The organism is Shewanella sp. Isolate13, assembly GCF_022398325.1.
In the GTDB taxonomy this organism is placed as follows: domain Bacteria; phylum Pseudomonadota; class Gammaproteobacteria; order Enterobacterales; family Shewanellaceae; genus Shewanella.
On sequence record NZ_JAKEVD010000030.1, the window covers coordinates 1 to 57,214 of the forward strand.

The following is a 57,214-nucleotide window of genomic DNA, read 5'->3' on the forward strand; positions in this document are numbered from 1 at the left end:
GATGTAAGCTTGCGATTATCACTCGTAGACCGTTAGCTGTTTATTTTTAATACGAAATAGAGTGTTTTCGATTTAAGTTGAAATTTAGTTGGCAGTGTATGTTGTTGGTTTTGCTTGGTTTGGTGTTATTCGCTGAGAAAGTTTAAAAATAAATTAAAGTTTTCTAAAATATTGTCGCTTTATAGGTGGTTTATTTTTTATTCGCGAAAGCTTTTATTTTTGACATGATTTTTCCTTTCGTTTGAATAATGTTTTTTGTTATTTGTGTTACACGGCTTATTTATTTAGTCATTATTTTGTCGCCTGTCATTTAAATAGCTTTTTTAAATTTAACGTCGATTATTTGACGAACTTTTATTGTGAGATTTAGGATGAAAACAACTGCTAAAGCCAATCTAATTAAATCTAGCCAAGGGATAGAAGTTCGACCTGTTGTCTTGATAAAAGAGAAGTTGGCTCGAAGCCGGTTATTGATGCAATTAGAGTCATGTCAGCGACCGATGATAGATGCTGTTAATGAGTTACTGACGCCAATTACTCGGCAAGGACACTTTGCGCTGTCAAAAGTATCGTTGGCGGCGAAGACTCAGCCTGTCACCCCTCAACTACATCATGCCTGGTTTTTACTGAGTTATAACCGTGTCGAGTTAGGCTGGTGGCGAATCGATAAGTGTACATTAGATCAACTTGCCAGTGGTTATTACGGGAGTTGCTCCAGCGCGTTGCAATCTCCCTTAAGAGCACCGAGCCAGTCAGAGTTTCGTTTGGTTAAGCGTTTGATGATGGCCGTGATTAAAACATTCCCGATCACCTATATCGATGAAGACAAATTGGAGTTGGAGCTGGTGATGAACAGCGCACCTATCAAGGCTCCTGTCTGTTGTGAGTTGAGCTTTCCTGCGGCTCACTGTGGTCCTGCTCTTTGCTTCTATATGGCGGAACATCTATTAGAACTGATGGCTGAGCAGCCTAGCCAGTATCAAGCCGATCCAGCCTTAGCCGAGAAGTTAGCGGGCCGACTGAAACAGATCCCACTTAGAACATTATTGGAACTTGGGCATCAGAGTATGCCTGTTACCTCGCTTCAGAGCTTGGTCGTCGGTGATATTTTGCCGATGAATCTACACTCTCGCTGTCCCGTTACCGTCGGAAAACGTCCACTTTTTTACGCCACAGTTCATACCCACGAGGGGCAGATGGTGGCCAAATTGACTCAAGAAGCCTTTCAAATGGAGGAAAAATCCAATGGCTGAACATAATATTTTACAAGATGAAGATTTTTTATTAGATGACGAATTCTTTGCTGAAGAGCCTGTCAGTGTGCCTAAGGTTCAGTCGAAGCCTGTAAAGGATATATCGTTTTTCCATCAGCTTCCGGTACATGTGACTCTTGAGCTCGCCAGCGTTGAGATGTCGCTGGGTGAGTTGGCGCAGATGGGAGAGGGCGATGTGGTCGCACTGGACCGTATGGTTGGTGAGCCACTTGATATTCGTGTGAATGGTGCACTGCTTGGCCGCGGAGAAGTGGTTGAGGTCAATGGGCGTTATGGTGTGCGTTTACTCGAAGTGGAAGCTACCAGCTTAACCGGAGCCGTTGACTAACTATGTGGCGAGTGTTGCTGGTGCTATTGCTGAGCGTTTCATCGACGGCTTATGCGAGTGATGGCTTAACGCTGTTTTCTCTGGCTGACGGTGATAAGACTCAGGCGGTGAACGTTAAACTGGAAATCTTAGCCTTGATGACGGTGCTAAGCTTTCTGCCTGCCTTACTAATGATGTTAACCAGCTTCACTCGGGTGATCGTGGTCTTGGCTATTTTGCGTCAAGCCTTAGGTTTGCAGCAAAGTCCACCCAATAAAGTATTGATAGGCATCGCCTTGGTGATGACCATTTTTATTATGCGCCCTGTCGGGCAAGCTATCTATGACGATGCCTTTCTCCCCTACGACATGGGGCAGATAGAGTTAACGGAAGCCGTTGCTCGAGGTGAGGTGCCGTTACGCAAATTTATGTTGGCGCAGACTCGAGAGACGGATCTGGAGCAGATGCTCAAGATTGCCGATGAGCCGGTCACCTTAACTGCCGATGAGATCCCTTTCTTTGTGCTAATGCCCGCCTTCGTATTGAGTGAGTTAAAGACCGCGTTTCAGATAGGTTTCTTACTTTTCCTGCCTTTTTTGGTGATCGATCTCGTGGTCGCGAGCGTATTAATGTCCATGGGTATGATGATGCTGTCGCCACTGATTATCTCTTTGCCATTTAAACTGATGGTGTTTGTATTGGTCGATGGTTGGTCGATGACCGTGAGTACCTTGGTGGCCAGTTATGGTTAGTCGAACTAAAGATCAACCGTTTGTTGGGCAGGAGAGAGCCTTGATGGTGACAAACCAAAGCGATGAGTTATCCGTTTGGGATCTAATTTACCTTTTTCTTGGCCTGTTGATGACGGCGTTAGTGATCCTCAATGACTGGCCTGCTGTTATCTCGTTACTTACGGGGACAAGGGCGTAGTCTATGGACGTCAATGAACTTACCTCTATGTTTTCCGAGGCTATTTTCCTCGTGGTCGCCATGGTTGGGGTCTTGGTGGTTCCCGGCCTCTTGGTCGGTCTGTTGATCGCGGTATTTCAGGCGGCCACTCAGGTGAACGAACAGACCTTGAGTTTTTTACCGCGACTCATTTTGACACTCTTGATGGTGGTTTTTGCTGGTGAATGGTTGCTGCAGCAGATCGGCGACTTCTTTAATCGTTTGTTTATGAATATCCCCCATATTATTGGTTGAGGGTCAGTAGCTTGTTATCGCTTACCTCAGTCCAAATCAGCACCTTTATCGGCACTTTCTGGTGGCCATTTTGCCGCATCATGGGGGCATTTATGGTGATGCCTTTTCTGGGGAATAACTATATCCCTGCCACCGTACGTATCCTGTTGGCCATCAGTATATCGGCTCTGATTGCGCCGATATTGCCTCCATTTCCCGAAGTCGATGCTATCTCATTTCATGCGCTGATCTTGGCCGTAGAGCAGCTATTGATCGGTTTTATGTTGGCACTCTTCCTGTCGATAATGATCCATGTGATGACCATGTTAGGTGCCATGATGTCGATGCAGATGGGCTTGTCGATGGCTGTGATGAATGACCCCTCTAGTGGTGGGGCTAACCCGCTGTTAGGTTTATGGTTTATGCTCTACGGAACCCTGCTGTTTCTGGCGTTAGACGGTCACTTGGTCGCGATTGGGATCTTAGTGGACAGTTTTAGGTTATGGCCCATAGGAATGGGAATATTTGATCTGCCCTTGATGGGACTTATCGGCCGACTCTCTTGGATTTTTGCGGCCTCCTTTATGCTGGCTCTGCCTGCAATTCTCGCCATGCTCGTGGTTAACATCACCTTCGGTGTATTGAGTCGCTCGGCACCATCGTTAAATGTGTTCGCCTTGGGCTTTCCTATGTCGATGCTGATGGGGCTGCTGTGTGTGTTCTTCTCTTTTAGCGGTCTGCCGACTCGTTATAGCGACCTCTGTTTAGATGCTCTAAACGCTATGTATCAGTTTATCGGTGGTACAACGTGAGTAATAAGGATTCGGGGCAGAGTAAAACTGAAAAAGCGACCCCGCAAAAATTAAAGAAGGCCAGAGAGCAGGGGCAGGTACCACGCTCGAAAGACTTAGCCGCCTCGGCGCTCATTATCGGCTGCTCGCTGTTACTGACGACTATGGCTGATTGGATCTCAGCTAAAGTGGCAGCGCTGACACGAACCAATATGTTATTCACCAAGGCACAGCTAGATGAGCAGGGGATGATGACTCGCCATCTGGCCCAGTCTCTACTGGAAGTACTGAATATTCTAGGGCCTCTGATTATAACGGTCGCGTTGATAGCCATCATTGCCGGTGCCATGCCTGGCGGTCCGGTGTTTAACTTTAAAAACGCAGGTTTTAAATACAGCCGTATCGACCCTATTGCGGGGCTCGGCAGAATGGTGTCCGTGAAGTCGCTAGTCGAGCTGGTTAAATCGATTCTCAAGATCGTGCTGCTAGTAGGCATCATGCTGGTTTTTCTACAGAAAAACTTTCAAGCATTGATGGCGGTTAGTCAGCTGCCAATCGATGAGGCGGTTATTCGTGGCATCGATATGCTGAGTTTGGCGATGCTCTATCTGGGTCTTGGCTTGCTGCTGATCACCTTTATCGATGTGCCTTACCAGTATTGGCATCACCATAAAGAGTTGAGAATGTCGCTGCAAGAGGTGAAAGACGAACATAAGCAGCAGGATGGTAAGCCTGAAGTGAAGGCGAAAATCCGCCAGATGCAACAACGCATTAGTCGATCTAGGGCCGATGTCTCCGTGCCTAAGGCCGACGTGCTTCTGGTGAACCCAAGTCACTATGCGGTGGCACTTAAATATGACATGAACAAGGCCGATGCCCCCTACGTGATAGCGAAGGGCACCGATGAGCTGGCGCTCTATATGCGTGACATCGCTAAACGAAATGATGTGGAGGTGCTAGAGCTGCCGCCACTGACGCGTGCTATTTACTATTCGACACAGGTGGAGCAGCAGATCCCCTCGGGTCTGTTTGTCGCCATCGCACATGTGCTCACCTATGTGATGCAGCTTAGAGCGGCGCGTCAGGGTCAGCAGGCGAAGCCTGATCCTTTGCCCCATTTCTATATTCCTAAAAATTTACAACATGATTAAAGGTTATTTGCATTAATGAACTGGTTTAAGCGTACTTTTGCTGGTAGCCCAGGCTATATCGGCATTCCAATCATGCTACTCGCCGTGTTGGCTATGGTTATCTTGCCATTGCCGCCATGGCTATTAGATATCTTGTTCACTTTTAACATAGTGCTCGCCGTGATGGTGCTATTGGTCGGGGTATCGATCCGTAGACCGCTGGAGTTTTCGGTATTCCCAACCGTATTACTACTCGCAACCTTGCTACGCTTAACCTTGAACGTGGCCTCGACCCGTGTGGTACTTATCGAGGGCCATGAAGGGGGGGATGCCGCTGGTAAGGTGATTCAAGCCTTTGGTGAGGTGGTGATCGGCGGTAATTATGTTGTCGGTGCGGTGATCTTCCTTATCTTGATGATCATTAACTTTGTGGTGATCACTAAAGGTGGCGAGCGAATTTCTGAGGTATCGGCACGTTTCACCCTTGATGCGCTGCCCGGTAAGCAGATGGCAATCGATGCCGACTTAAATGCCGGAGTGTTGACCCAAGAGCAGGCAAGAGAGAGGCGCCAAGAGGTTGCGCGCGAAGCTGACTTCTATGGTTCGATGGATGGTGCCTCCAAGTTTGTCCGTGGTGACGCGATTGCCAGTATCCTGATTCTAGCCATCAACATGTTGGGTGGTTTGGCGATCGGTATCTTCATGCATGACTTGAGTGCCGGTGACGCGTTTAAGACTTATGCCTTGCTGACCATTGGTGATGGTCTAGTGGCCCAGATCCCATCGCTATTACTTGCGACAGCGGCGGCGATTATCGTCACGCGGGTTTCCGACGCTGAAGAGATGCCTGAGCAGTTGCGTCAGCAGCTACTCGCCAACCCAAAAACTTTGATCACCTCGGCATTGGTGATGCTGATCTTGGGCATAGTGCCGGGGATGCCGACATTTGTATTCTTGTCATTTGCGGCGCTATTGGCATTTGTTGCGTGGAAGCAGAGTCAGGTTCAGCCTAAGGTGACCGAGTCTAAGGTCGAGGAGCTAAGGGAGAGCAGCTTTAGTGAGCCTTCGGCGCCGAGTTGGGATGCCTTGCCCTATACCGATCTTATCGAGGTGCGCTTAGGTTATCGTTTGGTGCATCTGGTTGAGCGCAGCAAAGGGGCGGAGCTGCAGAAGCGATTAACGGGTATTCGTCGAACCCTATCTGAACAGGCGGGTTTCTTGCTGTCTGAGGTGAGGGTGCGCGATAACCTGTCGCTGGCTCCGAATGCCTATCAGATTAACTTGATGGGTAACCCTGTGGTGACCGCAGAGTTAGAGCCTGATCGTCTGATGGCGATTAAGAGTGGCCCAGTGTTTGGTGATATCGATGGGGTGATCACTAAAGAGCCTGCCTACCAGATGGATGCTATCTGGATTGAGCAAGATCATAAGGCCAAGGCGCTGAATCTGGGGTATTCGGTGGTGGATAACGCCACGGTTATCGCCACCCATGTGAGTAAACTCATTCGTGAATCGCTACCAGATATGCTGCAGCATGATGATGTATTGGCGCTTAGCGATCGTCTCGCTAAACAGAGTCCTAAGTTGGCCGAGTCACTCAATAGTGCATTAACCCCTATCTTGCAGCTTAAGGTGTATCGATTACTGCTTAAGGAGCAGGTATCGCTTAAGGATATTCGCACCATTGCCACCACTTTGCTCGATTGCAGTGAAAACAGTAAAGATCCTGTACTGCTGGCCGCCGATGTACGCTGTGCCCTGCGTCACTCCATCTTGCACTCTATCGTGGGCGCCGATCCTAAGCTTAATGTGATGACCTTGGCTCCAGAACTTGAGCAAACCTTGATGTCGGCCTTAAATCAGTCTCAGCAGCAGGGCAAGGGCTCGCTCGATAGCTTCCCCGTGGATCCGCAGCTATTGGCTCAACTGCAGCAACGTATGCCACAGCTGTTAGCGCAGGCGAAGGAGCATGGCCATAGCCCACTGTTGTTGGTCTCACCGCAGCTGCGGCCGATACTGGCACGCTATGCCTTAGCATTTGCCCGCGGTCTGCATGTGTTGTCTTACAATGAGATCCCCGAAACGCGGGAGCTGATGGTGGCAGGGCAGTTAGGCTAGTTGAAAACAAGTCGTTGAATACAAAAAGGGATAGCTAGCTATCCCTTTTTGTTGCTCGCAAGCCGATTAGTTTGCTTTTAAGAAGTCGCATAATGCGTTGAGGGCCAGATTGCGCGGCTTATCGCGCTCCATGAAGATCTCATGACGGGCGTAAGGGATTTTTATCAGCTTACATAGACCGTTTACGGCGCGATTTTGTGCTGCATTATCTACAATTGTGTCCTCTTCGGCTTGCAGGATAAGCAGTGGGATAACGCTATTTCGAGCGGCACTTACCGCTTGCTCGGCACCATCGATAGACTCGATTAACCAATGGTTGGTGGGTGAGCCTAGCTGTAGCTCTGGATGCTGGCGGTAGAGTTCGCGATAATCCTCATAGCGCAGCTTGCTGTGGGTCAGGTCATTCTTATCGAACGGATCCGCATGATAGCCTTTACCGCCCAATATATAGTTGGGCTGCTTAGCATTATCGAGCAAAGCGGCTAGGCCGCGGATAAAGACTTTCGGAAGCGGCAGCTTGATGCCATACATGGGTGCCGAAAACGCCGCAGCCTTAAAGGTTGCTGGGTACTGGCTGAGATACAGGGTCCCGATAGCTCCCCCCATCGAGTGCCCCACTAAGTAGTAATTTTCTTGGGCCTGCGGCTTGACGACTTTAGTGACAAATTCGGCGAAGTCATCGACATATCGCTGGAACTTATCGATATGCCCCTGATGCGGGTTCGCCGTTGTACGCGCCGATAAACCTTGGCCACGATGATCGATTGCAAACAGGCTGTAGCCTTGCTGATAGAGATCGAACATCAGCTCCTTATATTTCAGATAGGACTCAACCCGGCCACTGCTAATAACGATAGTACCGATACTCTCTGGGTGAGTGATGCGGGCGTAGGCTAAGGTGATGTCGTCACGAGTCTTAAAGCTCGATTGCGTTACTTGCTGCCAGAAGACTTTTTGCTCAGGACTATTAAGGTGATGTTCTGATGAAAAGCTGACAGCGGCATTGGTGTTCATATAGGGCTCAGTAGCAATCGACATGGAGTGGTTCTATTTAGTGATCTTGGATGCAGTGTAGCAAACTTGTTCAGCCAGACTCTAGCGAAACATAGGTCTATTAAAAAGGCCGCTAATGCGGCCTTAATGTGTACTCGATTACAGTATTATTGATTAGATAGCGGCTTTCTGAGAGGTAATGAAATCGTTTATCTGCTGTTCCAGCACCGACATAGGCACGGAGCCGTTGGCTAAGATGGCGTCATGGAAGGCGCGAATATCGAAGTGTTCACCAAGTTCGGTTTCGGCTTGAGCGCGTAGACGCTTAATCGTCAGCTCTCCAATCTTGTATGACAAAGCTTGTCCTGGCCAGTTAATGTAACGATCAATCTCAGTGGTGACGTTATGCATAGACAACGCAGTATTGCTCGCCATAAAGTCGATTGCCTGCTGGCGTGACCAACCTTTAGCGTGCATACCTGTATCGACCACTAGACGCGCTGCACGCCACATCTCATAGGTTAAGCGACCAAAGTTACTATAGGGATCTTGGTAGAAACCAGCTTCTAGGCCGAGATATTCAGAGTAGAGGCCCCAACCTTCGCCAAACGCCGAGATATAGCTGTAGCGGCGGAAGTTCGGCAGATCCGTTAATTCTTGGTTTAGAGAGATCTGCAGGTGATGACCGGGTACCGCTTCGTGTAGGGTCAGGGCTTCCATCTCGTACAGTGGGCGTTTATCCAGTGCATAGGTGTTAACCCAGTAATAGCCTGCTTCATCATCGCGACTCGAGCCTGAGTAACGACCCGTGGTGTATTTGGGGGCAATTTCGGCAGGAACGGGTTCAATACCATAGGGCTGACGCGGTAGCTTACCGAAATACTTAGGTAGCATGGCATCGGCCTTCTTGGCGATATAGGCCGCTTCCTTAAGTAGCTCCTCTGCGGTCTTTGGGTAGAACTGCGGATCGGTTCTTAAAAAATGTAGAAACTCGGCGAAGCTACCTTCGAACCCTACCTCTTCGATGATCTGCTGCATCTCACCACGAATACGCTTAACTTCTTGTAAGCCTAACTGATGCACTTCATCCGAGGTCATCTCTAAGGTGGTGTAGTAACGCACACGGTTTTCATAGAAGGCTTCACCATCGGGAAGATCGTAGGTGGCGATGCTTACTCGGGTGTTGGGAATATACTCGCTGGTGATGAAATCGTAGAAGGCCTGGTATTGGGGAAGCACGGTATCTTGCACTAAGGCGTGGCCTTGCTTGGTAAGCTGCGCTTTCTCTGCATCACTGAAATGGGCTGGATACTGGGTAAATGGCTGGAAATAACCACTCTCTTCTATAGGTACGATAAAGGCGGTGATGCTGGTCTCAAACCCTTTGAGCGTAGCCTTAGCGGGGGTGATCCCGGCGGCTAACCCTTGCTTTAGCCAGTAGGTTTGCTGATTGAAGTACGTCGGCAGCGCTTGCAACTGCTTGATGTAGTTTTGGTAGTCTTCGACGCTGGCAAAACGCCCTTTGGCAATCGAGGCTATGTAGGCGTGAAAGCCACCTTCGGCCGAGATCGGCATGTAGTGATCTTTGTAGTGGTACTGATCGACATCATTTTGCAGCTGGTCGCGCAAGATCTGAGCGTTAATCGCATCCTCTTTATTTAAGCGGCTGACATCGATTTGCTGTAATTGTTCGAGTAGCTGTAGTTTGCGTTGATTTAGCGCTGCGAGTGTCGTTGGCGACAGGTCTTGCAGCTTGCCTGCGGCCGTCTTATCACCGAGAGAATAGGCGAAGCCTGGGCTGGCATCGAGGGATACCTGCCAAGCGGCATCGATAAGTGATTGCAGTTGAGTATTGGTTGCGACTTGCTCGGTGGTAACACCTAGATGCGGCGCTGTTGATGTTGTTGTTTGGCAGGCGCTGAGCCCCAAGATTAGCACTGAGGGAAGTAGGTACTTATGCATGAATTGTCCATTATTGTTTTAATTTTCAGCTTGAATATACCGTTATGCTTACTAAAGGTCACGGATGAAAATTAAACGAAATGTGACAAAAGGAGATCCATCTGAGATGGAGATTGTTGCTGGAAAGGGGAGTTGGCTGGTAGAGCGGTAACGGATAGGCATAAAAAAACCGGCTTTAGCCGGTTTTTAGGAGGAGCTAATTGCGCTGTTTAAGCCAATTAGATAACACGAGAGAACTGTTGCTGTCTTGCTTTCTCACGGTAGTAAACATCGAAGCAGATACAGATGTTACGGATCAACAGACGGCCTGTAGGGCTGATAGTGATCTTACGGTCTGTGATGTCGACTAGCTTATCATCGATGAAGGTCTGCAGTAGTTTTAAGTCTTCTGCGAAGTACTCTTCGAAGTTGATGTTTAGCTTCTCTTCGATCTTAGCCATATCTAGGTCGAAATGACAGATAAGCTGCTTGATCACTACGCGGCGAATCTCGTCGTCACGGTTTAAGCTACAACCTTTCCAAAGCGCGTGGCCATTGGCATCGATTGCTTCGTAGTATGGACGAATATCTTTCTGGTTCTGTGCGTAGCAATCGCCAATCTGACTGATTGAAGACACACCTAGACCCAGTAGATCACACTCTTCTTGAGTGGTGTAACCTTGGAAGTTACGATGCAGACGGCCTTCGTTCTGTAGGATAGAAAGTTCATCGTCTGGCTTAGCAAAGTGGTCCATACCAATATACTGGTATCCCGCACCCGTTAGGGTCTCGATAGTTTGGTGTAACATATCGAGCTTTTGCTGTGGTGATGCTAGATCTTCGTCTTTAATCTTACGCTGGGCTGCAAAACGCGATGGCAGGTGAGCGTAGTTAAATACCGATAGACGATCTGGGTTTAGATCCAGAACGCGCTGCATAGTTTCTGCAAAAGTCTCAGGTGTCTGGTGTGGCAAGCCGTAGATAAGGTCGATGTTAGTCGAAACAAAACCTAGCTCTTTAGCGCGAGCCATTAGATCGAAGATAAACTGCTCGTCTTGCTCGCGGTTGACTGCAACTTGAACCTTCTTGTTGAAGTCTTGCACACCGATAGAGATACGGTTGAAGCCCGCTTCTTTTAGGGTGTCTAGCATCGAAAGCTCGATTTCACGAGGATCGACTTCGATTGAGTATTCACCTACTTCAGCCACGTTAAAGTTTGCTTTAACCAGTGCTGATAGAGTCAGGATTTGCTCAGGCGTTAGGAATGTCGGCGTACCGCCACCCCAGTGAATTTGGGTAACTAGATAATCTTTAAACAGAGGTGCACGCTTAACGATTTCTGCTGCTAAGTACTCGATGTACTGATCGGCTTTATGGTGGTGACGAGTGATAACTTTATTGCAGCCACAGTAGTAACAAAGCTTGGCGCAGAAAGGAATATGGATATAAAGAGAAAGTTTGTCACTCTTGCTGTTCTTGATAGAGGTCAGCAATTTTTCCTCGGTAAACGAGTCATCGAACTCCAAGGCCGTCGGATAAGAAGTATAACGTGGACCGCTATAATTGTACTTTTCGATCATTGACTGATCCCAACTAATTGGGGTGGGCTGCTTCAAGGCGTGTCCTCCGGCGTATAGTTTAGCAACATGTGAAGTATGCATGGTTATTTGTTGAATAACCTTGATCCATGTTGTAAAAATTTAATGTGGGTAGCAAAGTGTGACTGAATATCGCTGAAAATGAGGTGTATGTCTGTGGTCTTGGGAAAATTTTGTGCACAGACTCACCCTATATGAGCAAAATATGTCATATCTGCGATTGTTATAACGTTCTATTTAAAGTCAATTATTTAGCTCGCATCAGTTTATTAGTGTAGAGAGCCCTGCTTTAGTTCACTCAGTCGCTTAGCTTCTTCCAATATTTTGACCTCTAACTCACTTTCCGAGCGCATACGAGCGTAGTCGAGCTTCATACGGGCTTGTTTCTCAAGTGATTTACGATCGTCCTTAATCGGGTGATCTTTAATGACTTCAAAATGCTGAAAAGTTGCTGGGTAGTGATTAGCGACTAGTTCAGAGATCCCCACTAGCTGCGACAGCTTCACGATGCGCATCACGCCTTCTGATAGCTCACAGCGCTCCTCTACCATTGCATTGGCGATATAGCGAATATTGTCCAGCAGTTCATTGGCCTTCGCCTTGGCTGCATCGGCTTGTTCTTGTTTAAGCTTGGCTTTGAGTTGTTCTTGTTTACGCACCTGAATAAGCAGATAGCCTGCATAGGCTGCAAGTGCAACGACGATAATGATGGCGAGGACAATAAAGGCTGTAGTCATGCATAACCTTAGTAGTAAGTGGGAGACAGGGCAATTATGGATAAAAATATGGCATCAATAAAGATGCCATAGGGTTTTACACATAAGAGTTAATCTTTATGTTGATAGTCTTTAAGCAGATCCGCGCCAGACTCAAACCTATCAAATAGGTCGTCATCGCTAATGGCTTTTTTGCTCTGTGGTTCATCGTCTTCTTCGTCGCTGATGCCGAGTCTTTCCATTAGTGCTTCAATCTGGTTGAGTTGCTTGTCTAACCACTTCTGATCTTCGTGGTTGAGGTTTTTACCTTCTTCAAGCATATCCAGCAAGTTGTTGAGTCTTGGGTCTTCCTCAAGCTTCAGCAGTTTCTGCTCATCGGTCAGTTTCGGCCCTTTAGGCTTCTTCTCTACCTTAGCTTCGGTATTAATATGCAGTTGAACTGGCTTCTTGCTGCCGTGACGAGGGTCTGCGCTCTTAGCCTTACCACCGTTGGCCTGACTTTCAATCATCGAAGCGTTATGACGGCTTCCCGCTTTGTTGCCAGCAACTTGTTTCTTGCCTGAAAGAACTCGCTCTTTCTTCTTGGTTCTCGGGGCTAATTTTGGAGCATTTTCGTTGCTCTTACGCGTTTTCTTACTACGGGACATGATCGCTTATCTCGATAACTTAAATGACTCTATTGTTGAAAAGGCACTTAGGCTCCTGCAACAACTGAAGTTTGGTCGCGTGTTATATCAGATTCTGATGGTTTTTGCACCAGAATGAGATCGTTTGCTGCAAATAATAGCTTAAAACCGACTTTATTTGCTAGATACTCAAAAGTCTGCCGCTGGTAAAAGCTCACATGGGTGAGGTTATTCTTGTGGTGCCATTTATCAAATGCACTGAGCTCGCTAAGCAGCGGGGTACAGATTGCAATCCAGCCACCGGGCTTAATTAATTCGCAGAGTAGTGCCCATTCTCTGTAGGGGAAGCGAAAGTGTTCGAATACCCGATAGCAGCAGATAAAGTCATATTCTTGTTTGAGCTGACGGCTCCAGGGGGCAATGCTTGGATCGTATTGATTGAGTCGGTGACCCTTAGCTGTGATTTTTTGCAGGGTGTGTGTATCTATGGTGCGGCCGAAGCTCAGTCCGAGCAGTGGGGTTTGCCCGTCTTCACACTGTGTGATGAGATCCAACATAAATCGCGCTAAAGGTTTGTGCTTACTCGTGGCTAGGCGGTATTTTTGCTGTTCAGCCGTTGGGGGGAGGTGTGAATTGGCATCGGCAAAAACCAATTGGCATAGCTGGCAGTGATATAAGCAACGTTTTTTATCCGTATAAAATCGAGTTGTTTTATCGCTATGACAAAGAGGGCATCTGCGCATATATTCACTTCAAACCAACAAGTTAACTCATTTGAGTATAAATGAAGATAGCTGGGTGAGAAATAAAAAAAGGCGACAGATTAATCTGTCGCCTCTATAAAGTGTCAATCGACACCAATTCTGATTTCAAGTATCCATACTTGCTATGTGACTATCCCGGTCAATATCCGTCTTATTTTTTTGTCAGCTTTCCATGCATGTCTTTTAGTTTATGGTCTTCCAGACACTTTATTTTTAGACCTGTCGTCTTCCCGACAACAGTTTCCGTAGATGGTCTCTAAAGACACATCACAATTTTTATTCGTCCATCCAATGACGCCTAAGTAACCATCCCTGTCTATTTTTTTTAAGTATCTTCCAGTGATAACAAGCTTCCCGCAAGTGCATCCAAAGCATCAGCTTCCTATGCTGTGTCTGTATCCTACAAACACTTTCCTATTGGTAGATGTTTCTCTGAATGTAAGGGGTAATGCTAAACAGCGTTTTGGCCTTCCTAACCAAATCCTTACTAATATTCTTGCGACCTGGACTTCAAGCTGAAATCTCGACTCTTATTATTTTTAGTGAGTGGTCTCAATATTATTATTATTTTTTTGTTACTTTATTCTTATATCTTAAATGTACAAATACCGAAATCTGAAAGTTATTATTAAATAATTTTTGTACTAACAGTTGGGTTCATCTCGGTACGGGGCTTATTTAAACCTAGAACTGTGATCTCTGTCAAGAGGGTTTTGCTTGAAGTTTACGTAAACGTAAATGGGATGATATGAAAAAGGACGGTGAACCCGTCCTTTTAAGTTATCGCTAATGTTTAGTTAAGGCTTGATATATATTTAGATAATGCCTCGATATCGGCAGCATTCAATTTTTTAGCAACATCTTGCATCATGCCATTTAAGTCGTTGTTACGATTTGTATCGTGGAACTTATTTAGCTGGATCTTAATATAATTTGCATGTTGGCTGTTGATTGCAGGGAAGCCAGCAAGCTCGGTTCCTTTGCCTTCAGGTCCATGGCAAGCGATACATGCTGTGATGCCACGGGCTGAGTCACCAGTTTTATAAAGCTGTGCGCCTAACTCTGGAATATCTTTAACTTCGATATCTTTATTTTCTTGGCTAGCATAAAATGCCGCCAAGTCAGCGATGTCTTGATCGCTTAGGGCTACAGACATACCGCCCATGATTGGGTCCATACGACCTTCTTTTCCGCCAGTCTGTGCTGCACTGCGGAAATCATGTAGCTGTTTTTCAAGGTAGGTACTATGTTGACCTGCAAGTTTAGGATACATGTCTATCATGCTGTTGCCGTCAACACCGTGACATGCAGAACAAACAATGGCTTTAGTTTTTCCGGCTTCGGCATTTCCTTCGGCCATAGCAGGTGAAGAGATTGTGGCTAAAACAGACAGCGCAAGAGCTAACTTTTTCATGGCGTTCCAACTTCTTATTAAAATATTTGTCCTGAGCTTACTAGGAAGACCCGCAAGCGTGATAAAATGTATTTTATGTGATCGGGGTAATATTTTACACGAAATTGTGAAAATGTAAGCAACTCTTCGATATTTATAAAGGTTTGTTAGTAAAGTTTTGGAGTTAATTGTGAGTGAATCTCGTATCGATTTCCGTAAAGCGGAGTTTTTAATTAGTGCACCTGATATTGCACACTTGAATGAATATCTCCCTGGCGACGTTGGGGTTGAGATCGCATTTGCGGGCCGTTCTAATGCGGGTAAGTCGAGTGCTTTGAACTTACTAACGGAGCAGAAGATTGCTCGAACCAGTAAAACGCCTGGGCGTACTCAGTTAATTAACGTTTTCAGGTTGGATAAGCATCGTCGCTTGGTGGATCTACCAGGCTATGGTTTTGCTCAGGTTCCTTTGGCGCTAAAGCTTAAGTGGCAAGAGTCATTGGGTGAATACCTACTGAAACGCGATTGTTTGAGTGGTGTGGTGGTACTGATGGATATCCGTCATCCACTTAAGGATCTCGATATGCAGATGATCGAATGGGCGGTCGAGAGTCATATTCCTGTTTTAGCACTGTTAACCAAAGCCGATAAGCTTGGTCAAAGTGCTAGAATGAAGATGGTGAACGAGGTACGCAAGAAGCTAAGTCATTTTAAAGATGGCGTAAAAGTTGAGCCTTTCTCTTCATTGAAAGGTATTGGTAAAGGCAAAGTGCTGGGTATTTTAGATAGCTGGTGCAAGCCTGAATGGCTAATGCAACAACTCGAAGCAGATGCGACTGCCGCTCAAGCTGAAGCGAGTAAAGAGTAACGCTTTATTGCGCTCGCAGTGGCACACAGATAGATGAATAACGCTCCTTTAATAGGGGCGTTTTTTTTGGCATTTTACTAGGAAAGTGAGCGAGTTGAGGCAAAAAAAAACCGACGGCAATAAACCATCGGTATAAATTAGCTCTTTTGGGGAGAAGCTAAATTCAACAAGACTCAAGTTCAATCAAACTAGGTTGATATCGCTCAATGAACACAGCATAACTCGAATTTTGTTCGATTTAAAGTAATTACTCTAAAATTTATTTCAGACGAAAAAAAGCCCCAGCAAATTAGATTTGCTGGGGCGCCATAATTTGGCCATTCACTATTAAATAGCGAACGTAAAAAAAAGGTCTGAAAGATAGAACATCTTAACCTCTGTACCCTACGCAGAGAATATTACTCCATTAATCGTTATATGAAAAACTGTTTTTGTAAAAAACACACAATAATGTGATGGATATCCCAATGTTTGTGCAATAAAGATACAGTAAATGATCGCTAAATTTCACTTTAATGAATAGTTATCAATTATTTATATTGATTTTGTTGGCAAAGCTAATTTTGTGATTAATTGAACGGCGGTTGCGTGAATGAGAACGATATGGAAGGGATCTTCAGATTTGGAACAAAGTGGCTGACAGAATGTTCCGCCAGCCATGATTTAAGAGGATTTAGTGTGCTTGTTCCCAGTTGTCACCAATGCCGGCTTCAGCCAGTAACTCAACATCAAGCTTAGCCGCTGCGGCCATCAATTCGCATACTTTTGCCTGCAAGCTATCGGCCTTAGCTTCATCAACTTCAAACACCAATTCATCGTGTACTTGCATGATCATGGTAATTTCGCCCTGAGTTTCAGTTGCGATCCACTGAGCAATATCGATCATCGCCTTCTTAATGATATCGGCGGCAGTGCCTTGCATCGGCGCGTTGATCGCTGCGCGCTCGGCAGCTTGTCTACGCATGGCGTTTCTATCTTTAATGGCCGGTAGATAGAGTCGACGACCAAATAGTGTCGATACGTAACCAAGATCGGCTGCGATAGCGCGCGTCTCTTCCATATACTTTAATACGCCAGGGTAGCGTTTAAAGTAAGTATCGATATAGCTTTGTGCTTCGGCTCTTGGAATATCAAGCTGCTTGGCCAAGCCAAAAGCCGACATGCCATAGATCAAGCCGAAGTTAACGGCTTTGGCGCGGCGACGTTGATCTGAGGTGACTTCACTAAAGTCGACATCGAACACTTCTGCGGCTGTCGCCTTATGAATATCTTTGCCTTCGGCAAAGGCTTTCAGCAAGCCTGCATCTTGTGACAAGTGCGCCATGATCCTAAGTTCAATTTGCGAATAGTCGGCTGCGAGGATCTTCTTACCTTCTGGTGCGATAAACGCGTGGCGAATACGACGCCCCTCTTCGGTACGGATCGGGATATTCTGCAAGTTTGGCTCACTCGATGACAAGCGACCCGTTGCTGCATTGGCCTGATGATAACTAGTATGTACACGGCCAGTCTTGGCATCGACCATCAACGGCAGCTTATCTGTGTAGGTACTCTTTAGCTTAGCCAGACTGCGGTGCTCAAGAATTATCTTAGGCAGAGGGTAATCAAGAGCAAGCTCTACTAACACTTCTTCAGCTGTCGAGGGCGCACCTTTAGGTGTCTTCTTGATGACTGGGTAGCCAAGTTTTTCAAAGAATAGTGCTTGTAATTGCTTAGGTGAGCTTAAGTTAAATGGTTCACCTGCAATTTCGTGTGCCTTGAGCTCTAGCTCATCAATCTTGCGAGCGAGTTCTTCGCTCTGCTGTCCTAGCAACATGCTATCGATCAACACACCTTGGCGTTCGATATCAGACAAAATGTTAACTAGCGGTAGTTCGATATCGCTAAACACGCTTGCCAGTTCCGTGTGTTTGTTGAGCCGTGGCCATAGGTGTTGGTGCAGACGTAGCGTAATATCGGCATCTTCCGCAGCATAAGGCGCGGCGGTTTCTAATGGAATTTGATTGAAAGTTAGCTGTTTTACGCCCTTACCTGCAATCTCCTCGAAACTGATGTTCTTATGGCCAAGGTACTTTAATGCCAAGTCGTCCATGTTGTGCTTAGAGGCGACCGAGTTGAATACATAGGACTCAAGCATGGTGTCAAACTGAACACCACGTAGTGCGATGCCTGCGTTAGCAAAGATGCTGATGTCGTACTTTAGGTTTTGGCCAACCTTCTTAAGGTTTTCGTCTTCAAGTAGCGGTTGTAGTTTTTCAAATACAAGATCTCTATCTAACTGCTCTGGAGCATCGACATAGTCATGGCCTAATGGCAGGTAGGCTGCCTTACCCGCTTCTACTGCGAAAGAGATGCCGACTAACTTAGCCTCCATATAATTGAGGCTAGTGGTTTCGGTATCGATGGCGATAAGCTCGGCGGCTTTTAATTTTTCAATCCAGCTGTCGAGCTGCTCTAGCGTCAGGATGGTGTCGTACTCTATTTCGAGATCAAGTTTGGCTGCTGGTGCATCATCTTCTGACTCGGTGGCAGTGGCTTTGTCGCCCTTGTTATCGAGGACTTCGGCAAGCCAACGCTTAAACTCCATCTCGCCATAACACTTAATCAGCTCATCTTTGTCGGCTGGTGAAATCGACAGTTGATGCCAGTCTTGCTCAAGCTCTACATCTAACTTGATTGTTGCCAACTCATAACTGAGCTTAAGCATATCGGCATGCTCAATAATTTTAGCTGGCATGGTTTTAGAGCCACGGAAGCCAAGCTCAGGCATTTTTTCTGGTGCAGCAAGGATCTGCTCGACACCGCCCACGCCAATGAGCATGGCTAGCGCGGTTTTTTCACCTACACCGGGTAAGCCTGGAATGTTATCGGCTTTATCGCCTTGTAAGGCCAGTAGATCGATAATTAGCTCGGGGCCAACACCAAATTTTTCATTTACCTCGGCAGGTCCCATGATGGTGTTGGTCATGGTATTGATTAAGGTAATATTGTCATCCACCAATTGAGCCATATCTTTATCGCCGGTGCTGATCAATACCGCGCGACCCTCTTTACTGGCTTGGGTGGCAATGGTACCGATGACGTCATCGGCCTCGACACCTGGAATGCAGACAAGTGGAAGGCCGAGTGCCTTGATGATTCTGTGCAGAGGCTCAATCTGTGTGCGCAGATCGTCAGGCATAGGTGGTCGCTGTGCCTTATATTCCGAGTACATATCATTACGGAATGTTTTACCTTTTGCGTCAAAAACCACAGCCATCTGTGATGGCTTATATTGGTTTAACAGGCTACGAAGCATGTTGATAACGCCATAAACGGCGCCGGTGGCTTCTCCCTTAGAATTCGTTAGGTGAGGTGGAGCATAGTAGGCGCGGTAAAGGTATGAAGAACCATCCACAAGAATTAAAGGGTTATCGGCAATTTTAGGCATAGTTAAGTATTTATATATCGGAGTTCGATGATGGCGCTAGCATGCCATATTAGGGCAATTTCGGCCACGTAAAAATAAATCACAGCCTGTGGATAACTCTGTGAATGAAACAGGAGAACTCGATCTTGACTAAAAAATGCAATAACGAGGGGTGAGCCTAAGTCGTTGATAATTGGCTAGTTAAATTAAATGTGTGAAGTGGGTTTTATTTCAGCTATTTAAACTAAATATGTGGACTTTTTATTTTTATGCGTATTTTAAGTCCATTTTCTGATTAAATATTGCTCGCCTGCTAAAGTGTTGACCTAACTTAGCACGATAAATAATCTGATCAAGCTGTTTATTGCAATTTTGTTAAAACAATATGATATATAAAGGGGCTTTTTAATGAAAAAAATCGCGGTACTTTTAAGTGGCTGTGGGGTTTACGATGGCACGGAGTTACATGAGTCAGTTTTAGCCCTATTGGAGATCACTAGGGCTGGTGCAAGTTACCAATGTTTTGCTCCGAATATTCCACAGCTCCATGTGATTAACCACTTTACAGGTGAGGTACAGGAGAACGAAACGCGCAATGTCTTGGTTGAGTCTGCAAGAATAGCCCGTGGCGACATTAAGGCGGTAGATGAACTTGATATTGCCGAGTTCGACGCTTTAGTGATCCCCGGCGGTTTCGGTGCGGCGAAGAATCTATGTGACTTTGCCATTGCTGGTGCCGAGCATGTCGTCGAACCGAGTATTAAGCAGTTTATATCGCAGTTTAGTGAGACAGCTAAACCTGTCGGTTTTATCTGTATTTCTCCTGTGATGATCCCTCAGCTTTATCCTTTAGGCGTCAAGGGAACCATAGGCAGTGATGCGGGCACCGCTGCTGCTTTTGAGCAACAGGGTGGCCAACATAAGGCTGCGCTTGTGGATGAGATAGTTGTCGATGAGGAGCATAAGGTGGTTAGTACTCCAGCTTATATGTTGGCTGGGGATATCCTTGAGGCGCATTCAGGGATCAGCAAGCTAGTAGCGAAAGTGCTAGAGATAGCTTAATGCTTCTAGCATTAAACAGCCTATAAGATTTAGCCCGCGATATGCGGGCTAAATATTGTGGATCTAGCAAACCGACGAGTATAGCGGGGGAATAGCGCTATCGATTCAAGAGATTTAAATTTTGCGAGTCTTACTGTCGACGAAACCTTGGATCAGGCCGACCAGCAGGCCACCTAAGTGGGCACCGTTAGCGATAGATAGACCAAACATATCGGTGAAACCAAAGACTAACCATAACAGCATGAAACCGATATAAGCAGGCGGTAGGCCGATTCCTGACTCGGGACGCTTTACCCCCATAACCCATGTATAGCCGACAACGGCATAAACCACGCCAGACAGACCACCAAAGCCTGGGCCTGCCATATAGTACTGCAAGATATTGGGCAGCGTGCCACCCACGATTAATAGAATGAATAATGGAGTGAAACCCAGTTTATTTTCAATCTTGCCGCCCAAATACCACCACCAAAGTAGGTTGAAGATGATATGCATTGCTGAGAAGTGCAGTAGGCTGGGAGTAAAGATCCGCCAGAACTCACTCAGTGTGGCAGATTGAGTCGCACCAAAAAATGACAGTTGCTCAAAGATAGGGTTGGCGAAGCCAAGGTTCATCGCGGCGTAGATGACGACACAAGTAAAAAATACCAGCAAGGTCAATGGGCCTGCACCCGTTATAAATTGGCTGACGAGTTGCAGACTCGGATTTCCGTAATCCAATTTGGTGTGAGTATCACCGTTCTCCCATGACGCAGCGAGATACTTTTCATCGTAGGGGTTGTGAATAAAGGCTTGGAATTCGTGATGGGCGCGGTCGAATTGGCTCTGATCATGGATCATTAGTGCCACCCCTTGCTCGGTGGGCACCAGCTCACAATCGATATTCAGCCCCTTGAGGTAGTCAATGAGAGCCTGTGCTGCTCGGCTATTAGGAAGCCTGCCAATCTCAATCATTCAGTTACCCTCGTACTCGTTTATTGATGCGCTAAATGCCAAGCACTGTAACCGCCATCTAAACTGAAGACTTCATCGAAGCCCTGTTCATTAAGATAGGTCGCCGCACTTTGGCTACTTATCCCATGATAGCAAACTACAACAATCGGCAGATCCATATCGGCATCGGCAATGTAGTGTGCTAGGTTTTCATTGTTGAGGTTAAAGGCACCATCGATATGGCCCGTTTCATAGCTAGCGGCATCTCTAATATCGACAATCTGCAACTCTGGTGATGTTTGCTGCATCTGCATAAGTTGGCTTACGCTTAGGTGTTGAAACGCTGACATAATAATCCTGAGTTCATGGTGTAGTGATAAAAAGGGCTGCAATACGAAAGTGTATTACAGCCACTATTAAAGATTAAGCTTTAGAAAACTAAAGTCTAGTCCCAGTTCAGGATAACTTTACCAGATTGGCCTGAACGCATTGCATCGAAGCCTTGCTGGAACTCATCGATACTGTAGTGATGAGTGATGATTGGAGAGATATCTAGGCCTGATTGGATAAGGCTGGCCATCTTGTACCAAGTTTCGAACATCTCGCGACCGTAGATCCCTTTGATGATCAGTCCTTTGAAGATCACCTTGCTCCAGTCGATGGCCATATCACCACCTGGAATACCTAGCATGGCGATCTTACCACCGTGATTCATGGTCTCAAGCATAGAGTGGAATGCTGAAGGCACGCCTGACATCTCTAGGCCCACATCGAAGCCTTCTGTCATGCCAAGTTCCTGCATTACATCTTCTAATTTCTCTTTGGCAACGTTAACTGCACGGGTCGCGCCCATCTTCTGTGCTAACTCTAGACGGTATTCGTTCACATCGGTGATCACCACGTGGCGTGCGCCAACGTGACGGCAGACGGCTGCGGCCATGATACCGATAGGGCCCGCGCCTGTGATCAATACGTCTTCACCCACTAGATCAAACGACAGAGCGGTATGAACGGCGTTACCGAATGGATCGAAGATAGAGGCCAAATCATCGGAGATATCGTCAGGAATTTTAAAGGCGTTAAATGCAGGAATGACTAAGTATTCGGCAAAAGCGCCTTCACGGTTTACACCTACACCTGAGGTATTACGGCACAGGTGGGTACGTCCGCCACGGCAGTTACGGCAGTGACCGCAAGTGATATGGCCTTCACCCGAAACCCGATCGCCCACAGAGAAACCACGTACTTCTTGGCCCATGCCAACGACTTCACCCACATACTCATGACCGACAACCATAGGCACAGGAATGGTGTTTTGTGACCATTCATCCCAGTTGTAGATATGAACATCGGTGCCACAGATGGCGGTCTTGCGGATTTTGATTAGTAGATCGTTATGGCCCACCTCTGGCTTAGGTGTATCGACCATCCAGATGCCTTCTTCAGGCTTTAATTTGCTGAGTGCTTTCATCTTATAACCTATTACAAGCTTATGTTTGCGCTTGCTGAGTGTCATTCAATAAGGGCTACATATGTAGCCCTTGTTGCTTTAGCTTAGCCGATAATACCCATCTCTTTCGCGATGCGGGTAAAGGCTTCAATCGCTTTGTCGATCTGCTCTTTAGTGTGAGCTGCAGACATTTGCGTACGAATACGTGCTTGGCCTTTTGGTACCACAGGGAAAGAGAAGCCGATGACGTAGATGTTTTCGGCTAATAGGCGGTTAGCAAAATCGCTAGCCAGTTTTGCATCGCCAATCATCACAGGAATGATTGCATGGTCGGCGCCACCAAGGGTGAAGCCTGCTGCAGACATCTTCTCACGGAAGTAGCGGCTGTTCTCCCAAACTGCTTCTCGTAGCGCTTGGCCAGATTTTAGCATCTCAAGAACATGGATTGATGCCGTCACGATTGACGGTGCCAATGAGTTTGAGAATAGGTAAGGGCGAGAACGCTGACGTAACCAGTCGATCACCTCTTTCTTGCCAGAGGTAAAGCCACCCGATGCACCACCAAGCGCCTTGCCTAGGGTACCAGTGATGATGTCTACGCGATCCATCACTTCACAATACTCGTGAGTTCCGCGGCCTTCTTGGCCAACAAAACCCACGGCGTGAGAGTCATCGACCATCACGAGTGCGCCATACTTGTCAGCAAGATCACATACACCCTTTAGGTTAGCGATAACGCCATCCATCGAGAACACGCCATCGGTAGCGATCATGATATTGCGTGCGCCAGCTTCTTTAGCGGCGATAAGCTGGGCTTCAAGATCGGCCATGTCGTTGTTAGCGTAACGGAAGCGTTTTGCCTTACATAGACGCACGCCATCGATAATAGATGCATGGTTTAGTGCGTCAGAGATGATCGCATCTTCGGCGCTTAATAGGGTTTCAAATAGGCCTGCGTTAGCATCGAAGCATGAAGAGTAAAGAATGGTGTCTTCCATGCCTAAGAATTTGCTAAGGCTAGCCTCTAACTGCTTATGGATATCTTGGGTACCACAGATAAAGCGTACCGATGCCATGCCGAAACCGTGTGCATCTAGACCTGCTTGAGCGGCTTTGATCAGTTCAGGATGGTTGGCTAAGCCTAGGTAGTTGTTGGCACAAAAATTAATAACTTGGTCGCCATTAACTTCAATTGCAGTTTGCTGAGGAGAAACAATTACCCGCTCACTTTTATACAGGCCTTCGGCTTTTACGTCGGCAAGCTGTTGATTTATTTGGTCGTAGAATGAGGTCTTTGGCACCTTTATTCTCCTTAATTAGCATTATTTTGAGTATTGGAGTGCTGGCATTTTAACCCTAATTGACGCGGCTCTACAGCCTTTTTTTAGGACTAAAATTGGGATTATTTAGATTAGGGAATAGTTAAAGTTTACATTAGTTAAACTAATGTTTAACTTTCGGGGGATTTGGGTAGTGATTAAAGAATTGCTGTAGCAAGGGGGCTGAAATTAGCGCATGAAAGCGTGTTCATGCGCTTAAATACACCTTTAGAGCATTTGCGAGCGGTAGTGCTCCTCTAGTCGCAAAAAGGTGGCCTGTGAACTCGGTGTCGCGTAGGACTTAAACAGCATGATCACCCGCAATAAGCCTTCGTATAGCGATTCTTTGGTGATTGAACCTATGTTTGACTGAGTTTGAGTGAGCTTATAACTAATCCAAAAGCTGACCAGCATTTTAATGGTATCGGCTAGCGGCTTTAGGTCTTCGGGATTAATGGCTAGGAATCCATCTTGAGTCAGCTTTTCGAGTACGCTACTCGAACGGGCCAATACATCTTGTTGAGCCTTTAGGTAGCGGTTTTTTAGTGTCTCATCGCGGCTGAGAATATCCGCAAGGTTGGCATACATAAAGCGGAACTGCCAAAGGGTATAAAACATCGCATCAAAGTAGCCTATCAATAGATCAACATCGACTTCTTTATCGACATAGGGTTGAAAACCAGACTCGAGGTGTTGCTCATAGAGACCGAAGATTGAGCGGATGATGTCTTCTTTATTACGAAAATGGTAGTAGAGATTACCGGGGCTGATATTGAGGTGGGCGGCGATATGATTGGTTGTGATTGCTCTTTCGCCATGTTCATTAAACAACTCTAAACTGGCTTGTACGATTTTGTCACGGGTCTTCATATTCATCCTAAATGATTAATATCCGGTATAATTAACTCGGCATACAATTGACCGTAAATCGTCTCTTTTATGCCTATCCTGTTTGAATCACACATGTGTAATTACGTTAAGGTTTGACTATCATGTTAGCATTAGCGCAATTGTTCAAGTAAAACGCAAGAAAGTAGCAAATTTCATGAATCGTAGCCTCTATTCAATCGCTTTATATTTAATTAGCCCCCTGTTGCTGATGTACCTTGCGATGCGCGCCTTTAAAAGCAAAGACTACCGTGGTCGTTGGAACGAACGATTCGGCCTTATGCCATTAAAACAAACCGATCTCTTGGTGCATTCGGTATCGATGGGGGAAACCTTAGCGGCGATTCCTCTGATTAAACAGATTCAGCTTCAGCATCCAGAACTAAGCATTACTATCACCACAACCAGCCCGACCGGTTCGGCCGAGGTTGTTCGGGCTTTTGGCTCGAGTGTGCAGCATTGCTACTTACCCTTCGATCTGGCTTGGTGTGCTCAGCGATTCGTTAAGCAAGTCTCACCTAAGTGCTGCATCATCATGGAAACTGAGCTTTGGCCTAATTTCATCCATTACCTTAAACAAGCTAGTACTCAGGTGCTATTGGCAAATGCGCGTTTATCACAAAAGTCGGCCGACTCTTATCGAAAGCATCACAAGCTAACTGTGCCCATGCTTAAGTTGCTCGATGGTATTGCTGCGCAGTCACAACAGGCTGCAGAGCGTTTTGTCGCCTTGGGCGTTGCGCCGGAACGAGTCACGGTTTGTGGTAGCTTAAAGTTCGACATCAATATCGATAAGCAGCGAATCGATATTGCGAAAACCTTAAGGCTCAAGTGGCTGGCAATGGATAAACCTGTTTGGGTAGCAGGTTCGGTGCATCCTGGGGAGTTTGATGCGTTAATTGCGGCTCATAAAAAGCTGCTAGCGAAATATCCTAATGCCTTGATGGTCATGGTGCCGCGACATCCTGAGCAGTTTGATGCGGCAGCACTCGCCATTAAGTCGACAGGGTTAACGCTTGCAAGACGCAGTAAAGATGAGCCTGTGCGGCTTGAAACCCAAGTAGTACTGGGTGACACCATGGGCGAGTTGTTGACTTTTTACGGCGCTGCCGATCAAGCTTTTGTTGGCGGTTCGCTCATTGTACATGGCGGACATAACCCGCTCGAACCTGCTGCTATGGGACTGCCTGTGATGATGGGGCCACATTACCGTGACTTTAATGAGATCACCGAACTGCTTGCATCGGCGGGGGGGCTGAAAGTTGTCGATTCAGGTGAAGCACTAGCCGAAAACTTGATCCAGTTGTTTGATAATAAAGAGGCTTATCGTAAGGCGAGCGTTGCGGCAAAAGGTGTGGTTGAGCAAAACCGCGGTTCGCTCACTAAGCAGTTGGTGGTAGTCGAGTCGTTTATTAACGGCTAGCGCTAATAGAGTAAAAATAGAGCATAAAAAAGGTCTGCAGCGTGTGTAGACCTTTTCGTTTGACTGCACCCCATCACTAGATAGGTTGGTTACTGATTGAGCTTGGCTTGATAGGCCTGATGCAATTGCTGCCAATTAGCTTCGTCAAATGCCAAGCTTGGTAGCTTACCGAGCTCCTTTCTGAAGGAGCGCAGTAGACGGCTCATATTGGCTTGCTGCCACTGTGGGTTGGTTTGTCTTAGCTCGCCACGATCAAAATCAATAAGATAAAACTTGTTTGCGCAGATAAGAATATTCTTTGCATTGAGATCCGCGTGATAAACACCGTGGTTGTGGAACTGGGCGATGGTTTCACCCAGTGTTTGCCATTGCTCATCAGACATGGCTGACTTGCTTAACCTGGCGACTAAGTCTTCGGCACCTTCTACCCGTTCTATGATTAAGTCGGCTCGATAGAATAGACCTGAGCGTTCAACATTGGCGGCAATCGGCTTAGGCACGGCAAACCCTTGATCAAATAAGGTTTCCAGCAGCGCTAATTCCGCCACCGCACGGGTTTTTTCTAAACCGGTGAACAGATATTGGTCATGGCTAATCTTTTCTATCAAGCCGCCACGATAATAGTGGCGAAGCACCCATTGATTTTGCTCGTTAGCAATGCGGCTGGCATCGACAAACCAGGTGGTATAGCGTCCTTTAGATGAACCGGTAATGGCAGAGTGTTGACGCCAAAAGTCGGCTCCAAACCAGCTAGGCTCGATGCTTGACGGTGTATGTTGGCAATAAGCGATGCTGCCTTTGGCTGTTTTTTTAAACTTCATAGATAGATTTGTAAGCTAAAGCGTGGAACCTATAGGCATTCTACATTAAGATCGGCAGATTGCGCCAAATAACCTTCGAGCACTAATGAGCCTATCGACTTCAAGTGACAACCAGAACGCTAAATCAAACAGTATCGACTTAAGTAACGCCGAGTCGCTATGTCTATTAAGGCTGTCTGCTATTGGTGATGTTTGCCATGCCGTGGCCATGATTCAGGCAATTCAGCGTCGCTATCCACAGCTTAAGATCACTTGGATTTTGGGGAAGGTTGAGTATCAATTATTAAAGCATCTTGAGGGTGTTGAATTTGTGATTTTCGATAAATCGCAAGGTTGGCGCAGTTACTTTAATCTCAAGCGAGCACTCAAGGGCCGCAAGTTTGATGTGTTACTGCATATGCAAGTAGCCCTGCGAGCAACTATTGCCTCGTTAGCTATCTCGGCTAAGATGCGTATCGGTTTCGACCGTTTTAGAGCAAAAGAGGGGCAGTGGTTGGTGACAAATCAGCATATTGAACCTCAGGCAACGCCACATGTGTTGGAAGGCTTTATGGGCTTTGCCAAGGCTGTTGGGGTGACGGATTTGACTCCTTGCTGGAACATTCCCGTTCCCGCCGCCGATACCGAGTTTGCTAAGGCCCTTATCCCAGATAATAGTCGAGTATTGGTGATCTGCGCCGCCGCCAGTAAAGCGGAGCGGAATTGGTTGCCTGAGCGCTACGCCGCCGTCGCCGATTATGCGGTGACAAAGGGGTATCGAGTCATCTTATGTGGCGGCCCGACCCCCCTTGAGCGTGAACTTGCCGACAACATTCAAACCGCAGCTAAATCAGAGTTAGAAAACCAAGTGGGCAAAACTTCTTTGCAGCAGCTGTTGGCAATACTTAAGCAGGCGAGTGTCGTGCTTGCTCCAGATACTGGCCCTGCACACATGGCGGTAACTCAGGGGACGCCGGTGATCGGTTTATATGCTCACTCAAATCCTGGACGGACAGGGCCTTATACCAGCTTAGACTCGGTTGTGAGTGTTTACGACGAAGTGATTGTGCGGCAGAAGCAAGGTGATATTCCTTGGGGTACGCGTGCTAAGGGGGAGGATTTGATGGCGTTGATTGATGTAGATAAGGTCATTGCTAAGTTAGATCCCTTGTTATGTCACTCTCAAGTATAAATGTTTGTTAGTATGCCCATTAGCATAGTGCATCTTCGTAGTTTGATAAGTTGAATCAATGACCCAAGTCGCCCCTAAATTTTTATTTGTCCCCGTATCTTCTGCTGAAGGAGTGGGTGAGTACATGCGTTCATTGATCGTTGCCGATGAGGTTAAGCGGCGTTGGCCCAATGCGACGATTCAATTTGTTTTAAGTCGGCAGGCACCTTATGCCCATACTTGCCCCTATCCCACAGCGCTTTTGGGGGATACGCCAACTAAGAATATTAAGGCGGTGAACGACTTCATGTCTTTCTTCCAGCCTGACTTTGTTATATTTGATGCATCGGGTCGCCGCTCTCAATTAGTACATGCTAACAGGCTGGGGGCAAAAGTGATCTTCTTGAGTCAGCATAAGCGCAAACGCAGTCGGGGGATGAAAGTATTGCGAGCGCGAGTGACCGATAGTCATTGGGTGGTACAGCCAGAGTTTGTTATTGGACCAATTAGTTGGCTAGACCGTTTAAAGCTTAAGTTAATTGATAAGCCTGAGCCGACAGTTATTGGCCCCATATTTGTTAACCCTAATCTTGAACGGCAGCTAAAACTGCTTAAAGAGTACAAGCTAACTGCTGGTGGATTCATTTTACTCAATGCCGGATCGGGTGGGCATACAAATAGTCATGGCTATATTGTGGAGGAGTTTGCTCGTGCAGCTGCTAACATCTTTCAAGCGACTCAAATTCCCTGTGTTGTCGTCTATGGGCCAAATTACCCAAATGCTATGTTTGAGGCTGAAGGGGTTACTGCGATTAAAGAGCTAAATCATGGTGAGCTCATCGACCTGCTCGATGCCGCCAAAATAGCAGTGTTAAGCGGTGGCGATACATTATTACAGGCTATTGCATTAAAGAAACCGACCTTAGCCGTAGCAGTAGCAAAAGATCAAAATTACCGTCTTAGGGTCTGCAAAGAGAGCGGGTTAATCGCGAGTAATGACTGTGATGCAAGGCAGATGTCGGATGGGCTTATTGAACTAATAAAGGCTGAAAATCTAGGTAAACTAGAGACAGCTTTAGCTAAGTGCGAATGTATCAATGGCTTAGATATAGGTATGAATATTATTACTGATTTGTACCACAAGAAATTTGGAGTTCAGCAATGAGAATTGCAATCGCGATTGATAGTCTAGCTGGTGGTGGCGCAGAGAAAGTGATGCTGACACTGGCAAAAGAGTTTACCGAGTTGGGGCACGAGCCTCACTTCTTAGTGATGACAGACAGTGTTGCATTTGACATTCCTGATACATTACCTGTGCATGTTTGTTTTGCTAGTAAGGATAGCGACCTTAAACGTTCATGGAACTTAGCTCCAGCGGTAAAGAAGCTTACAGATAAAATCCGTAGCATCGAGCAAGAGGTGGGAAAGTTTGATCTGTTCATTTCAAATTTAGATAAAACCAACCGCTTAATGGTGAAAACTAAGGTTTCACCGCTGTTTGTGGTGGTTCATGCTTCTGTAGAAGAGGAATTAACACGGCACGCTAAGTTGGGCCCGTTTGCATATTTAAAGAAGTTATGGGCGAAAAAAGCATTAAATGGGCAGCATCTGGTGACAGTATCTGAAGGGATTGCCAATGAGATTCTGCAGACCAAGCGCATTAGACCCGCTTCTATCCGCTGCATCTATAACCCATTTGAATTTGAAGATATTAACGCGTTATCGCAGCAAGAAGCACAAGGGATCCCTGATGGCGATTATTTGATACACATTGGCCGATACGTAAAGCAGAAGCGTCATGATGTGCTGTTCCAGTCAATTTCGCAGATGAAGAGTCAGATCCCTGTGGTACTCTTATGTCATAACCCTAAAAAAGCGCTAAAGGCGGCTAAGAAGTTTGGGGTGGAGCATAGAGTGATTATTCCAGGCTTCCAGTCGAATCCATTTCCTTGGATTAAAAATGCCAAAGCCTTGGTGCTGAGTTCAGACTTTGAGGGTTTACCGACCGTTTTGATTGAGTCCCTAGCCTGTGGCACCCCGGTGGTGAGTACCGACTGTCCCCATGGTCCCCGTGAAATTATGACCGGTGAGCAGGCTAGATTTCTAGTGCCTCGCCGTGATCCAAAGAGTTTAGCCGCTAAGTTAGATGAAGTATTGCTAACACCACCATCTTTAGCAGAGGTCGATATTTTAACAAAAGTTCAAGCAGCACGGATTGCTCAAGAATATTTGGCGTTAGTTAAATAAAAATTGAAGAGTTTGTGAGGGGAATTGTTGTGAGTGCAAACAACAAACGTTATTTACTGTATATAGCGCAGAATTATTCATATGCCATGTTGAGGCCGTTGCAAGCTGTAATACAGGCCAGAGGCGATGAAGTTTGTTGGTTTCTAGAGGGGGATGAAGTTGATCCAGCCTTCTTAAAGCCGACAGAGAAACGACTATTAACCATCGAAGAGGTTAAGTGTTGGAAGCCTGACGCTGTATTCGTTCCCGGTAATGTGGTACCTCGCTTTATTCCAGGTATTAAGGTCGGTGTATTTCATGGTTTTAATGCTGGAAAGATGAATCATAGAGGTCGTGAAGATCACTTTGAAATCCGCGACTGTTTCGATCTTTACTGTACTCAGGGACCGGCAACGACACTGCCTTTTGATCGGCTTGCTGAAAAATTTGGCACCTTTAAAGTTGCTGAAACGGGCTGGCCGACACTGGATCCCATGTTTCAACAAGGCTTAGAGCGACCTTACGATGTTGAAGGCGATGACAGACCCGTCATACTCTTCTGTTCAACATTTTCTCGTAGTTTATCTTGTGCCCCAGTGGTTTATGAGAAAATTAAAGCGTTATCTGAGCAAGGCAACTGGCGCTGGCTGGTACAGTTCCACCCTAAGATGAGTCAAGGTATCGTTGATAAATATAAGGCGCTTGAAAGTGATAATTTGACGTTTATTGAAACGGACAATGTATTACCGCTACTAAAAGCTGCGGATGTGATGTTGTGTGATACCTCATCGATTTTGATAATGTTTTTACTACAGGCTAAACCTGTCGTGACTTTTAACAACCAGACCAATCGCTCTCATCTGGTTAATGTTGAAGCGCTTGATGATATTGAGCCAGCATTAGAGAGGGTACTAAGTCGCCCACCTGAGCTGATGGCCGAAATTGAGCGCTACTGTGATGATATCCACCCATTTCGAGATGGTAAGTCGAGTGAGCGTGTTCTCGCCGCGACTGACGAGCTGATAGAGAATGGTATTGACGATCTAAAACCTAAGCCGATGAATCTATTGCGTCACCTTAAGATGCGTAAAAAGCTAGGCTACTGGAAGTTTTAAAAATAATGAATGTATTAGAACGTGTGGGTGTCGATAGCGACAGTATTTTAGTTTTTGAGAATACGTACTACAGCTTATTTTTATATCTATTGTGTGATAACCACTGGAAAACAAGAGATTATCTAATTTTTGGGGATAGGATTTCTAATCATGGTTTAGAAAGGCTCTCAAAGTATGCCAGAGTGCTTAGTGAGAGCCATGAATATATGCCTCGCCCTATGCCGAGATTTGGTAAGAACCCAATTGCTTTTTTTCAAAAAAAACTAAGTCAAAGCAAACTATTTAATCGATACTCAACCTGTGTTGGTAACGTTAAAGATATTAATAATTGGCTGGTTAAATTAAACAGAGTTCAAGTTGATGATGGGACTTCAACTCGTAATGAGCTCAGTATTGGCGCTAAAGATCGGGGGAGCTTTGATGCTGTGGGGAAGCTATTGCTTTTAAAAGAGCCACAAAGAATTTCTCGAACTAATCAGTTTTTGCTGGCTGCTGAGATAGACGCTCAAAAGGAGTATAAAGACAAAATATCCTATATCGATATTTTTGATTTATGGTCAGCTAAAACCAGTGAAGAGCAAACGGAGATATTGGATGTTTTCGGTATCGACTCAGAATCATTTAACTCTATAGATAGCCAGTTTAGTATTTTATTTACGCAGCCATGGAGTGAAGACTTCAACTATACGGAAGATAAAAAGATTCAGGGCTATAAGAAGTTAATTAAAGAGTTGGGGATATCAGAGTCTAACTTGGTCATAAAGCCGCATCCGCGAGAGATTACAGATTATAAGAGGTTTTTCCCCCAGTCAGTGATTTTAGGGGCTAGCTTTCCCAGTGAACTAATTACTATGCTAAATGTAAGGGTTGAGAGGGTTATATCTTTAAACTCAACGGCTTGCTCTAGCTTCGCCGATTTCTGTAATGAGGTCGTTTACGCGAGAGCGCCCGAATACTTTGAGTTCCCTAAAAAGCTTGCGGATCGTATCAATAATATGAAGTTGTAGCTAGGGTGAGCGGCAGTAACGATAGCCAGTACTGCCGCCTTTTTACTCTTAAAGAGTTAATGCCTTGATAACTTTATCAACATCACTTGGCACGTCTACAGCAATACTAGAGCTTTGCACTTCTATCATTTGCACCGGAATGTCGTTTTCTAAAAAGCGTAAAATCTCAATATCTTCAACTTGCTCAATTGGTGTTTTTTGTTGATGTGAGGCAAAAAAACGTAAGTGAGAATTTGAAAATGCATAGATGCAAACCTGTTTAAAACCAAAAACAAAATCATTGGTTTTAGTGGCTGGGATTGGAGAGCGACTCATATAGAGTAAATTTCCCGTCTTACTCGCAGCCACTTTTGGGACAGTAAACGAGCGGAACTCTTCTTCTGAGGTGATAGGGCACATCGCATTAATCACAGTATTAGGGTTAGCTTTATAGCTCGTTATTACACTACGAATGTCTTCAGGTTCTATTAATGGCTCATCACCTTGAACATTGATGATAAAGTCACAGTTTAGCTGCTGGTTTGCCTCAGCTAATCGGTCTGTGCCAGTTAAACAATTTGCTGAAGTCATGATGACTTGTGCGCCAAAAGCATTACAACATGTTTGGATTTGCTCGCTGTCAGTGGCGATATAAACTAACTCTTTACCGACGGCGTCACAACAACGCTCCCACACCCTTTGAATCATCGACTTCCCTAAGATATCGACAAGAGGCTTGCCCGGAAATCTGCTAGATTGAAAGCGTGCTGGAATAACAACGGCGTACTTCATTGAGAAAGGTTCCTAAACTTGATTGTTCGAAGGTAATGTTGGCCAATGCATAAGAACAGTAAACTCATGTTCTTGAGATAAAGATTGCATGGTGCTAGCAACGTTAGAGTAGGGAATATAGCATATGAAGTCGATTTCATTTGCGACACTCGCTTCGAAGTCCGATACGGCATCTCCTACCATTACGGCATTGGTATTAGTTTTTTCTTTTAATATATTGGCCAACAATGTTGCTTTGGCTGTGGGGGAGCCAAATATGTCAGCAAAATACTGTTCTAAACCTCTAGCCTTGAATACTTCACGCAGCTCTTGTTGCTCTGAGCCGCTAGCGACATACTTTTCACCTGGTAAAGATTTGATTAACTCAATAAAACCAGGCGTTAACTCTGCAGTTAGGTATAGACTTTTACACTGTTTAGAAAAGTCATCTAGAATCGCTTGTTCAATTTTTGCTTTGTCAGTTCCTGCCACCTTCAGCAGGTTATTGACGAAGTGTTTGACATGGTGGAAACGAGACTTACCAAAGTTGTTGGCAAAGTACGTAGTACATAAGCTGATTTCTTTTTTATCGAAAGAAAGCGCGATGAGCGCTTTCTCCATGGCTTGGATTTTTAGTAAATTCGAATCTAAGATCACACCGTCACAATCAAATATATAAAGATTGTAATCATATATTGGGTGCATAAATCGATCCTTGTTCAATCGGATAGCTTGTGGGAGTCAACGCCGTAATAGTGATCTTAGGAGCAGTAGCCTTAAAGTGATTAAATAGCTCAATCATTTCTATTTGGCGTATATCACCAAGTTCATATCCATCTACACCCACTAATGAAATATGTTTGGCATTTGCATGAATAGCTAGCGCAAGCGCGTAGGCAGCGGTTAGATCGAATGGCACTGTGCAAAACTTGTTTTCAGCACTAAACTGCTTTGGTTCAACATTGAGGCCGTAATCAAAGAATTCATTGCTGATCTCGCGAAGCTCTGCATCAGTAAAGCGATGGGCTGGCATAATGAGCGGTGACTGTAGACTGTTGTAGATCTCATGTTCAGTAAGGAATTTACTGTTATGAGATACACAGTAGTAGTCAATAAACTCAGGGGCCACACTGCTAATTGCATTTAGTGCAATGACTATTGGTTTACGCTCAGTTATGTAAGCTTCTATCGCAGGTAAGTAGCGCTCAAGACTTGGCCCGTTGCTGATGATCAATAGCTCTTTCTCAGCAAACTTATTTTGGAGTATGTTACTCCCTGTGACCGCTTTCTTAGCTGTATCAAAGCTGATAGCTGTTTCCATAACATCGCCATTATAGGACGTGGTGCCTTCTAATTGGCTTAGGTAATTGATCGCACCAACAATTTCTTCAGTGCCATAGTGTTTATTGGCAATGAGGTTTTGAATATAAGTCGGGTGCACATCATTTTGAGCGCCAAGGAAGTAGAGCAGACTGCTACCCCAACCATAATCTTTTTGCATCTGCTCAAAATGTCTAATGACTAGTTCATAAACAGCCGAAGGCTGATATTTGTTTTCGTTACGATCAATTACAGCGAGTAAATTCTCAGTTTGAGCATTACCAGCACCACGGCCCATACCTGTGACAGTAACATCTAACCAGGATACACCTAAGTCTTTGGCCGTTAAGGTGTTGTCTAGCGCCTTTGCCATATTGTTATGGGTGTGGATCCCGATATCACCTTGCCATTGAGTACGTATTGCTTTGACTATACGAGTAACTTCTGCGGCATCCATATTACCAAGAGAATCTGCAAAGTAGAGGCAATCTAACCCCTGCCAACTAGCCGCGATGCGGGCTTTCTCTGCGATGATATCATCGGGTTTACCGCCAGCTTGCATTAAGTTATAACCCACAATATAACCCTTGGCTTTTAAGACTCGTATAATCGCCTCGGAGCTCTCTACCTCATGAAAGTGTGCCGCAACGCGAACGAGCTGTACTGGGCTATCAACGGCATCGACAAACAGTGCATTTACAGCTTGCTCAATGGGCATGCCAGAATCTAAGATTGTTTTAGCATCGACCATTACCCCATATGTTGGCCCTTTAGGCAGGTTAAGGCCTTTGATAAAGGTTTCGGTGGTGTAGGCAAAAGGGCCATCAAAACCCGCTTTAGGAAAGTTACGCAAACCTAGCTCAACATAGTCGATATTAGCTAGTGCCATTGCATTCAAATAGGCTTCAACAACTTCAGGGGTGAAATCCCAATTGTTGTAGTAGCCGCCGTCTCTCAAGGTGCAGTCAAGGATTTTCATTTCTTACCTAATAATTCGTGGTTAGCTACGAACTAACTAAACAGTATTAAGATTTTAATCTGAGTAATAATGAAGTTAGTAAGTGTTGTTAGCCTGATAAAGTTGCAATTATTGTCGCATAATAAACAACCAAATAATTTAGCCTAGCTTGTAAAAAATGCAGCATTATGGTTGGCGCGGTTTACTTTGCGTGATCATCATGTTGCTGCTTTTGTGTGTCATTGTTTTATTTTTCACATAGGGAGATGTATTGCTGGGCAATATATTGGCTGTTTACGGCCTGTATTATTGGAAGCTCATTTAACAATGGCGGCTTTGTTAGGCATTCGGTGGCTTTTTTTGCTAGTAGAGCAGGTTGTCGTCTTGGCACTAAGTACTGCGCTAGCTCCCCGGTTAAAATTTCGCTTGGTCCGTGTGGGCAATCGGTACTGACGACTGGCGTGCCACAAATCAAAGACTCGATTAACACCGTTGGTAAGCCTTCAAAATCTGAACTAAGTAGCATCAATTCCGCTCTAGCTACCCATGCATAGGGATTGCTTTGAAATCCAGGTGTAATGATGCGGTCTTCAACACCATATTTTCTTGCCAATTTACGAGCTTTTTCTGGTCGGTTAGTTAATAGAACTAGTTTTGGGGCTGTTGGCATTGCTTTCAAAGTTTGAAAGAGAATATCTAAGCGCTTCTGTCTTGTGACACGACCAATATGAATCATAAACGGCTCATTTGGCAGACCGTCAACCTCTTGCTTCGCTTTAGCTTTGATATCATCGATTCGAAAAGGGTTGTATATCGCTTGTACGCTTTGAGGCTTCAACCAACGGGTGTTTCTTAGCTCGGTAGCTATGCCTTCTGATACTGTAATTATGCGTTTTCCTATTAAGGCTTTCGCTTTCTTCCAGCGACGTAAGAAATGAATAGGACCTCGTTTTAGCTCCATAATTAATTCTTGCTGAAGTGCGCAATGGCAGAAGTAGTAACAAGGATCGAAGTTGCAGCCATCCACGACCACATCACAATCTGTTGAGTTACTCAGGAAGAGTGAGAACTTACCGTTCTGTTGTTCGATACTGTGAACGCACTCCTGCAGTCTCATTTTTTGAGCCGCCAGAGACAGAGCTTTCTGTGAGTCGAAAACATAGTGAATGGTTACGTCTTTAGGAGGAGTAAAGTCACCTTCTTTATTAAAAATAAAGAGATGCACATCTTGCCCTGCCTCTTGCAAAACTTCCGCCTGAGTTAGAGCTACTTTTACTGTGCCGTTGGCAAAGAGGTTATGGCAGAAAATTGCGACTTTTTTCATCTTGAGGCTCTTACATTATTCAGCATTGATTATGGAAAAGATTATACCTAATTACATAACTTACGTGGCAGTTAGGTTCCGTTTTATTTGAAGCCCGCCTGTAATGATAACTACATCTATTTTGTTTTAACAAAATAGATGAAACAACTATAATTAACTCGCCTATTTTGTACTTTATGTAGAAATCACCCATGAATCGCACCAAGAAGATCACCAAGAAACACATGAGCAAAGTGAAGAAAGCTAACGCTAAGCTCAATACCAGCAACAAGCCTAAGTACATTTCTAAGGCAGAGCGTGAGAGGTTAGCGGCACTCGAAGCGGCTGAAGCAGTACAAATTGACAGCGAATAGATTCTTTTTTGTGCGAAGAATCGCTTTTCATGATCCAGATGCCATAATTCCGACACGGCTAATATTATTTACCCTAATGAATATGACAGAATAGCCGGCTAATTTTGGTTTTGTAGGTTTTTTACTACAGAACCTAACGGATAGGAGTTTCATGAATACTGTATATTCAATCGGAGAACTAGAATCATTTTTGATCGCCATTTTGGTGTTGTTTATCGGCCACTCAGTTAATCGCCACGTTCGTTTTTTCAAAAAATACAATATCCCAGAGCCCATTATCGGTGGCTTGGTTGTCGCAGCAGTCATTACTGTTCTTCATTTTCAAAACATTACGCTAGCGTTTTCATTGCCGATGCAAAATACGCTTATGTTGATGTTTTTCAGTACCGTGGGGCTTGCGGCCAGTTACAAGCTGCTTGCTCGTGGTGGAAAAAAAGTCTTTATTTTTCTTGGTATCGCCTCCATTTACATCATATTGCAGAATGCAGTGGGGGTGAGTTTGGCTGCAGCCCTTGGTTTAGAGCCGTTGATGGGCTTGGTGGCTGGCTCAATTACCCTTTCTGGTGGGCACGGTACCGGCGCCGCTTGGTCGCAGACGTTTGCCGAGCAATACAACATGAATACCCTAGAGTTCGCTATGGCTGCCGCAACATTTGGCTTAGTGATGGGCGGTATCATCGGCGGTCCGGTGGCACAAAGGCTTATTGATAAAAATAAGCTGGAATCTTCTTACGGTATTGGTGGTAATCATCATAAAGACCATCCAGATCTCGTAACCTATGATCAGTTAGAGATCGATAATGTCACCGCTAAGAGTGTGCTAGAAACGCTATTTATCATCATGCTTTGTGTGGCTGGGGCTAAGTGGGTTGGCTACTTGGTTGCCAGTTTTGATATCAGCTGGCTGAAGATGCCTGAGTTTGTTTATGCACTATTTCTTGGGGTGGTCATCACCAATCTCACCGAGATGACCCGTGGTTACAAGATGAATAATGAGTGCGTCGATATCTTAGGTACGGTTGCCTTATCTCTATTCCTTGCTATGGCCTTAATGAGCCTAAAACTGTGGGAAATCTTTGATCTCGCAATTCCACTGTTGATTATCTTAATGGTACAGACCGTGGTTTTAGCCTGTTTTGCATACTTTGTTACCTTCAAGGTGATGGGTTCTAATTACGATGCTGCGGTAATGGCGGGTGGTCATTGTGGTTTTGGTATGGGGGCTACGCCGACAGCGGTCATGAATATGGGGGCATTGGTATCCCGAAATGGCCCCTCTCCACAAGCCTTTATGGTAGTACCTATTGTCGGTGCTTTCTTTATTGATATCGTTAACCTAGTGGTATTGCAGGGCTACATTAAATTTATCTTGTAGTGGTTTGTATCTACTAGAAAAAGGCACGCATTCGCGTGCCTTTTTTGTTGAGTGTTAAGCAAGATGGCGTCCGCCATCAACTTTTATTACTTGGCCAGTGATGTAATGACTATCAAATAAATACTGCACAGCCTTTAGCACTTCGACCTCTCCACCTTCTTGTTTGATTAATGCTTTTTGTAGCGCTTTTTGCTTATAAGCTTCATCGTCTTCAGGATTAAACATGAGCAGAGCGGGGGCGATACTATTGACCTTGATTTTAGGGGCGAACTTAGCAGCAAACGAGAGGGTTAAATTGTGCAGTGCTGCTTTACTTGCAGCATAAGCAGCATGCTTTTTACTCCCTTTATCCACAACATAATCTGTGATGTGAATGATATCGCTGTATGAGGCTGAATTTTTTTGCAATAACGGCGCTAGGCCTAAGTTAATTGCGTAAGGCGCAGTGGCATGGATCTGCATCATCTTTTCGATCGTTACGATTGCCGAAGAGTCGTCATCTGGCAGCCAATCTGAGGCATTGTGAATAATGGCGTTAAGGCTGGAATGAGACGCTTGTATGATTGCGATTAGCGCATTGGTTTGCTCATTGCTATAGAAATCACAAGGGTATAAAACCACGCCTTGGGCTTCAAGTTGTTGTAGCTCAGGACGTAATGTTCGGTAGGTCCCCAAAACTTGATAGCCGACCTTTGTTAGATGGTGGGCGAGGTATAAGCCGACCCGCTTTCCTACCCCCGTTATTAATACCGTTGCTGTCATTTTACTCCCGTTGATTACCTGAGAAACTCGATGCGAGTCGCTGAGTTGGTTTTAAAGCAACCGCCAAGTGCCGTCGTTTGTGTTTGTGATTGCGTATCCATAACGCCACGAGACTTTACACAGTAGTGGGTGGCCTCAATGCTGACTGCGACATCTTCTGTTGTCAGTAGCGTTTGTAGTCCCACCAGTAACTGTTTAGTGAGGCGTTCTTGAACTTGTGGCCGTTGCGCAAAAAAGCGCACGAGACGATTAATCTTGGATAAACCAATGATAGTATCCTTGGGAATGTAAGCGACTTTTGCTAAGCCATCAATAGTAATGAAGTGATGCTCACAAGTGCTTACAACACTAATATCACTGATTTTTACCATCTCATCGACGCCCATCTTATTCTCTATTTGGGCAATTTTAGGGAAATTGGCATAGTCTAGGCCGGCAAAAACTTCATTAACATACATTTTGGCGATTCGGTGAGGGGTCTCACAAAGGCTATCGTCACTCAAATCTAACCCTAAGGTTGAAACCACTTCTGTCATTAAGCCTTTTATACGCTCATATTTTTGCTGATTATCCATATCGGATGGGATGAGTGGTGTTTCAAGTCCCTGAGCTATGAGGGCTTTTTTTACCTGTTCGGCTTGGGATAAGTCCATAGTTGGCTCCTCCATGGGGTTAACGCCTAAATGTTATTCACGGTGATATTCAAGTGTAAGAGATACGGAATCTGCAAAGCGTAGGGCATGGGGTTTATCGACAGTAACACGAGCAAGTTGAACCCAAGAGTGGGCACTACTGATATCAAGTATGTCAGACACTAATTTCTCAAGCAGCAAGAAGCGCCCGTGTTCAACATGATGAATGACTGCTTTGGTAATTTTTTTGTAATTGAGCGCAGCTTCAACATCGTCTTCTAAAATAGCGTTTTTGGCCGGATATTGGATCTCGATATTAATCACCACATCTTGCATTTTTTGTCGCTCTTCTAGATTGAAGCCGATGAATGTTCTTAGACGTAAGTTGGTGATTTTGATGGTGGCAATGCTAGTCGTCATTCTTCATCCTTTTCTTTTAACTACAGAAGTAATACGGAGTATTGGGTTATTTAGATCATTTGCCGATACGAGATATTTTTCGGAGATCTAAACTGGTTACTCTTTCGTACAGGCTTGTTGAATGTTAGTGAGGAGATTGCAGTGAAAAGTCATCAACAAGTTTGGCGTAGGCTCGGTTATGCGGGGCTTTTGCCATTTATTATCGCCACGATAATGAGCTTGGTTGGTTGGAGCCTGCCTTGGTTTGAGCCCGAATTTGCTTTTGTTAGTTATAGCGCCATTATTCTTAGTTTTCTCGCAGGTACTCTGTGGGGACAAGTGTTATACCTACATGCAGCTAATCTGGCTAACTTGCTTATTCTCAGCAACTTGTACGCGCTTCTGGCATGGCTGGCATTAATGATAGATCAAACGATGGCTGCACTGGTTATTCTCGCTTTTGGCTATTTTAGCTTGCTGGGTGTTGAGAAGAACTTTCAAAATTTACCTGTAAAGGATGAATACCAGCAAATGCGCACCGTACTGACTTCGGTTGCCTTGCTGACTCATTTTTTGATGTTGATTGCGGTTTTGATAGGAGGTTAGTGATGAAATTAAGAATATTTTACGATTCGCACTGCCCTTTATGTGATGCAGAAATGCAGCAAATAAAGCAGCTGGATAGCGCGAATCATGTTGAGTTACAAGATTTGAATCAAGCCGAGTTTGAAACTCGATTTCCCTATATTGATGCTAAGTTCGCCAATCGGATCCTACATGCGGAGTTAGCAGATGGAACGTTAATCAAAGGGCTAGACGTGACATATCGGGCATGGGACGCGGTAGGCAAAGGACGGTGGTTTGCTTTCTTGAGGGCCCCTTTTATCAAACCTGTAGCCGACTTAGGCTATCTCTTTTTTGCAAAGCACCGATATCGAATTTCTTATCTATTAACGGGCAAACGGCGGTGTAAAGCTGGAACTTGCTCCCGTTAGCCTGCTGAGCGACTAGAATTAATTTTGACCATGATGCAATCAATAACGATTTCGATTCGTTATAGCTATTGAACATCTCATTAATCAAAAGGACATTCCGATATGAAATCGACTAAAACAGCCGTAGGTGCAACAGTCGCAGGCATTCTTGCCGCTAGTCTTTCGCTGGGAGCACAAGCTGTCCCTGATCAGCCCAAAGAGTGGGAGAAGTGTGCCGGTATTGCCAAGGCCGGTGCTAATGATTGTGGGGCCTTAGACGGTAGCCATGGCTGTGCAGGCCAAGCGAAAGAAGACAATATGCCTACCGAGTGGATTTATGTACCAGCAGGCACATGCGACAAGATAACAGGCGGTGAAGTTAAAGCCGTAAAACCGGCTAAAAGCTAGTGTCTTCACCAAGGATTGCGGGCGCAGGCATAGGTCTGCGTATCCCCCATGTTCAGCAGTTATTGGCCGATGAGGATATTCAACTACCTTGGCTAGAGGTGTTGGTTGATAACTGGTTGGTAGATGGTGGATTAAATCAGTTCCTACTCAAAGCCGTAAGTGAGCGTTTTCAGTTAGTTTTCCATAGTGTTGGTTTATCTTTAGGTGGACCGAGTCCTCTCGATCTTGATTACCTTAGAAGAATAAAGGCCTTGAAAGAGCAATGTGGTGCCCATTGGTATTCTGAGCATGCCAGCTTTTCAGGCAATGATGATTTTAAGGTTGCCGACCTGTTGCCCCTGCCATACACCCAAGAGGCGGTGATGCATATCAGTCAACGTATTAAGCAGACTCAGGACTTCATGGGTGAAAGAATTCTGCTAGAAAACGTGTCTACCTATATGAGCTGTCGTCACAATGAATTGAGCGAGGGGGAGTTTATTGCTGCTATAGCCGAAGAAGCCGATTGTTACTTGCTGCTCGATATCAATAATGCCTTCGTCACTAGCGTTAACCTCAATCAGTCAATGCAATCTTTTATGGAGGCGATCCCGACTGAACGGGTGAAGCAGATCCATCTGGCAGGTTTTCACGATAAGGGAGGCTATCTGCTTGATGCCCACAATCATCCGGTTGATCCTAATGTGTGGGCGGCATTTGAATCCTATATCCAGCAACATGGCGCGATCCCGAGCATGATTGAATGGGATAGCGAGTTGCCGACTCTAGAGCGATTACTGCAAGAGCAAGCCATCGCGGCGGGTATATTACAAGCTGCACCAATGGTTAATGTTGGCGCTGAAAATCTGAGTGCTAGAGCGGTTGGTGACTCGAGTATTGGTGATGGGCAATGCGTTTAGCACAGTGGCAGTCAGCCTTTATTCATGCTCTTGAGCCCCATGGCAATGGGGAAACTCTTGTTCAGTTGGTCAATGAGCGAGAGCAGAATAGAGTCGAGATCTACCGCAATAACGCATTTCAAGCGTTATTGAGTGCACTTCGGTTGGTCTTTCCCGTGTGCCAAGCTGTGGTGGGGGAAACCTGTTTTACGCAATTGATCAGGGGCTATGAGCAATGGCACCCGTTAAGTGACTGTAACTTGAATCGTTATGGACAGCACTTTCCCCAATGGTTAGCGCAAGAGCTCAGTCAGCATACGGCCTTTAAAGAGCTGCGGTATTTGCCTGAACTCGCCCAATTAGAGTGGCTGTTGAATCAAAGTTATTATGCAATGGATCTCGATGGATTTATGCAGCCACCAAACTGCAGGTTAGAGCTGCTAGCCACACTCGATGAGCAGGCGCAGCAGCAAGCGGCGTTATTATTACGCCCCGATCTAGCCTTACTGAGTTGCCATTATCCAGTGCAGAGCGTGTGGAATAGGCATAATGCTCAACTAAATAGCGCTGAGTCTATCGGCAGTGGCATCAGTTATCTGGTAATTCATAGAGAGGGTTTTAAGGCGCAGTTTAGCGTCATTGATAAGGCTCTAATGCAATTGCTAAGTGCGATATCTGTAGGCCAAACTCTCACGCAAATTACAGAATCGGAGCTAGATATTAGCCTCTTAGGTGAAGTGGTTGAGCGTCAGTGGATCTGTGGTTTTCGATTAGCGTTAGGAGTGGCAGGATCGAATGGATAGAGAGCTGCTGCAGAGTTTGTACCGTTATTGCCTTTGTCTCACTGCAAATAACGCTCAGGCGGAGGATCTACTGCAAACGGCCATAGAGAGTTGGCTAAAGGCGAGTAGTCGGCCTATTCAGTTAAGAGCCTATCTAAGAAAGGTGATCCGTAATCAGTTCATCGATGACTGTCGCAGGCTCAAGTGTGTGGATTTTGAGCCACTCGATGACAATGCGCCAGCGCTACTCGACGAGACCTGTCTAGAAGAGATTGAAATCCAGCATAACCTCATTGGACACCTATTTGAGCTTCTCAACCCTGCTGAGAGAGAGGTGCTCTATTTGTGGGCCGTGGAGGGTTATAGCGCAGCAGAAATTGCCATAGAGATACAGCAACCACGAGGCACCATCTTGTCTCGTTTACACCGTATTAAATTGAAAACAGCCGATCTTGCTCTAGATGCTTCGGCGCAGAACATCGGCGGGCAATAGCTATGACGAAAAAAACTGACGCCACCGATATGAACTTTAAAGCCTTAGTTAAGCAGCATATTGAAACTCAAGCCTTGAGTGAGCAGGGATTGGCTAGGATGCAAAGTCATTCGATAGAAGCACCATCAATAGATAGCGACTCTGTTGCTATGGCGCAGAGTCGTGAGACTGAAACGCTAGCGGGTGATCCAACGGTGAGGAGGGCAAGTAGCAATTGGTATTTGTTACGCCTTAAGAGCCTAGTGGCACTTGCGGCGAGCGTATTACTCTTGGTACTTAGCGTGCAGTGGTATCCTGAGATAAGCAGGCAAGGAGAAGTAGGCGGCAGTCGTGGGCTCGCGGTGAGTGATATGCATGCAAAGATTGCTAACGAAGTGGCTAAAAATCACATCAAGATGAAACCATTAGAGGTGCAGACCGCACAGCTGTCGCAGCTAAGGGCATATTTCACCGAGCTTGATTTTACACTCGTAAGCTCTAGTCGTATCGATGATGCAAAACAGATGATTGGCGGTCGGTACTGTTCAATCCAAGGCCTGACGGCTGCCCAGATAAGGTTTGTCGATCCGCCGCAGTCTGTGACGTTATACGAAGTTCAATACGATAAGCGGCTGTATGGTGAGATCCCGATAATTGAATCTGGCGAGGCACCGATAGAGCTGGTGGTGAGAGGGGTTGCCGTATCTATCTGGGTTGAGAAAGGGTTATTGATGGCGACAGCGCGCTCAATTGAATAACCCTTATCATTGTTGTGCTCACTTTTATTCCGATACTTTATTGTCGCGACGATACAATTGCCATTGCTCTATTTGCTCACCACTGGGTAAGGTACAGATACTGGTCGCAAGATCAACGCTGCCACCTTGGGCAATACAGTTTTGTGTCGCAGGATTCGGCTTGCCCACCCGAGGTTTATGCAGCTCGGAACTCGCCTCTGAGTTAGAGCCATCAGACTGGTGATCTCTGCGATACAAGCTCCACTCCTCTATACGCTCGCCACTCGGTAGGGTGCAATAACCGACTTCCCCTTCCGCTTGCTTTTCAATAGCTAACTCTCCACCAAGTGAAACGCAGTAAGTTGAAGCTGGGTTGGCGAGCTGAACAGGCTTTTTCGTGTCATCTTGCGCAGGGTTACAGGCGGTGAGAAGCATCATTGCTGCGCTAACAGTGACTATTTTTACATAGTTAATTACATGGCGAGATCTTTTCATTGGCTACTCCGTTGCAGTCTTTATTGATCACTAAATTAAGTCGATACGGTTACTAACGAAAATTTTTCATAAAAGAGTTATTTTATTTAATATAAGGTTGGCGCGAAGTAAGCGCTAGTTGCAATGAGCCGTGAGGCGCAAATAATAAAAAAGTGGTCACTATGGACCACTTTTATCAAGTTATTTATTGCAGGTAATACCTAGCCACACACTTTACACTGTGGCTGTTTAGGGAGTTTCATTTCTCTAAACTCCATGGTCATTGCATCTATCATCAAGATGCGTCCAGCCAGAGTTTGCCCCATGTTGGCGATGACCTTGATGGCTTCGACTGCTTGTAAGCAGCCGATCATGCCTACAACGGGGGCTAAGATCCCTGATTCGACACAGCTTAACTGTTGCTCGCCAAATAGCTTGCTGAAGCAGTGGTAGCATGGAGTATCGCCTTGGTAATCGAATACCGTGACCATGCCTTCCATACGAATTGCAGCAGCCGAGATAAGTGGCTTCTTGTGCTTAAAGCAGCTTTGGTTTAGCTGTTCGCGCACGGCAACATTGTCGGTGCAATCCATCACGATAGAGTGTTGCTCGACGAGTGCATCGATTTCATGATCATCGAGGACCGCATTGATTGTTTCTATCTGAATGTGCGGGTTAAGTGCCGTTAAACTTTGCTTGGCCGAGTCGACTTTAGCTTGGCCGATGTTAGCGTCTTGATGTAAAACCTGTCTTTGCAGATTTGAGATCTCAACGGTATCAAAATCCACTAAGGTCATCGAGCCTGCACCTGCAACCGCCAGATATTGGCTCGCAGCACAGCCTAAACCGCCAGCACCGATAATGAGCACTTTAGCTTGTTTGAGTTTTTCCTGGCCTTCAAAGTCCATCGACTTGATCGATATTTGGCGGCTATAACGCAATATTTCTGCATCAGATAAAATTTCATCTGTTGCTGCTTGTTCGGTCGACATCAAATTGATCTCATATGTTTAGGCAGTGCAGAGCTTAGCAAAGCACACCATTAAAAGGTTCGACGGTGACTTGAGAGCCATCGCTTAGGCCATCGCAATCTTGGGCTAAAATAATGAAGCAGTTTGCTAGGGTCATCGATGTCAGCATGCCAGAACCTTGGCCGCCAGTGACAGCAACTTCGGCTTCACCTTGTGCGTTATAGCTTAAGATTGCACGTTGGTATTCGACTCGACCTGGGAACTTACGAATCTCACCCTTGAGTGTGGCTTTCAGTGTCACAGGCTTAACCTGAGGCAGACCTTGCATCTTATTGAGTAGCGGCCATACAAGTTTGTAGAAAGTCACCATGGATGAAACTGGGTTGCCAGGTAGTCCACAGAAGACTGCATCACCAAGGTGGCCAAAGGCAAAAGGTTTACCCGGTTTAATGGCAAGCTTCCAGAAGGTGATCTGACCCTCTTCATCAAGGATCTGCTTAGTGTAGTCGGCATCACCCACAGAGACGCCACCAGAGGTCAGAACCATATCGGCACATTCTGATGCCGTTTTAAAGGCTTGGCGAATGGCTTCTTTATCGTCTTCGATAACGCCAAGATCGATCCATTCGATATTACCGCGACTGAGTAAACCTTGGATGCTATAGCGGTTAGAGTCGTAGATTTGACCTGGGCCTAATTCGCTGCCTACCGGGCGCAGTTCATCGCCCGTAGAGAAGAAAGCCACTTTAACGATACGCTTAACACGTAATTGGCTGGCACCAATTGTTGCCAATACGCCCATCTCGGCCGCGCCAATTAAGGTACCCGCTGCCAGTACTTTAGTACCACTGGTGAGCTCTTCACCGCGGCAGCGAACGTTAGCGCCAAGCTCTTTTGGTGCTTCAATGGTGATCAGCTCACCATCAGCAGTAACCTTTTCCTGCATCTGAACCGTGTCATAGCCGCTTGGTACTGGCGCACCGGTCATGATACGAATACAGCCACCTTTGACGCACTTACCCGTAAAAGGATGGCCTGCGAAAGATTGTCCAATTAACTTTAGCGGCTCGCCTGCAGCCAAGTCTGCAAAGTTGAACGCGTAACCGTCCATTGCTGAGTTATCGAAAGGAGGAAGATCGATATGAGAGGCAAGATCTTCAGCGAGTACTCGACCTAAAGCTTGCGGCAGTGTCACGACTTCTGAGTCTGTGATGGGTTTTACTTGTTCTAGTAATTTAACGATAGCCTGATCGGGATGCATTAGGCTAGGTTGCGAACATGGATCTGCATGAGTCTGCATCTATCTATCCTTGAGACGTGAATCGGAACGTTAAGTAAAAACGAATATAGAGCATTATGCCATGGTGAATCTAGATGGCTATGATCTGCGCGGCAGTTTTTAAACACAGTTAAAATAGAGTGGTAATTAATGATAGACATCTAACGACTATTCGCAGGGTTGACTCTATCCTTTACGGCTGATTTAGCTGGTTTTTTTTGTTAAAAGTAATCGTAATCAAGGTAACGTAATACGCTGTAAATGAAAACCATTATTATTTATTTAACAATCACTTAAGTAAATTTTATTGCAATTGTTAGCTAGCTTGATAACAATAACCGCCACAAACTGAAAGCCCTAAGGAATTGATATGTTAGCCCAGAAGATGATTGACCAGTTAAATGACCAGATCAATATGGAGTTCTTCTCCTCTAATCTGTATCTACAGATGAGCGCATGGTGCGAAGATAAAGGCTTTGAAGGGGCGGCTAAGTTTATGCGTGCTCACGCTGAAGAGGAAATGGGCCACATGCATCGTCTGTTTACTTATGTGAGTGAAACTGGTGGTATGCCACTTTTAGGGACTATCGAGGCTCCACAAGCTGAGTTTCCGTCACTATTGGCACTATTTGAATACACCTATGAACATGAGCAGCTGATCACTAAAAAGATCAATGAACTCGCACATGCGGCTTTCACTAACCAAGATTACTCAACCTTTAACTTTCTTCAGTGGTATGTGTCAGAGCAGCATGAGGAAGAGAAATTATTTAAGTCTATCGTCGATAAGATCCGCCTTGTTGGCGAAGATGGCAAGGCGCTATTCTTTGTTGATAAAGATCTGGCGCAGATGGCGGTTGAAGAGTCTGCAAGCGTGATGACAAGCGAAGCGGTTTAATTCTGTAGAACAATGAAAAAGAGCAGCGTTAGCTGCTCTTTTTGTTTGTTACTCTAGTGCGCTTAAACAGCGCTAAGCTCAGTTCCAATATTGAGATAATGAAACGGTTGTGCATGGGTTAAAAAGGCGACTAGCTGTGCCTTAGGCAGTGGTTTTGACATCAGGTAACCCTGAGCGTAATCACAGCCTAAACTTTGTAAGAATTGCCACTGCTCTATGGTTTCAATTCCTTCCGCCACGAGTGGCATCTCTAAGCTTTGCGCCATCATCACGATTGCTTTAATCAATTTTGCGTCAGATGGATTGTTTAACACGTTATCGATAAAGCTCTTATCGATCTTGATTACCGAAATGGGGCATTGAGTTAGGTAGCTGAGTGCCGAGTAACCGGTACCAAAGTCATCGAGATAGATATCGATACCGAGCTGTTTGATCGCCTCTAAGGTCTGTAGGCAACGTGGCTTATCTTCGATCAACATGCTCTCGGTGATTTCGATATGCAGATCTTTCGCGGCGATACCGTGTTTAGATAATGCGTCTTTGAGCACGTCGTAAAAGCTGACATCTCGTGAGTTTAAACATTGACGCCCCGACACATTAATCGCCATCTTGAGCATCAATCCTTGAGAGTGCCACTCGGCAAGATCCGAGAGGGCTTGGTGTAGGATCCATTCGCCTAATGGTTCAATCAACCCGGCCTCTTCGGCGATAGGGATGAAGGCTTGTGGCGAGATGATGCCGAACTCAGGATCATTCCAGCGGACTAGGGCTTCGACACTGACGATGGCTCCGCTGCGCATATCAATGACAGGTTGATACTCTAGGTAAAACTCCGATTGCTTAACCGCTTTGCGTAACCTCTGCTCAAGGTGCATCCGCTCCAGCATCTCAACATTCATCTCGGGAGAGAAATATTGATAATGAGCTCGACCGTCGCGCTTTGCCTGATACATGGCTGTTTCAGAGTTATGCAACAGCATCTCAATATCTTGACCATCTTCTGGGTAGAACGCGATGCCGAGGCTGGAGGAGATGTTGGTCTCTTTTTTATTGATAATAAAAGGCTTAGATAGTGCATTGCTTAGCTTTTGGGCTAATTGTTCGGTACTCACGCTGCCTGTTTGTGGAGCGATAATCACAAACTCGTCTCCGCCAATACGGGCGATAGAGTCATCGGGCTCTAACACGGCTTCGAGCCGTGCTGCAGACTGTTTTAACACCTTGTTACCCGCTGTGTGACCGTGTAGCTCGTTAATAAATTTAAACCTGTCTAAATCGATGAAGATGATGGCGACTTGGCTGTCGGTATTCTGTGCAGTATCGATAGCTTGCTGTAGCCTTGAGGAGAACAGATGCCGATTAGGCAGTTTGGTCAACGAGTCAAAGTTGGTCTTATACCAGAGGTCTTGCTCATATTGTTTATTATTACTGATATCGAGAAATAGCCCTATGTACTGGGTCACTTCATTTTTACTATTCTTAACTGCAGTAATTTTCAGGTACTCTGGGTAGATCTTGCCATCCTTGCGCTTATTCCAGATCTCTCCTTCCCAGCTACTCTTACTGCTTAATGTTTGCCATAGCTTTTGGTAAAAATCCTGCGGGTGATGATCCGAGCTTAAGATGTTTGGCGTCTTGCCTTTGACATCCTCTAAGCTATAGCCAGTAATCTTGGTAAAGGCGGGGTTGACGAGTTCGATGCGGTTGTTGGCATCGGTGACGATAATTCCTTCGGCCGAGTGTCTGAAGACGGCGGAGGCTTGGTGTAGAGCGCGTCTAGACTTCATTCGCTCCGATACCATTTGGTTAACTGCTACTGCTATTTGCGCAAGTTCATCTTTGCCTTTAACTTCAAGGTCTAATACTAGGCTCGGGTCTTTTGCTAGTTTTTCCACGTCATCGACTATGCCTCTCACCGAGTCGATGAGGTCATTGGCTATGTTTCTGCCGATTAGATAGACCACATAGAAGAAGAGTAGTCCGGCAAAAATACTAATATAGAGATAAGAGAGGATCTGCTGTTTTTCAATCTCATTCTGGCGAGCGATATTTGCTGTCAGCTGAGTATTTAGCTGATGTAGGTTATCAATGCCTTCGGTTGCGGCATGCCACCAAGCTTCGCTATCGACCACGGGAGTTTGATGTTGTAACTGATATAAGCTGTCATGTAGGGCGATATCTTGGCTAAGTAACTCCAATGTTGCTCCTGGAGCTGGGAGCTGAGTCGACTCGGCCTTTGCAATATACGCTTGGTAATTTTTAGCGGTTTGCTCAATGTTTTTGACTAGTACTTGCTGTGTTGGCGTTAGGGTATGGTGATTAATTAAATTATCTAACGCACTTTTTAAGGTGAAGTAATTTTCTCGAAAACTCGATAAATAGGCGGGGTTGAGCGTCGTTAGGTAACCGTTAAAGTTATAACTAAGACCACCATAGCCGATTATGTCGTCGATGATTTCAGTCTTCTCTACCAGATTAACTTGTTGCTGCAGCTGTGTACGGTAACTGGAGATTAGCTGCTGTGCAGGGCTATCCATCAACTCGCCAAAGCGACTTAGGTTATCTGGCGTCATCACGGAAATCGCATTGGCAATGACACTGTCGAGTTGTGCTTTAACCTGTGCGATCTGTTTGAAGGCGTTAGGATCTAATGTTTGCGCCGACAATAACCTGTTTATGAGTCCCCGCTCTTGACCCGTGAGTTCCTGAATCTTGAGCATATTAATCAGATCTGACTGCACTAGCACTTGATATGAGTTATCGCTCTTAAAGCGTAACTGTGAGACAAAATTAATGAGCTTTTGGGTCAGTTGAGAGTAGAAACTGAAGTATTCAGGGGTGTTTAGCTCGATCACTTTCTGTCGAGCTATCTCGAGTTGCTGTCGTGCTAAACTGGCTTTCTGTATTTGATCTTGTAAGGCATGAAATAGTTCGGTATCACTCTTCACCGTATTGATCGTTTTATCGAGAGCGGAGTTGAAAACCAACTCTTGGAACATTTGGTCTGTCGTTAGCCATTGCTGTTGCAGCTCGGCTTTAAACAGGCGGCCATTACTGCTGAGATATCCTGCAGAGAGGCCGCGTTCTTTTTGTAGCTCGTAGATAACATTCTCTATCCCTAAGGTGATCTTAGTCGTGAGCACGTTTGCTGAAGCGTGTTGGTATTGCTTGATGAGAGTTGATGCGCTTAGTACTGCAAGTAATACCAAAATAAACATAGGTAGGGATGCAGATAGCAATAATTTCTGTTTCAAGCTCAATCGACTTAACACGGGTCGCATTCGGCGATGATCCTCAGCAGGAGATAATTTAGGCTCAGTAATGCAATGAAGCTAGATGGAGTATAAAGTGCGCTAGATAATACTCATAGAGATATAGGTACGTCTCGGTATGTTCACTAAAGTTACGCCTAGGTCACGAATTTAGCAAAATACATCAAACATGGTCTAATTCAAAGGTTTTGAGGCTGTGTTTGTTATTCCTAATGGCTATAAGTAATTGGTAAGCGGTAGTTGTTAACTGTGTGGGTAAACAGCCGCATGTGACTGCGGCTGTTCATTCAAGGGGGGTTATTGCGTATTGCGGTAGGCAACAATGTCTTCGATGGTCAGTACAGGCATATCATGCTGTTGAGCAAACTCGACGATTTCAGGTAACCGGGCCATGGTGCCATCGGCTAGAGTCACCTCACAAAGTACACCGTAGGGCTTAAGGCCTGCGAGCTTCATTAGATCGACGGTGCCCTCTGTATGGCCACGACGCTCAAGTACACCACCTGGGCGAGCACGCAGCGGATAAACGTGGCCTGGCCTCGCTAAGTCATCGGGTTTAGCGTTATCGGCGATTGCGGCCTTAATCGTGGTGACACGGTCGGCAGCAGAAACACCCGTAGTGACACCCTGTTTGGCTTCGATACTCACGGTAAACGCGGTGCCATATTGACTATTGTTGTCGCTTACCATTGGCGGAAGCTGAAGTTGCTCGATACGTTCATCGGTCAGACAGAGACAAACAATACCGCTGCATTCGCGAATAAGTAGTGCCATCTGTTCGTTAGTGAGGGTTTCTGCTGCATAGATAAGATCGCCTTCGTTTTCACGATCTTCATCATCAACAACTAACACACCTTTGCCTTGGCGAAGTGCCGTTAGTGCTGCATTAACACGTTCAATTGCATTGCCATAAGGGGCAAGTAGAGACTGATTCATGGATAACATCCTTAAAATACGACATTGGGTTGGCCAGAATCAGGGCATACAGAAAATAACACATCCCTGCTGTCGAACGAGTCGCCATAGAGTTATGTGCATAATAAGAACCGAGCAAAATCCACCACGAAGCCTAAATTAACTTCACGGATCATTTGCTTAAATCTTATATTCTCTTTCATCCGGACTTAGCGTACTAACATTATCGTTGAGTACCCATTACCGTCGGCTCTGGAGTAGGTGCAACCTTATGGCAGACGGGCGTCTTTGATAAGGTCTGTTTACCAGATCTGCTGACCCTAGTTAATATTCGCAGCTATTTATATTGCTATTTTATAGCGTAAACTAGGCGCTCGCGGGCTTTTATTAGGTGATAACTTATCACCGTATAACTTACCGCCGGTGGGGAGTTACACCCCGCCCTGAGAATTATACTTGGCTGAATATGAATGAATTGATTAACAAATCAGCCGAGTGGCGCAATATTGCGCCTATTTAAATTAAATGACAAGCTGAGATGTAAAAATGGCGAGCTAGGCCAAAACTGTCGGCTAAATGATTTATGGATCGCCCTAATCAAAGTACGGATGACTTCGATTAAGACTGCACAAGGAATGTTAGATGAAAATTGCCCCCCTTATACTGAGCGCTGTACTGCTATTTGGATGTAATAATATGACCACCACCCAAGCTGTTAAACCTCCTCAAGCCGATAAAATTCCGCATAGCATGACGCTCCATGGAGTGACGCGTGTCGACGATTATTACTGGATGCGCGATGACGAGCGCAAGGCACCAAAAATTATCAGCCATTTAAATGCAGAAAACGCTTACACCAAACAAGAGTTCAAGCCATTTAACGACCTCAAGCAAGGTTTGTTTGATGAGCTAGTGGGGCGTCTAGATAAAGACGAGTCGAGTGTGCCTTATTTTTGGCATCAGCATTGGTATTACCGCTATTACAAACAGGGCTTTGAATACCCCATTATTGCCCGTAAAACCGCGTTAGAGAGTGACAGTGAACAAATTCTGCTGGATGTGAATGAACGTGCAGAGGGGAAAGACTTCTATGGTTTGGGCGGTGTGTCGGTGAGCCCCGATGAAACTAAGCTAGTGTTCGGCGAAGATCTGCTAAGTCGACGCATCTATACCCTGTACTTTAAAGACTTAACCTCAGGCGAGTTAATGAGCGATAGGCTTGAGGGGACCGATGGTGGCATCGTTTGGGCCAGTGACAATCAACACCTGTTCTATATCGCTAAAGATCCGCAGACACTGCTGGGCTATCGAGTGTTCCGCCACAAGTTGGGGACGGCGCAATCGGAAGATGTACTGGTATATGAAGAGCAAGACGATGCCTTCTATATCAGCTTAGGTAAATCACTAGATGAATCGGTTATCGTCTTGCATGCCGAAAGCACCGTGACTAGCGAAGTTAATATGCTAGATGCGAACCAGCCCTTAGGCCAGTTTAAGCCTGTGCTACCTAGAGAGGAGGGGCATGAGTACTCAGTGTCTAAGTTAGGCGACAGCTATTACATTCTCACTAACTGGCAGGCGACCAACTTTCGTTTGATGAAGGTGGCTATCGCCCAGGCTGCAGATAAGAGTGCTTGGCAAGACGTTATCGGGCATGATCTTAACTCACGTATCGAAGATGTGTTGCTGCTGAGCGACTATATGGTGGTGCAAACCCGTGAGAGAGGCATTAGCCGTATACGTGTTTATCCATTTAATGGCCAAGCAGAATTTGAGTTGGCCTTTAATGATCCCGCTTACGTGGTTGGCTTCGATATTAACGCTAACCAGCGGAGCGACAAGCTTAGAATTTATTACTCTAGCCCAACGACGCCAGAGTCGGTGTATGAATATGCATTGGCTAAGCCAAACGAGCGTGAACTGCTTAAGCAAGAGAAGGTGCTAGGTGCGTTTAATGCCGATGATTATCAGGCTGAGCGTCTGTTTATTGAGGCGCGTGACGGTAAAGAGGTTCCTGTGACCTTGGTATATCGTAAAGACAGCTTTAATAAGGATGGCACCAATCCACTGTATCAATATGGCTATGGCTCATACGGCTATACCGTAGAGCCCGACTTTAGTTCATCGGTCTTGAGCCTGCTGGATCGCGGTGTGGTGTATGCTATCGCCCATGTGCGAGGCTCAGAGATGCTTGGCCGAGCATGGTATGACGATGGCCGAATGTTGAATAAACAAAATAGCTTCAATGATTTTATCGATGTCACCAAGGCGCTAACTGAGCAAGGTTATGGCGCTAAAGATAAAGTTGTCGCCGCTGGTGGCAGTGCCGGTGGTCTGCTTATGGGAGGGGTGATAAATCAGGCGCCAGAGCGTTACTTTGCTGTGGCAGCCCACGTGCCATTTGTTGATGTGGTGACCACCATGCTCGATGAGTCTATTCCTTTGACCACGAACGAGTATGACGAGTGGGGCAATCCAAATGAAAAAGTCTACTTCGACTACATGCTCAGCTATGCCCCTTACGACAATGTCAGTGCGCAAGACTACCCACACCTGTTAGTGACTACAGGCTTACATGACTCTCAAGTGCAGTACTTTGAGCCTGCTAAATGGGTCGCCAAGCTACGTGAGGTTAAGACTGACGATAATATGCTGCTGTTTGATACAGATATGGAGGCAGGGCATGGTGGTAAGAGTGGCCGCTATCGTCAGTATGATGATACGGCCAAAGAGTATGCCTTCTTCCTTGGCTTGTTAGGCTTAAATGGCGACACTGTGTATCGTGAGCAACAAGATGCAATGACAGAGGCTGCTAGCCGTTAATGGCTGATATTGTGCAAGTGCCGGAGACGGTGAACAGCCTTGAGCCTGTAACTAGCCCCGAGCTTACGAGCACGGCAGTGCTTATAAAGACTGAACCGACTTGGTTTCTGTATATGGTGCGCTGTGCTAACGGTCACCTCTATACCGGGGTGACCACAGATGTGGCTCGGCGTTTTGCCGAGCATCAGAGTGGCAATGCGAAGTCGGCTAAATATCTACGAGGCAAGGGGCCGCTGAGCTTGGCCTACTCAGAAGTTGTGGGCAGTCGCTCCGATGCACTCAAGCGTGAGATAGCGTTGAAGAAATGGCCTAGAGCTAAGAAGCTCGCCTTGATAGAAGGACTGGTCAAATAGACACTGGCGCAACGGTATCTTGTGCCAGTGCTATTGCTTCACTTTTATTGTTGGGAATTACGTTCTGCTATCTAATTCAAATATAGATCCGTGAAGAACCTGTCTTCACGGGGAAGATAGTAGTCTTCATAATCCAGTGAGAACGCGACTCTGGTCGCTTTACCTTTGAGTTCATCCCTAGGGATAAAACCATATACTCGTGAGTCGGCGCTGTTGCGGCGGTTATCGCCCATAACCAGATAGTGCCCTTCGGGGACGGTCAGCGTGTCGAAGCTGCTTAACTGATCGCTGGCATCTGTTTCGATACGGATACTATGGGATAGACCATTGAGGTTTTCTGTGGCGATTAACTCTCGCCGATCACTTGTGACGAGTGAATAACCCAATGGCTTGCCATTGATAGACAGGACTTCATTGTTTAAGCCGACTGTGTCGCCGGGTAGGCCGATAACACGTTTGATTAAGCGTTTCGTTGCCGCTTGCGATTCAAAAACGACAATTTCTCCCCGCTCAGGCTCACCCGTTGTCAGCAGCGATATTTGCGTAAATGGTAGGCGCAAGTCATAGGCCATCTTATCCACTAGGATACGGTCACCCTCTTTAATCGTCGGCTGCATTGAGCCTGTCGGTACTGTGTACCAGTCTGCGACGGCACTTCTAAAGACAGACATCAGTAGAATGAAGATGATAAGTTGTCTGTTTGTTTTGCAAATCTTCTTCAGTTTATCCATTAAGCCACTCCTGAGCTTATTCAATTAGGTGGGCAGGGCACTGCAGCGGTTAAACAATACGGCTAGACCTGTCTATTTGCCTGCAGTGCCTGCGCCGGGAAGGTATTCACTCTATCTAAGTATGTTAGATGTCGAAGCGCCTCAACTGTGATAGGTTTAGTGCATGCTCACTGCACCCTTGATGTTATCAACACTAAGATCGCCTGAACCGGACTCGATAATGCTTAAGCCAAGGGTGTTATCGACATCGATATCACCGGAACCATCGTCAATCACCACATGGCCATTGACGTTCTTAACGCTTAGATCGCCCGAGCCATCATCGATATGGGTGTCGCCACCAATGCCAGATAGGGTAATTGAGCCCGAACCATCTTCTAGGGTGAGTTTGCCAGTGGTGTTACTGACTTCTACTGAGCCAGAGCCATCCTGGATATTGAGTTCATTCCCCCCTTTAATCCAAACATCACCAGAACCATCATCAAGGGTAATGTTTGCCGACAGGCCTTTGATCTCTATGTCGCCAGAGCCATCATCGATATCTAACATCATGCTGCTGGGGACTTGTATGGTGAGATCGATATAGGGGGAGCGCTGAAAGTTAATGCTGCTGTCGAACTCGGCAATCAGTGTCGCTTTAGCGCCGTTTTGTTTGAGGCTGAGATTGCTTTCTATATCGCCATAGGTGTAGATATCGGCGGTAACCATGATCTGTGAAAGCCCATCGACACCTTGAATATTGAGATCGCCTGCGCCTGTTTCGGCGACCAAGGTTTCGATGTGACTAGCATCAATCTGTAACTGTTTCTTTTGGTGGTTTAACGGACCTGCGCTAGTACCGTTAACATTGATGATGCAGCCTGAGAGTGA

Annotated in this window: 56 protein-coding genes, 1 pseudogene and 1 riboswitch (1 of these 58 cut by a window edge); of the genes and pseudogenes, 28 read left to right on the plus strand and 29 right to left on the minus strand. The window is 45.7% G+C overall.

The genetic code is table 11. The features are described 5' to 3' along the window. Nucleotides 1–371 precede the first annotated feature (371 nt). Genes L1D44_RS16550 through flhA form a run of 8 tightly spaced genes read left to right on the plus strand, consistent with a single transcriptional unit; the run spans nucleotide 372 to nucleotide 6,802 of the window. Complete coding sequence (locus L1D44_RS16550; RefSeq protein ID WP_239892414.1) at nucleotides 372–1,253, plus strand: FliM/FliN family flagellar motor C-terminal domain-containing protein; 882 nt, start codon at nucleotides 372–374, stop codon at nucleotides 1,251–1,253. Next, entirely contained in the window at nucleotides 1,246–1,602 is a 357-nt protein-coding gene (gene fliN / locus L1D44_RS16555) for a flagellar motor switch protein FliN (protein ID WP_239892416.1), read from the plus strand. Before L1D44_RS16550 ends, fliN begins: the two co-directional genes overlap by 8 nt. Before the next feature lie 2 nt (nucleotides 1,603–1,604). Next, complete coding sequence (gene fliP / locus L1D44_RS16560; RefSeq protein WP_239892418.1) at nucleotides 1,605–2,333, plus strand: flagellar type III secretion system pore protein FliP; 729 nt, start codon at nucleotides 1,605–1,607, stop codon at nucleotides 2,331–2,333. Beyond that, nucleotides 2,326–2,511 carry a hypothetical protein gene (locus L1D44_RS16565; RefSeq protein WP_239892420.1) on the plus strand — a complete coding sequence of 62 codons (186 nt, stop codon included), beginning with the start codon at nucleotides 2,326–2,328 and terminating at the stop codon, nucleotides 2,509–2,511. The genes fliP and L1D44_RS16565 overlap by 8 nt, the downstream gene beginning before the upstream one ends. A 3-nt stretch (nucleotides 2,512–2,514) precedes the next feature. Then, the gene (gene fliQ, locus L1D44_RS16570; RefSeq protein ID WP_202723511.1) at nucleotides 2,515–2,784 is read left to right on the plus strand and encodes a flagellar biosynthesis protein FliQ; all 270 of its coding nucleotides are present in this window, start codon (nucleotides 2,515–2,517) and stop codon (nucleotides 2,782–2,784) included. Nucleotides 2,785–2,795: 11 nt separating this feature from the next. Then, entirely contained in the window at nucleotides 2,796–3,575 is a 780-nt protein-coding gene (gene fliR / locus L1D44_RS16575; protein ID WP_239892422.1) for a flagellar biosynthetic protein FliR, read from the plus strand. Then, entirely contained in the window at nucleotides 3,572–4,705 is a 1,134-nt protein-coding gene (gene flhB, locus L1D44_RS16580) for a flagellar biosynthesis protein FlhB (RefSeq protein ID WP_239892424.1), read from the plus strand. The genes fliR and flhB overlap by 4 nt, the downstream gene beginning before the upstream one ends. Before the next feature lie 15 nt (nucleotides 4,706–4,720). Then, the gene (flhA, locus tag L1D44_RS16585) at nucleotides 4,721–6,802 is read left to right on the plus strand and encodes a flagellar biosynthesis protein FlhA (protein WP_239892426.1); all 2,082 of its coding nucleotides are present in this window, start codon (nucleotides 4,721–4,723) and stop codon (nucleotides 6,800–6,802) included. A 66-nt stretch (nucleotides 6,803–6,868) separates the two neighbouring features. On the opposite strand, the gene L1D44_RS16590 is transcribed toward flhA, so the two are convergent. The 7 genes from L1D44_RS16590 to L1D44_RS16620 form a co-directional block, all read right to left on the minus strand. Continuing rightward, nucleotides 6,869–7,840, minus strand: coding sequence for an alpha/beta fold hydrolase (locus tag L1D44_RS16590; protein WP_239892428.1), 972 nt, complete (start codon nucleotides 7,838–7,840; stop codon nucleotides 6,869–6,871). Nucleotides 7,841–7,969: 129 nt separating this feature from the next. Next, nucleotides 7,970–9,757, minus strand: coding sequence for a DUF885 domain-containing protein (locus L1D44_RS16595; RefSeq protein WP_239892430.1), 1,788 nt, complete (start codon nucleotides 9,755–9,757; stop codon nucleotides 7,970–7,972). Nucleotides 9,758–9,975: 218 nt separating this feature from the next. Continuing rightward, complete coding sequence (hemN, locus tag L1D44_RS16600) at nucleotides 9,976–11,352, minus strand: oxygen-independent coproporphyrinogen III oxidase (protein WP_275660512.1); 1,377 nt, start codon at nucleotides 11,350–11,352, stop codon at nucleotides 9,976–9,978. A gap of 251 nt (nucleotides 11,353–11,603) precedes the next feature. Then, on the minus strand, nucleotides 11,604–12,071 hold the full coding sequence (locus L1D44_RS16605; protein ID WP_239892432.1) for a DUF2489 domain-containing protein: 468 nt from the start codon (nucleotides 12,069–12,071) through the stop codon (nucleotides 11,604–11,606). An 89-nt stretch (nucleotides 12,072–12,160) separates the two neighbouring features. Next, a complete protein-coding gene (gene yihI / locus L1D44_RS16610; protein WP_239892435.1) occupies nucleotides 12,161–12,697 on the minus strand; it encodes a Der GTPase-activating protein YihI in 537 nt (178 codons plus the stop codon). A 47-nt stretch (nucleotides 12,698–12,744) separates the two neighbouring features. Then, nucleotides 12,745–13,419 (minus strand): methyltransferase domain-containing protein, encoded by a 675-nt coding sequence (locus L1D44_RS16615; protein WP_239892437.1) that lies wholly within the window; start codon nucleotides 13,417–13,419, stop codon nucleotides 12,745–12,747. Between the two features lie 814 nt (nucleotides 13,420–14,233). Continuing rightward, on the minus strand, nucleotides 14,234–14,854 hold the full coding sequence (locus tag L1D44_RS16620) for a cytochrome c4 (RefSeq protein WP_239892438.1): 621 nt from the start codon (nucleotides 14,852–14,854) through the stop codon (nucleotides 14,234–14,236). Between the two features lie 169 nt (nucleotides 14,855–15,023). Here L1D44_RS16620 and yihA point away from each other — a divergent pair, with 169 nt between their 5' ends. Further along, complete coding sequence (gene yihA / locus L1D44_RS16625) at nucleotides 15,024–15,701, plus strand: ribosome biogenesis GTP-binding protein YihA/YsxC (RefSeq protein ID WP_239892440.1); 678 nt, start codon at nucleotides 15,024–15,026, stop codon at nucleotides 15,699–15,701. A 673-nt stretch (nucleotides 15,702–16,374) separates the two neighbouring features. Here the strand turns inward: yihA and polA are convergent. Next, nucleotides 16,375–19,131: a DNA polymerase I gene (gene polA, locus L1D44_RS16630; protein WP_239892442.1), complete on the minus strand. Its 2,757-nt coding sequence runs from the start codon at nucleotides 19,129–19,131 to the stop codon at nucleotides 16,375–16,377. A 387-nt stretch (nucleotides 19,132–19,518) separates the two neighbouring features. On the opposite strand from polA, the gene elbB reads away from it, so the two are divergent. After that, the gene (gene elbB / locus L1D44_RS16635) at nucleotides 19,519–20,172 is read left to right on the plus strand and encodes an isoprenoid biosynthesis glyoxalase ElbB (protein WP_239892444.1); all 654 of its coding nucleotides are present in this window, start codon (nucleotides 19,519–19,521) and stop codon (nucleotides 20,170–20,172) included. A gap of 114 nt (nucleotides 20,173–20,286) precedes the next feature. Here elbB and glpG read toward each other — a convergent pair whose 3' ends face one another. From glpG to L1D44_RS16660, 5 genes are all read right to left on the minus strand, one after another. Then, nucleotides 20,287–21,126, minus strand: coding sequence for a rhomboid family intramembrane serine protease GlpG (gene glpG, locus L1D44_RS16640; protein ID WP_239892446.1), 840 nt, complete (start codon nucleotides 21,124–21,126; stop codon nucleotides 20,287–20,289). Nucleotides 21,127–21,146: 20 nt separating this feature from the next. After that, entirely contained in the window at nucleotides 21,147–21,455 is a 309-nt protein-coding gene (glpE, locus tag L1D44_RS16645; protein WP_239892448.1) for a thiosulfate sulfurtransferase GlpE, read from the minus strand. Between the two features lie 95 nt (nucleotides 21,456–21,550). Further along, the gene (gene tdh / locus L1D44_RS16650; protein WP_239892450.1) at nucleotides 21,551–22,576 is read right to left on the minus strand and encodes an L-threonine 3-dehydrogenase; all 1,026 of its coding nucleotides are present in this window, start codon (nucleotides 22,574–22,576) and stop codon (nucleotides 21,551–21,553) included. Between the two features lie 83 nt (nucleotides 22,577–22,659). Beyond that, nucleotides 22,660–23,856 (minus strand): glycine C-acetyltransferase, encoded by a 1,197-nt coding sequence (locus L1D44_RS16655; protein WP_239892452.1) that lies wholly within the window; start codon nucleotides 23,854–23,856, stop codon nucleotides 22,660–22,662. Between the two features lie 246 nt (nucleotides 23,857–24,102). Continuing rightward, on the minus strand, nucleotides 24,103–24,744 hold the full coding sequence (locus L1D44_RS16660) for a TetR/AcrR family transcriptional regulator (RefSeq protein ID WP_239892454.1): 642 nt from the start codon (nucleotides 24,742–24,744) through the stop codon (nucleotides 24,103–24,105). A gap of 175 nt (nucleotides 24,745–24,919) precedes the next feature. On the opposite strand from L1D44_RS16660, the gene waaA reads away from it, so the two are divergent. Continuing rightward, a complete protein-coding gene (gene waaA / locus L1D44_RS16665; RefSeq protein WP_239892456.1) occupies nucleotides 24,920–26,185 on the plus strand; it encodes a lipid IV(A) 3-deoxy-D-manno-octulosonic acid transferase in 1,266 nt (421 codons plus the stop codon). A gap of 89 nt (nucleotides 26,186–26,274) precedes the next feature. On the opposite strand, the gene L1D44_RS16670 is transcribed toward waaA, so the two are convergent. Next, nucleotides 26,275–27,006, minus strand: a complete 732-nt coding sequence (locus L1D44_RS16670; protein WP_239892458.1) for a 3-deoxy-D-manno-octulosonic acid kinase — start codon at nucleotides 27,004–27,006, stop codon at nucleotides 26,275–26,277. An 85-nt stretch (nucleotides 27,007–27,091) separates the two neighbouring features. On the opposite strand from L1D44_RS16670, the gene L1D44_RS16675 reads away from it, so the two are divergent. The 5 genes from L1D44_RS16675 (at nucleotide 27,092) to L1D44_RS16695 (ending at nucleotide 32,504) form a co-directional block, all read left to right on the plus strand. Further along, entirely contained in the window at nucleotides 27,092–28,177 is a 1,086-nt protein-coding gene (locus tag L1D44_RS16675) for a glycosyltransferase family 9 protein (protein WP_239892460.1), read from the plus strand. 58 nt (nucleotides 28,178–28,235) lie between these two features. After that, nucleotides 28,236–29,321, plus strand: coding sequence for a hypothetical protein (locus L1D44_RS16680; RefSeq protein ID WP_239892462.1), 1,086 nt, complete (start codon nucleotides 28,236–28,238; stop codon nucleotides 29,319–29,321). Continuing rightward, nucleotides 29,318–30,403, plus strand: coding sequence for a glycosyltransferase (locus tag L1D44_RS16685; protein ID WP_239892464.1), 1,086 nt, complete (start codon nucleotides 29,318–29,320; stop codon nucleotides 30,401–30,403). The genes L1D44_RS16680 and L1D44_RS16685 overlap by 4 nt, the downstream gene beginning before the upstream one ends. 86 nt (nucleotides 30,404–30,489) lie before the next feature. After that, a complete protein-coding gene (locus tag L1D44_RS16690) occupies nucleotides 30,490–31,497 on the plus strand; it encodes a CDP-glycerol glycerophosphotransferase family protein (protein ID WP_239892494.1) in 1,008 nt (335 codons plus the stop codon). Nucleotides 31,498–31,502: 5 nt separating this feature from the next. After that, nucleotides 31,503–32,504 (plus strand): glycosyltransferase family 52, encoded by a 1,002-nt coding sequence (locus L1D44_RS16695; protein ID WP_239892465.1) that lies wholly within the window; start codon nucleotides 31,503–31,505, stop codon nucleotides 32,502–32,504. Nucleotides 32,505–32,552: 48 nt separating this feature from the next. Here L1D44_RS16695 and kdsB read toward each other — a convergent pair whose 3' ends face one another. The 4 genes from kdsB to L1D44_RS16715 form a co-directional block, all read right to left on the minus strand. Continuing rightward, the gene (gene kdsB / locus L1D44_RS16700) at nucleotides 32,553–33,275 is read right to left on the minus strand and encodes a 3-deoxy-manno-octulosonate cytidylyltransferase (RefSeq protein ID WP_239892466.1); all 723 of its coding nucleotides are present in this window, start codon (nucleotides 33,273–33,275) and stop codon (nucleotides 32,553–32,555) included. 12 nt (nucleotides 33,276–33,287) lie between these two features. Then, nucleotides 33,288–33,959: an HAD hydrolase-like protein gene (locus L1D44_RS16705; protein WP_239892467.1), complete on the minus strand. Its 672-nt coding sequence runs from the start codon at nucleotides 33,957–33,959 to the stop codon at nucleotides 33,288–33,290. Then, complete coding sequence (locus L1D44_RS16710; RefSeq protein WP_239892468.1) at nucleotides 33,943–35,553, minus strand: aldolase catalytic domain-containing protein; 1,611 nt, start codon at nucleotides 35,551–35,553, stop codon at nucleotides 33,943–33,945. Before L1D44_RS16710 ends, L1D44_RS16705 begins: the two co-directional genes overlap by 17 nt. Before the next feature lie 226 nt (nucleotides 35,554–35,779). After that, nucleotides 35,780–36,856: a glycosyltransferase gene (locus L1D44_RS16715; RefSeq protein WP_239892469.1), complete on the minus strand. Its 1,077-nt coding sequence runs from the start codon at nucleotides 36,854–36,856 to the stop codon at nucleotides 35,780–35,782. Between the two features lie 191 nt (nucleotides 36,857–37,047). Here L1D44_RS16715 and L1D44_RS16720 point away from each other — a divergent pair, with 191 nt between their 5' ends. Together L1D44_RS16720 and gltS are read left to right on the plus strand one after the other, a co-directional pair. Continuing rightward, nucleotides 37,048–37,209, plus strand: a complete 162-nt coding sequence (locus tag L1D44_RS16720; RefSeq protein WP_239892470.1) for a DUF2986 domain-containing protein — start codon at nucleotides 37,048–37,050, stop codon at nucleotides 37,207–37,209. Nucleotides 37,210–37,360: 151 nt separating this feature from the next. After that, complete coding sequence (gene gltS / locus L1D44_RS16725) at nucleotides 37,361–38,584, plus strand: sodium/glutamate symporter (protein WP_239892471.1); 1,224 nt, start codon at nucleotides 37,361–37,363, stop codon at nucleotides 38,582–38,584. Nucleotides 38,585–38,638: 54 nt separating this feature from the next. On the opposite strand, the gene folM is transcribed toward gltS, so the two are convergent. Genes folM through folX form a run of 3 tightly spaced genes read right to left on the minus strand, consistent with a single transcriptional unit; the run spans nucleotide 38,639 to nucleotide 40,398 of the window. Then, complete coding sequence (folM, locus tag L1D44_RS16730) at nucleotides 38,639–39,346, minus strand: dihydromonapterin reductase (RefSeq protein ID WP_239892472.1); 708 nt, start codon at nucleotides 39,344–39,346, stop codon at nucleotides 38,639–38,641. A gap of 14 nt (nucleotides 39,347–39,360) precedes the next feature. Continuing rightward, on the minus strand, nucleotides 39,361–39,999 hold the full coding sequence (folE, locus tag L1D44_RS16735; RefSeq protein ID WP_239892473.1) for a GTP cyclohydrolase I FolE: 639 nt from the start codon (nucleotides 39,997–39,999) through the stop codon (nucleotides 39,361–39,363). Between the two features lie 33 nt (nucleotides 40,000–40,032). Continuing rightward, a complete protein-coding gene (folX, locus tag L1D44_RS16740; RefSeq protein WP_239892474.1) occupies nucleotides 40,033–40,398 on the minus strand; it encodes a dihydroneopterin triphosphate 2'-epimerase in 366 nt (121 codons plus the stop codon). A gap of 141 nt (nucleotides 40,399–40,539) precedes the next feature. On the opposite strand from folX, the gene L1D44_RS16745 reads away from it, so the two are divergent. The 7 genes from L1D44_RS16745 (at nucleotide 40,540) to L1D44_RS16775 (ending at nucleotide 44,649) form a co-directional block, all read left to right on the plus strand. Further along, the gene (locus tag L1D44_RS16745) at nucleotides 40,540–40,983 is read left to right on the plus strand and encodes a DUF3429 domain-containing protein (RefSeq protein WP_239892475.1); all 444 of its coding nucleotides are present in this window, start codon (nucleotides 40,540–40,542) and stop codon (nucleotides 40,981–40,983) included. Between the two features lie 2 nt (nucleotides 40,984–40,985). Then, nucleotides 40,986–41,372, plus strand: a complete 387-nt coding sequence (locus tag L1D44_RS16750) for a DUF393 domain-containing protein (protein ID WP_239892476.1) — start codon at nucleotides 40,986–40,988, stop codon at nucleotides 41,370–41,372. A gap of 102 nt (nucleotides 41,373–41,474) precedes the next feature. Further along, entirely contained in the window at nucleotides 41,475–41,759 is a 285-nt protein-coding gene (locus L1D44_RS16755; protein ID WP_220769941.1) for a DUF2282 domain-containing protein, read from the plus strand. Then, on the plus strand, nucleotides 41,759–42,658 hold the full coding sequence (locus L1D44_RS16760; protein WP_239892477.1) for a DUF692 domain-containing protein: 900 nt from the start codon (nucleotides 41,759–41,761) through the stop codon (nucleotides 42,656–42,658). The genes L1D44_RS16755 and L1D44_RS16760 overlap by 1 nt, the downstream gene beginning before the upstream one ends. After that, the gene (locus L1D44_RS16765) at nucleotides 42,649–43,440 is read left to right on the plus strand and encodes a DNA-binding domain-containing protein (protein ID WP_239892478.1); all 792 of its coding nucleotides are present in this window, start codon (nucleotides 42,649–42,651) and stop codon (nucleotides 43,438–43,440) included. Before L1D44_RS16760 ends, L1D44_RS16765 begins: the two co-directional genes overlap by 10 nt. Continuing rightward, the gene (locus L1D44_RS16770) at nucleotides 43,433–43,912 is read left to right on the plus strand and encodes a sigma-70 family RNA polymerase sigma factor (RefSeq protein WP_239892479.1); all 480 of its coding nucleotides are present in this window, start codon (nucleotides 43,433–43,435) and stop codon (nucleotides 43,910–43,912) included. The genes L1D44_RS16765 and L1D44_RS16770 overlap by 8 nt, the downstream gene beginning before the upstream one ends. Nucleotides 43,913–43,914: 2 nt before the next feature. Further along, on the plus strand, nucleotides 43,915–44,649 hold the full coding sequence (locus tag L1D44_RS16775; protein WP_239892480.1) for a hypothetical protein: 735 nt from the start codon (nucleotides 43,915–43,917) through the stop codon (nucleotides 44,647–44,649). Between the two features lie 24 nt (nucleotides 44,650–44,673). On the opposite strand, the gene L1D44_RS16780 is transcribed toward L1D44_RS16775, so the two are convergent. The 4 genes and pseudogenes from L1D44_RS16780 to glp form a co-directional block, all read right to left on the minus strand. Beyond that, on the minus strand, nucleotides 44,674–44,817 hold the full coding sequence (locus tag L1D44_RS16780) for a DUF333 domain-containing protein (RefSeq protein WP_223296592.1): 144 nt from the start codon (nucleotides 44,815–44,817) through the stop codon (nucleotides 44,674–44,676). Nucleotides 44,818–44,865: 48 nt separating this feature from the next. Continuing rightward, a pseudogene (locus L1D44_RS16785) lies at nucleotides 44,866–45,066 on the minus strand (DUF333 domain-containing protein); the annotation flags it as partial. A 257-nt stretch (nucleotides 45,067–45,323) separates the two neighbouring features. After that, nucleotides 45,324–46,094 (minus strand): molybdopterin-synthase adenylyltransferase MoeB, encoded by a 771-nt coding sequence (gene moeB / locus L1D44_RS16790; protein ID WP_239892481.1) that lies wholly within the window; start codon nucleotides 46,092–46,094, stop codon nucleotides 45,324–45,326. 34 nt (nucleotides 46,095–46,128) lie between these two features. Next, a complete protein-coding gene (gene glp / locus L1D44_RS16795) occupies nucleotides 46,129–47,373 on the minus strand; it encodes a gephyrin-like molybdotransferase Glp (RefSeq protein WP_239892482.1) in 1,245 nt (414 codons plus the stop codon). Between the two features lie 349 nt (nucleotides 47,374–47,722). Between glp and ftnA the strand changes: the two genes are divergently transcribed. Continuing rightward, complete coding sequence (gene ftnA / locus L1D44_RS16800; RefSeq protein WP_220769949.1) at nucleotides 47,723–48,250, plus strand: non-heme ferritin; 528 nt, start codon at nucleotides 47,723–47,725, stop codon at nucleotides 48,248–48,250. A gap of 62 nt (nucleotides 48,251–48,312) precedes the next feature. Here ftnA and L1D44_RS16805 read toward each other — a convergent pair whose 3' ends face one another. Continuing rightward, complete coding sequence (locus tag L1D44_RS16805) at nucleotides 48,313–51,504, minus strand: EAL domain-containing protein (RefSeq protein WP_239892483.1); 3,192 nt, start codon at nucleotides 51,502–51,504, stop codon at nucleotides 48,313–48,315. A gap of 315 nt (nucleotides 51,505–51,819) precedes the next feature. Next, nucleotides 51,820–52,458 (minus strand): 3,4-dihydroxy-2-butanone-4-phosphate synthase, encoded by a 639-nt coding sequence (ribB, locus tag L1D44_RS16810; RefSeq protein WP_239892484.1) that lies wholly within the window; start codon nucleotides 52,456–52,458, stop codon nucleotides 51,820–51,822. A gap of 166 nt (nucleotides 52,459–52,624) precedes the next feature. Beyond that, nucleotides 52,625–52,892: riboswitch (FMN riboswitch) on the minus strand. Between the two features lie 187 nt (nucleotides 52,893–53,079). On the opposite strand from ribB, the gene L1D44_RS16815 reads away from it, so the two are divergent. Together L1D44_RS16815 and L1D44_RS16820 are read left to right on the plus strand one after the other, a co-directional pair. Continuing rightward, on the plus strand, nucleotides 53,080–55,260 hold the full coding sequence (locus L1D44_RS16815; RefSeq protein WP_239892485.1) for a S9 family peptidase: 2,181 nt from the start codon (nucleotides 53,080–53,082) through the stop codon (nucleotides 55,258–55,260). Then, complete coding sequence (locus L1D44_RS16820; RefSeq protein ID WP_239892486.1) at nucleotides 55,260–55,613, plus strand: GIY-YIG nuclease family protein; 354 nt, start codon at nucleotides 55,260–55,262, stop codon at nucleotides 55,611–55,613. The genes L1D44_RS16815 and L1D44_RS16820 overlap by 1 nt, the downstream gene beginning before the upstream one ends. 71 nt (nucleotides 55,614–55,684) lie before the next feature. Here L1D44_RS16820 and lepB read toward each other — a convergent pair whose 3' ends face one another. Beyond that, entirely contained in the window at nucleotides 55,685–56,344 is a 660-nt protein-coding gene (gene lepB / locus L1D44_RS16825) for a signal peptidase I (RefSeq protein WP_239892487.1), read from the minus strand. 156 nt (nucleotides 56,345–56,500) lie between these two features. After that, nucleotides 56,501–57,214: the 3' portion of a DUF4097 domain-containing protein gene (locus tag L1D44_RS16830; protein WP_239892488.1), read on the minus strand. Its footprint extends 42 nt past the window's final position; only the last 714 of its 756 coding nucleotides appear in the window; its start codon lies off the right edge, out of view; its stop codon occupies nucleotides 56,501–56,503.

Excerpts from the sequence above, each read along its gene's own strand:
- L1D44_RS16550 (WP_239892414.1), top strand. The coding sequence starts at position 372 with ATGAAAACAACTGCTAAAGCCAATCTAATTAAATCTAGCCAAGGGATA.
- fliN (WP_239892416.1), top strand. The coding sequence starts at position 1,246 with ATGGCTGAACATAATATTTTACAAGATGAAGATTTTTTATTAGATGAC.
- fliP (WP_239892418.1), top strand. The coding sequence starts at position 1,605 with ATGTGGCGAGTGTTGCTGGTGCTATTGCTGAGCGTTTCATCGACGGCT.
- L1D44_RS16565 (WP_239892420.1), top strand. The coding sequence starts at position 2,326 with ATGGTTAGTCGAACTAAAGATCAACCGTTTGTTGGGCAGGAGAGAGCC.
- fliQ (WP_202723511.1), top strand. The coding sequence starts at position 2,515 with ATGGACGTCAATGAACTTACCTCTATGTTTTCCGAGGCTATTTTCCTC.
- flhA (WP_239892426.1), top strand. The coding sequence starts at position 4,721 with ATGAACTGGTTTAAGCGTACTTTTGCTGGTAGCCCAGGCTATATCGGC.
- L1D44_RS16590 (WP_239892428.1), bottom strand. The coding sequence starts at position 7,840 with ATGTCGATTGCTACTGAGCCCTATATGAACACCAATGCCGCTGTCAGC.
- L1D44_RS16595 (WP_239892430.1), bottom strand. The coding sequence starts at position 9,757 with ATGCATAAGTACCTACTTCCCTCAGTGCTAATCTTGGGGCTCAGCGCC.
- L1D44_RS16605 (WP_239892432.1), bottom strand. The coding sequence starts at position 12,071 with ATGACTACAGCCTTTATTGTCCTCGCCATCATTATCGTCGTTGCACTT.
- yihI (WP_239892435.1), bottom strand. The coding sequence starts at position 12,697 with ATGTCCCGTAGTAAGAAAACGCGTAAGAGCAACGAAAATGCTCCAAAA.
- L1D44_RS16615 (WP_239892437.1), bottom strand. The coding sequence starts at position 13,419 with ATGCGCAGATGCCCTCTTTGTCATAGCGATAAAACAACTCGATTTTAT.
- L1D44_RS16620 (WP_239892438.1), bottom strand. The coding sequence starts at position 14,854 with ATGAAAAAGTTAGCTCTTGCGCTGTCTGTTTTAGCCACAATCTCTTCA.
- polA (WP_239892442.1), bottom strand. The coding sequence starts at position 19,131 with ATGCCTAAAATTGCCGATAACCCTTTAATTCTTGTGGATGGTTCTTCA.
- elbB (WP_239892444.1), top strand. The coding sequence starts at position 19,519 with ATGAAAAAAATCGCGGTACTTTTAAGTGGCTGTGGGGTTTACGATGGC.
- glpG (WP_239892446.1), bottom strand. The coding sequence starts at position 21,126 with ATGATTGAGATTGGCAGGCTTCCTAATAGCCGAGCAGCACAGGCTCTC.
- glpE (WP_239892448.1), bottom strand. The coding sequence starts at position 21,455 with ATGTCAGCGTTTCAACACCTAAGCGTAAGCCAACTTATGCAGATGCAG.
- tdh (WP_239892450.1), bottom strand. The coding sequence starts at position 22,576 with ATGAAAGCACTCAGCAAATTAAAGCCTGAAGAAGGCATCTGGATGGTC.
- L1D44_RS16660 (WP_239892454.1), bottom strand. The coding sequence starts at position 24,744 with ATGAAGACCCGTGACAAAATCGTACAAGCCAGTTTAGAGTTGTTTAAT.
- waaA (WP_239892456.1), top strand. The coding sequence starts at position 24,920 with ATGAATCGTAGCCTCTATTCAATCGCTTTATATTTAATTAGCCCCCTG.
- L1D44_RS16670 (WP_239892458.1), bottom strand. The coding sequence starts at position 27,006 with ATGAAGTTTAAAAAAACAGCCAAAGGCAGCATCGCTTATTGCCAACAT.
- L1D44_RS16675 (WP_239892460.1), top strand. The coding sequence starts at position 27,092 with ATGAGCCTATCGACTTCAAGTGACAACCAGAACGCTAAATCAAACAGT.
- L1D44_RS16680 (WP_239892462.1), top strand. The coding sequence starts at position 28,236 with ATGACCCAAGTCGCCCCTAAATTTTTATTTGTCCCCGTATCTTCTGCT.
- L1D44_RS16685 (WP_239892464.1), top strand. The coding sequence starts at position 29,318 with ATGAGAATTGCAATCGCGATTGATAGTCTAGCTGGTGGTGGCGCAGAG.
- L1D44_RS16690 (WP_239892494.1), top strand. The coding sequence starts at position 30,490 with ATGTTGAGGCCGTTGCAAGCTGTAATACAGGCCAGAGGCGATGAAGTT.
- L1D44_RS16695 (WP_239892465.1), top strand. The coding sequence starts at position 31,503 with ATGAATGTATTAGAACGTGTGGGTGTCGATAGCGACAGTATTTTAGTT.
- kdsB (WP_239892466.1), bottom strand. The coding sequence starts at position 33,275 with ATGAAGTACGCCGTTGTTATTCCAGCACGCTTTCAATCTAGCAGATTT.
- L1D44_RS16705 (WP_239892467.1), bottom strand. The coding sequence starts at position 33,959 with ATGCACCCAATATATGATTACAATCTTTATATATTTGATTGTGACGGT.
- L1D44_RS16710 (WP_239892468.1), bottom strand. The coding sequence starts at position 35,553 with ATGAAAATCCTTGACTGCACCTTGAGAGACGGCGGCTACTACAACAAT.
- L1D44_RS16715 (WP_239892469.1), bottom strand. The coding sequence starts at position 36,856 with ATGAAAAAAGTCGCAATTTTCTGCCATAACCTCTTTGCCAACGGCACA.
- L1D44_RS16720 (WP_239892470.1), top strand. The coding sequence starts at position 37,048 with ATGAATCGCACCAAGAAGATCACCAAGAAACACATGAGCAAAGTGAAG.
- gltS (WP_239892471.1), top strand. The coding sequence starts at position 37,361 with ATGAATACTGTATATTCAATCGGAGAACTAGAATCATTTTTGATCGCC.
- folM (WP_239892472.1), bottom strand. The coding sequence starts at position 39,346 with ATGACAGCAACGGTATTAATAACGGGGGTAGGAAAGCGGGTCGGCTTA.
- folE (WP_239892473.1), bottom strand. The coding sequence starts at position 39,999 with ATGGACTTATCCCAAGCCGAACAGGTAAAAAAAGCCCTCATAGCTCAG.
- folX (WP_239892474.1), bottom strand. The coding sequence starts at position 40,398 with ATGACGACTAGCATTGCCACCATCAAAATCACCAACTTACGTCTAAGA.
- L1D44_RS16750 (WP_239892476.1), top strand. The coding sequence starts at position 40,986 with ATGAAATTAAGAATATTTTACGATTCGCACTGCCCTTTATGTGATGCA.
- L1D44_RS16755 (WP_220769941.1), top strand. The coding sequence starts at position 41,475 with ATGAAATCGACTAAAACAGCCGTAGGTGCAACAGTCGCAGGCATTCTT.
- L1D44_RS16765 (WP_239892478.1), top strand. The coding sequence starts at position 42,649 with ATGCGTTTAGCACAGTGGCAGTCAGCCTTTATTCATGCTCTTGAGCCC.
- L1D44_RS16770 (WP_239892479.1), top strand. The coding sequence starts at position 43,433 with ATGGATAGAGAGCTGCTGCAGAGTTTGTACCGTTATTGCCTTTGTCTC.
- L1D44_RS16775 (WP_239892480.1), top strand. The coding sequence starts at position 43,915 with ATGACGAAAAAAACTGACGCCACCGATATGAACTTTAAAGCCTTAGTT.
- moeB (WP_239892481.1), bottom strand. The coding sequence starts at position 46,094 with ATGTCGACCGAACAAGCAGCAACAGATGAAATTTTATCTGATGCAGAA.
- glp (WP_239892482.1), bottom strand. The coding sequence starts at position 47,373 with ATGCAGACTCATGCAGATCCATGTTCGCAACCTAGCCTAATGCATCCC.
- ftnA (WP_220769949.1), top strand. The coding sequence starts at position 47,723 with ATGTTAGCCCAGAAGATGATTGACCAGTTAAATGACCAGATCAATATG.
- ribB (WP_239892484.1), bottom strand. The coding sequence starts at position 52,458 with ATGAATCAGTCTCTACTTGCCCCTTATGGCAATGCAATTGAACGTGTT.
- L1D44_RS16815 (WP_239892485.1), top strand. The coding sequence starts at position 53,080 with ATGAAAATTGCCCCCCTTATACTGAGCGCTGTACTGCTATTTGGATGT.
- L1D44_RS16820 (WP_239892486.1), top strand. The coding sequence starts at position 55,260 with ATGGCTGATATTGTGCAAGTGCCGGAGACGGTGAACAGCCTTGAGCCT.
- lepB (WP_239892487.1), bottom strand. The coding sequence starts at position 56,344 with ATGGATAAACTGAAGAAGATTTGCAAAACAAACAGACAACTTATCATC.